We start from the raw sequence: 57,671 nt of genomic DNA, 5'->3' as shown, positions 1-57,671 counted from the left end.
TGCAGTCTCTCCAGAGAGCATGATTGCAGAGGAGCCATCCAAAATTGCATTCGCCACATCACTGGCTTCAGCCCGGGTAGGCTTGGGATTTTTCTCCATCGAGGCAAGCATCTGAGTCGCGGTAATAACTGGCTTACCATTACTCACTGTAATACGAATGATCTTTTTCTGCATACTCGGCACATCGGCCAAAGGCAACTCAACCCCCATATCCCCCCGAGCAACCATAATGCCGTCAGCAGACAACACAATCGATTCGAGATTATCAATGCCGGCGCGATTTTCAATCTTGGCAATGATCGGTATATCACTCCCCTTGTCTGACAAAATCTCTCGCATTCGCTCGATTTCAGATGCCTCTTGAATGAATGATGCCGCGATATAGTCCACATCATTCTCTGCAGCGAAAGAGAGCTCCTGGAGAATATCATCACGCTGCTCTGTCTCCACTGCGGTCATTGAGAGCTGGGTATTGGGCAGATTGACGCCTTTATTCTCTTTCAGAATCCCTCCAAGCACGACCTCGCATTGAATCTCTGTATCCATCACAGATACCACCTTCAACTCCATAGCACCGTCGTCCAGTAACACCACCTCCCCTGCAGCAACCTCTTGAGTCAGTCTCTGGTAGGTAATGGAAACACCCTGTTCATCACCCACTCGCTGATCTGTGTAGAGAGAAAAACTGGCCCCCGACTTTAATTCAACAAAACCCTGTTGAATCCCCCCGGTACGTATCTCAACACCCCGGGTATCTATCATGATGGCAACTGGAATGTTGAGATTTTCAGAAGCCTGCCTGATGCGAGAGATACGCATTTTATGCTCTTGATAGCTGCCATGTGAGAGGTTCAGCCTCGCGACACTCATACCTGCGCGGATCATCTGTTCCAAGATCTCCACGGAATCTGACGCTGGCCCGATGGTGGCAACAATCTTGGTTTTACGAATGGCAAGGGTGGACATGGCAATATCCTTGTTTTTTTGTCAATCCGACCATTGTGACTCACACCACTGATATTGACTAGCCGTTTAGAAACAGCCTGCAAACAGTCGAGCTAAACCGGTCAATGCAGAACTTGTATCCTCGCCGGGGCCCTGTCCCAGCATAAGGTGCAACAAGCTTACTGTTAAACCCCACAACCAAATAGATATTGAATGGAAAAAACTGAAGCAGCTCTAAAAGTGGTTCTAAAAAAAGCAGTTCAATAACCAGACACCCTCTATAACCAGAGCGCGCTACTACACCCAGCTTTCAATGGTTTTCTTGATGGCAGGCAGACTGCTTCCGACTCACTTTTGAATCTTTTATATGCCTTGTGTGCTTTCCTGGCAAAAACTCGATGGGTTCTCTTGGAGGGATGAATACCATCCCAGAAAAAATAGGTGTTTGGTTTTTTACAAGCAGCAGGTTCCTTATCAGGCATGACACAGGAATCGTGAACATTCAGAAAACCATACTCCTCAGGAGTGGTTATTATCTCCCTGGTAATTTCATAAAGGTCCATGGTTATGATTTCAAGACCAGGTGAACTCTGCCCCAATGTATCCAAAAGGCCATCTAGTTCGGAGTTGAATTGCGCTGAGAGAATAGATGCACCCATCGCAGTACCAGGTGAAACCAGATCCAGCCTTCGGATTGCCGGAGTCAATGAGAGATCAGGTACATTTGCAACCATCACTCTCTTTGCACCAGCGCTGTGGAGTGCAATAACAGCATCTGAAATTGCACTGAGTGCAGTAGCAACAATCTCTGCACTGATCAGTCCGCTGCTATCCAGAGAGAGTGCAGCCACCGCATCCCTCAGGTCATTCCCACCAAGCGCCACAACATAGAGCGATTGCTCAGAAGCCTGCCCTTGTGCATCTGAAAAAAATGCAGCAAGTTGAGTTGCCAAATTAATATTCTGCCCATAATCCCTGGCTCTGGCACCACCAACTGCATAGTTGGTCTTCTTCAACTTACCTCTATTCTGCCCATCAAATGCCGGCCCAGCACTCTCTTTTAAATCAAGTTTCGCAGCAAATCGCTCCACCCAAGTCTCACCATTACTGAAATGGTGTCCACCTCGCGCATAGGGGGCTCCGGGTATAAGAAACTCATCCAAACTACTGTAGGGCGGTTTAATACTGACACCGCTAAGAGAGAAGGCATTGCCCGGATCTGACAAACTGTCACCAAAAACCACGACCCGGTCGAATTCTTTATCGGCAAAAGCCAGGCCGGGACCCAGCAACAGGATAAAGAAAACCAGGCACAGCAGCGCTGCTGTAGTGTTCTGTCTAATCATCTGCAGACCCCAATTGATAACGGCTCTTCCCTGTCACTTCACCGAAGTGATAACTCTCCTAGCGACATTTCTTCATGAATAGAGGCTTCGATTACAATATTGATCGAGTGTTCCCTTGAATTGCTAAGCCGACAGAGCCGTAGTGGCGAATGACTACAGAGTATAAACAAAAATGGTTCTGAAAAATCGAACCAACAACACCATTTTTAACACTTGCTCAGCCACCTCCCCGTCTAAAACAGAGCTCAAATCGTTTCAGAAACAGTGCTTTTTCCTCAACCGAGGCAGCGTGAAAGATAAAGTCGACTTGAGTTCTTGGCATTGAAAGCGCACCTATACTGAAAGCGTTTTCACTCCCCAGACGTATCTCCACAGAGAAGGATTCTGAGTGTAGAAAAATCGCTCTTCCCTGCTCTTCTTCCTGCAGCATATAGTGGCGTTTCAGTGGGGCTAAACTGCGTGAAAATTCACGGCGGGTAATCGACATCAGGCGGGACTCCTGCAACTTTTGCACAGTCCCTCTTATCCGCCAGCTACTGGTGGCCAAAGCGCAATACTGTCCCCGTCATTCAGGGCTTTTGTTGTACGCTGTGAGGGTGGCACGAAGACACCATTGCATACCACCAGGTGGGCCTGCTCTCTAGGCACCTGATACTTGTCCATCAGATCGTAGACCGTTGCTCCCGCAGGCATCCTGACCAACACACTGTGATCCTTGGCGCCTGCCGGCAGGAAGCTCATCAAACTGGCGAACAACTTAAACTCCACTTCTATCAAGGTGATACCACACAACCGATATAGGCTTCCATCAACCTGGAGGGATCTATCATCAAACGTTGCTTCCATATTCCCAAGGGTACCCGGCTACGAATCAATCCACGTAATACACCGATATGCTGCGTATGACCCAGACTGCTGGCGCCAACCAGATATTCACCATCAAATTCAAGGCGTAGATAGCGGTAGCTGGATCGATCCAACACTACTGCCTGTTCACCGTTATCGACCCCCATCCATTGACCGAATGAGGAGGAGATCAAGCCCAAGGTATCGAGTACATTCATATTCAGGCTGCCATGGTGCTCAACAGCTGTTGTAGCGGTCATGTTAATCGCAGCGAGCCGCCCATGCTCCACTGAAGTGGGTTGAATTGCCTGTACCTCATCCAATCCACTGGAGAAATCCAGGCCTTGGGCCACATCCCCGGCAGCATAGATATCAGGATGGTTGGTTTGGAAGTGTGAATTGACCACGATACCCTGCTTCGTCTCTACACCAGACCCTTCCAGAAAATCTGTATTGGCGCGTACCCCCATCGCGGTAATCACTAATCCTGCTGCGATTTTTTCTCCATTTTCCAGATCCACGAGCAGCTGATCATCCTGTTTCTCTATTTCGGTTACCCCAGTGCCGGTAATCACCTCGACACCTTTATCTTCACACCAACTTCTCAACAGGTCGCTGGCAACTTCATCCATCATCCTGGCCACCATTCGCGGCGCCTTCTCAACCACAGTCAGACGCACCCGTCTCATCACCAGTGCTTCAAGGATAATACAACCAATAAACCCGGCTCCGACCAGTACCACTGACGTATCTGGCTTGGCGCCTTCGACAATGGCCCTGGCATCCGCCATGGTCCAACAGTTGTGTACCCCGGGCAGATCTATACCCGGTATCGGTGGCTTGAATGGTGTTGCTCCGGTGGCAATCAACATTCTGTCATAATCGAGGCTTGAACCATCGGCCAACGTTATACGTTTGTTGTTTGCATCAACCTGGGTAACAGGGCCTTCCACCAGATCAATCTTTCGTTCAGCGTAATGGCTATCGCTTTGGCGTAAATAGGTGCCATGTTCTTTGATTTTTTCAACCAGCAGATAGGGAATCGCCATGCGTGAATAGGGGGGTTCATGTTCACCCCCAATCAACGTTATGCGACCCAGGGGATCTTGTTCGCGCAATGTATCACAGGCTGTAACACCTGCCGGCCCCGCGCCGACTACCACATAGTGCATTATCACTACCTCCAAATGGCTCTGCCCATAGTGGGGCAGAACCTATCAGCAGAATGATCAGATACTTCCCAGACCAAGACGCTTTCGTGTTGCATCGGTTGGTACACCCTCAGCACTCCACCCCCGCAGCTCATAGTATTCAGGCAGCATCTGATCCAGATCGTTGACTCGGCCTTTTGCCGGCCCAACATTCGCTGCTTCCTTCAATAGCCGCTTGGGAAGCGTATCGTCTGCAGCCGTGAGACCAGCCTTGAGGTTGAATTCACGCTCCATATTCCAGACACGTTCACCCAACTCCAACATGCGTTCCGCTGTCCAATCGCCTTCACAGGCGCCATCCACTTGCGGAGCAATATCCTCAAGTGACCAGGCAAAGGTGGTAAACAGACAGAGTCCGCTTGAGTCAACTGCAGCTGTCGCGTCCTGAAAGGCCTTCACCAGACCTGCTTTGCCTTCTGTTGCCAGAGGATCAGTCTTCTCAGGGATACCCAACACCTCAGAAGCTACGGTGTAACCCCGAAGATGACATGCCCCGCGATTGGAGGTGGCATAGGCCAGCCCCATACCCTGGATACCACGGGGATCGTAGGCCGGGAACTCCTGACCCTTAACCGTCATGGAGAGATCCGGATGTCCATACTTCTCACACATACGCTTCGATCCCAAACCAAGATCCTTACCAAAGCCCTCTCCACTGACCAATGCCTCAACCGCCCAAACCAGACTCTCAGCAGAACCAAACTTAAGTTCATGGCCGCCGGTTTCGGCACTGGTTATTGCGCCTATCTTGAAAAGCTCCATTGCAGCAGCAAGGGTTGAGCCGAAGGAGATTGGATCAAAGCCATCTTCGTTACAGAGAAAATTGACGTATGTCAGGGCATCCAGATCATCGACACCAGTATCTGGCCCCAGCGCCCAGGCCGCCTCATACTCCAAGCCACCTGAATTACCCCAATATTGCGGCTTATTCTCCACCGAGAAGTGACCTTTATCGATGGTTGAGATCCGCCCGCAGGCTATGGTACATCCGAAACAGCCCGCATTGGTGGTGAGATTGGGCTTACCATCACTGGCTCGTTTCTCATGCATCGCTTCACCCGATACATTTTGTGCACCCTCGAATTGAACCTCACTCATATTCCGGGTTGGCAGAGCACCCATCTCATTGATTACATTCATCAGCACCTGGGTACCGTAAGTGGGAAGACCCTGCCCGGTAACCGCATTTTCAGCAAGAACCTGCTTGCCGGCGCCAACCGCCTGCATGAACTTTGCGGGATCTTTGATATTGCCCACACCAAGCGTACCGCGTACTGCAACCGCTTTAAGATTCTTGGACGCCATCACCGTACCAACCCCGGAACGGCCAGCAGCACGATGCATATCGTTCACCACCGCTGCGTAGAGACAACCCGCTTCAGCTGAGCGACCGACAGCTGCAATGCGCAGCATCGGGTCTTGGTGGTGTGTATGCAACCACTCATCAGTTTCCCAAACACTGGTTCCCCAAATCTCATCAGCAGGAAGCAGTTGCGCCTTGTCGTTAACCAGATAGAGATAGACCGGTTTCGGGGAACGACCTTCAAAGATAATCATATCCCATCCGGCATTGTGCAGTTCGGCGCCAATGAAACCACCTGAGTTGGAACAGGCGATACAGTTCGTAAGCGGACCCTTGGTAACCACCGAGTATCTGCCTCCGGTGGCGGCCATGGTTCCGGTTAGAGGGCCCGTCGTCATAATCATCTTGTTTTCCGGACTGAGCGGATCAACTTTCGGGTCGATCTCTTCTACCAGGTATTTGCTCGCCAATCCGCGCTGACCCAAATATTCCTGAGCCCATTCCATGTTGAGCGCTTCCACAACACAGCTGCCTTGCGTGAGGTTAACCCGTAATATTTTGCCTGACCATGCCATATAACTAACCCCCTCGGTTACGCTGTAGCTGAATTGCCAGCATCAGTTTTGCCTGCCCATTGACGCATTTTTTCAAATCCGGTCTGATCCGCATCCACATAGGTAATTGCGGCTGTAGGACACGCCTTGGCGCACGCCGGATCACCACCGCAAAGATCACATTTGATGACTTTACCCGTAGTGGCGCTGTAGTTGACCGTACCGAAAGGACAGGAAATGGTGCAGACTTTGCAACCGACACATAGCGAGTCACTTACGACTTTAGCGCCGGTGTTTATATCCAGGGTGATTGCATCGACCGGACAAGCCTGCATACACCAGGCCTCAGCACATTGAGTGCAGGTATAGGGTACAAAACGCCCTTCATGATGAAAGGTAAAGACGCGTATTCTCGATTTTGAGGGATTGAATATCCCCTCATTTTCGTAGGAACAGGCCATCTCACATTGAACACACCCTGTGCATTTATCCGCGTCAATTAGCAGGGATCTCTGCATGCTTTTATTCTCCTTCCCTCATGAGATACCTGACTGCAGCAGGCATAACATTTCAGGTTGAATCTTTATTGCAAGACAAACAGCCACCGATTATCTTGCCGATTGGTGTTAATTACAGCGGCCCACAAATCTCTTGCATGCACACTGTCTCGAATTGGTATTGAAATAAAAAAATGCTCACACACTGCTGATTGGGTAATGATGTTTTTCTCTACATTTTCAGGCAGGTGTAAAGCCAAGACTAGTAGGGAAAATTTTATTCTACAAATATTTTCAGAGCACTTGTTTTGCGCGTCACTTGTGAAGAAAAATAGTGACAAATAGTAACCATAAAGCCTATCTGAATGACAAAATGTCACGATTATGGAGGTTTTTTGAAGAAGCCATGAGGAGCAGACTGATGTGAGAAGAAGCTACTGGTTTTAGCTCTTCCACTACCGTTTGGCGATATCAAATAACGATAAAAACAGCATCGACCCCAACTGACTATCTGACATCAAGAGAGCAGTTATAAAGAAAGGCACCAGCAGATGAATATCGGCTCATCTTGCACGTAACAATGAGATAAAAGCCTCTGCTGCGTCATTATTCAGATTAGAACGAGTTCGAGCGATCCACAACGTCCGTTTAAGTCGCAATCCCTGGATCTTTATGTGGTAGAGAGATCCATCTCCAAGGCCATCATCTACAGCAAACCTGGGAAGAAAACTGACATATCGTCCATGCTGTAGCATCTCTACGATCGTATCAGTTGAACCGACCTCCATCTTCACAGCCAGTGAACCGACACCGATACCCATAAGTGCTTTATCCAGGGTTATTCGCATCGAAGAGCGAGCCTCTCTAAGCACATATTGCTGTTTTTCCAGTTCGGTTACAGGCAACAAACCACAATCCCATAGAGGATGCCCAGGGCCGCACACCAGGACCAATTCATCATCCAGCCATTTCTGAACCAGTATCTCCGGGTGATCCGGCGCTTGCTCAAGTAGTGCAAGATCAGACAACCCAGTAGCCAGACGTCGCTGAATACGCCTGGAATATCCCATTCGGCTCTGGATAGTGAATTGAGGATATTGCTCAGCAAAACTGATTAGCAGATCGGGCAGAATGTGTTCACCAATGGAAAAGTTAACTTCGAGACGAAGCCTGTTCCGCCCGAAAGAGAGGGAATCGAGATCATCTACCAATGAAGCCTGGTGATCGAGCACCAGACAAGCATAGGCATAGACCCTTTTTCCTGCGTCGGTAAGCTCGAGATGTCGACCCTCCCGTTGCATCAATGTCACCCCGTAACAAGTATCCAAACTACGCAACCGTTTAGTTACAGCGGGCTGTCCGACATTAAGCACCTGAGCCGCGGGTGAGACACCACCACGCTCAACCACCTCTTTGAGGGTTGCAAGACTGTTCATGTCAGGCAGGCTTCTATATTCCATATAGGAATATTAGTACATTTTTATTTATTTGAACATAAGGCCGAAATAAGGCAATATGCGCCGTCTTTCGCTGGCTGTAATTGCGAACAGGCCTGCCTCTAAATTTCAATGTAGTGCAGCTTCATTTCCAAGCAGGAATGATCAGACCCCTTGCAATACGACAGCAAGCGGTTTGTTTTATGCCTTTTCCAGCCCGACACATCAGAGCAACCTCATGGAGAATGACGAGTGAATGCAGTACCGAGTACACCACAGATAACGCCAGAAAGGAGCCGTTTATCTAACAAGCAGCTGATCGCCGGAGCACTATTTCTAGTGGTTGCGCTGTTCCTTGCGAACTTGGTACCAACTATCGAAATTGCCTGGGTCAGTGTGATCCTGATGTTGACCATCTACCTGTTTGCCTTCGAAGTGGTTGCCGTGGATGTGGCTGCCGCGAGTATCATGGTACTACTCGGTCTCTCAAGTCTGTTAGCGCCATTTATGGGTCTTGAACAGGGCTTGGTAGACAACCAGCATCTATTTGACGGCTTCTCATCCAACGCCGTGATCTCAATCATTGCGGTAATGATCATCGGTGCCGGTCTCGACAAAACCGGCATTATGGGTAGTGTTGCCGCCTTCATTCTGAAGGTTGGCGGTACGACAGAAGGCCGGATTATTCCCATTATTTCCGCAACCGTTGGATTCATATCTTCCTTCATGCAGAACGTCGGTGCTGCGGCGCTGTTTCTACCCGTGGTATCACGCATCTCCGCTCGTTCCGGTCTACCCATGTCACGCCTGCTGATGCCTATGGGCTTCACCGCAATACTCGGCGGCACCATGACCATGGTTGGTTCAAGCCCACTAATCCTGCTGAATGACCTGATTCTGACATCTAATAAAGCGCTTCCTGCCGAGCAGCAGATGGAGACATGGGGCCTCTTCTCCGTCACTCCGATCGGGGTTGCCCTGATCCTCACCGGCATCCTCTACTTCGTTATAGCCGGCCGCTTTGTCTTACCAAAGACCAAGAGTGAAAGCAGCACCAGCGGAACAGATCCAATGCAGTACTTTCAGGACGTCTACGGCCTTTCATACCATCTCTCCGAAATGGTGGTCACAGATGGCAGTGAACTGATCGGTAAAGAGCTGGATGATGTTGAGACCCGTTTTCGGGTACGCATCATTGCCACTAAAATCTCTGGAGAGGCCAACCGCATCGGCCCCGGAGCTTTGGCCCGAGATGTCGCCATTCAAGCTGGGATGGTGCTCGGCGTGGTCTCCGATCCCGACTCCCTGGAGAACTTCAGATCAACATTTAATCTAAAGACGCGTAAAACCCTACGCACCTTCTCCAACGACCTCTCTGCCAATCGTGCAGGTATTGCTGAAGTGGTTATTCCACCTGGTTCCTCATTGATAGGAAAAAGTGCTCGTGATGTGTGGATGCGTAAAACCTACGGGCTTGCCATGATCGGTCTGCACCGCAATGGCGAAACCATGCGCGAGGGCGAAGACATTCGTAACATGCCATTCATGGCGGGTGATACGCTGGTGGTTCACACCCCGTGGGATGTCCTGCCGAGAATTGAAAAAGATAAAAACTTCGTCGTCGTCACCACCGAATATCCCCATGAAGAGCTGCGTCCTCATAAGATTGGTTGGGCAATGTTCTTCTTTGCAGTCGCTCTATCGATGGTTCTGTTTTCAGATATTCGCCTATCCGTTGCTCTGTTGACAGGCGCCATGGGTATGGTGATCTCCGGTGTACTTAATATCGAAGAGGCTTATGAATCAGTCAGCTGGAAAACAGTATTCCTCTTGGCGTCACTGATTCCACTCGGTTTAGCGGTCGAAACCACAGGTACTGCAAAGTGGATCGCTGAACAGGTGCTGTTTGTGGTTGGTGATATGCCTATCTGGGTCATACAGCTTGCCGTCGCAGTGTTGGCGACTTTCTTCACACTGGTGATGTCTAACGTAGGCGCTACAGTGCTGCTGGTTCCATTAGCGGTTAATATCGCGATCGGTGCTGGAGCCAACCCAGCTGTGTTTGCTCTCACCGTTGCTATTGCAACCTCCAACTCCTTCCTTATCCCCACACACCAGGTTAATGCTCTGATCATGGGGCCAGCGGGCTACCGTGTCGCTGACTTCATGCGTGCCGGCGGCATCATGACTGTGCTTTTTCTAGTTGTAATGATGCTGGTAATGAACCTGATCTTTTAGTCTCGTATCGACTTCAGGAACCCCAGAACAAGTAAACTCCACGACGAGCCACTGATCCATATCAGTGGTTCGCCAGCTGTGCATTGATACGCTCAACCCTCCCGCCTGTGAGTTTCATCGACAAGCCAAACCCGCTCCTACTGCCTGAGATTGATTTCTGCTAAGACGACTATTAGGGCCTGTTAACACAATCTGCAGTAACTATTGGTCAATAGTCATATTCATGAATTTCAACAAAACCGAGGAAGTTTGTAGCGCAACAGGAATTTAAGTACTATTCACCCACCGGTTAGCATATTTATTTTTTCACTATTCAATTGGGATTGATGGGGATCAAATCAATAACCAACCATCAAAAGTGATAGACTCAAAACTGTCAAAGCCGTAAGTTCTAATACTCAACTAAATAGCACAAACCAACCAGTCAATGACAGAAACCCGGGTCATCAAACGTTATAACGCTTACTACAAGGGCTGGTGCCTGGCATTTGGCGAACACTCTGCCGAGTATGGCGATGAGCGTGATATAAGTTGGCTGTATGGTGAAGATCGTGTCGGTTTAATCTTGTCACCAAGACTGCTCAAAAAAGCCCAGCATGAGCTACTGGGGCACCATCAAATACTCCCCAATCTGCAACTCTCCAACCATTCTGTAGCTTTCAATGCTTTCGACTATTCACTGCAAGATGAAGTCGATATGAAGAATATATTGAAATTCAAAAAGTTTCTGCTGGAAGGTAAGGAGGTGCATATGTTCCTCTGCAGCCACCTGATCTACCCTTCAAAGACCCGAATACTTACCTTCTCAACTCAAAAACCCATGATCATCATGTACAAAGAGATGCAGCCACTTAAACTCACCATTAAGTAGCGTAACGCACCGGGTAGAATCTTCCAGGATAATCGTAATTACAAACTCCTTGAGCTATAGAAGCCATAGTCAGACAATAAAATAGTAATGGCTATTTGCCTAAGACCAATCAGGAGACCATGAAGTGAAACGCTCATTGCTACTCCGGTTCGGTACCGTCATCACCATACTGTTCATTTTGGCAGTATCCAGCATGATCAGTTCGATGATCATTGCCGAAACAGCTGAAGGATACGCCGCTGCCATCAACCAGGCGGGAACGCTTCGCATGCAATCCTATCGGATTGCCAGCAGCCTGGCAGACGACAAAACCACCGATCTCTATCATTCCAGCGACAAATCCAGACTTTTAGTGGATGAGTACAACCAACGTCTGAACAGCCCACGAATACAGGACGTACTGGCCAAAGGCACAGGTAGAGAGGTTAGAGAGAGCTACCTCAGGGTTGAATCCCTCTGGCGGGAGCTAATGCTGCCAAATCTGATCGACTACCTGAACCTTGCCACTATGCCACAAAATTCAGTCTCTGAATCTGCAGATATCAACACCAGCCGTCAAACCTATCTCACTGAGGTGGACAAGTTCGTAGATGACATCCACCTTTTCGTGGAAGCACTGGAAGTTGAAGCCGAACAGAAAAACCAGCAACTGAGGCTGATTCAGATCATCTTGCTGACACTGACCTTCCTGGTGGCGCTGGTAAGTCTCTACCTAACCAAGATTTACGTTTTAAATCCTCTACGCAACCTTCTCTCTTGTGCCAAGGCTGCCCGTCATGGAGATTTTTCTGTCAGAAGCAAGTTTCTCAGTGAAGATGAACTTGGACAACTCGGCCAGTCATTCAACTTGATGGCTGACAACCTATCTTTGATATACAGAGATCTGGAATCCCGTGTAGAGGAGAAAACCAGAGACCTGGAGCAGAGTAACCGCACTCTGGAGCTACTCTATTCCACAACCAAGCGTCTCAGCGATTCGTCACTGAATGAGCAGGTACTGATTGCAGTAATACATGATATCGAGGCGCTACTTGGTGTTAACAACGGCACCATCTGCCTGGGTCAGCCTGGGGACAGACAGGCCTACCGATATGCGTCAACCAGAAAGAACGACATCCTCTTTCGAGATCACGATCAAAACCAGTGCGCTACCTGTTTAGGTGAAGGTGAGACTCACAGCTTTCAATTTTTTGATTTTGAGAGCAACAAAAAAATCAACATATTTTCAACTCCTGTACGAGACAAAACACAGCACTACGGGGTACTGATGGTTGAACAGACTGACACTGAAGTACTGGAAGAGTGGCAAGCCCGTTTGCTTGAAACTGTAGCCAGCCATATCGCACTGGCTATCAATGTCGCTTATAAAGATATGCAGAATCGAAAATTATCGTTAATGGAAGAGCGTAGTGCTATTGCTCGAGAGTTGCATGACTCTATCGCACAGTCACTATCATACTTAAAAATACAGGTCGCTCGATTAGAGAAGGCAATTCATGATGAGCAGAGCAAAGATGATGTGCTATTGATCAGCTCAGTCTTAAGATCTGCACTCAATGGCGCCTATCGCCAACTGAGAGAGCTGCTCACCACATTCCGTCTCAGAGTCAGCGATTTAAACCTGGGCAATATCATTGAACAAACAGTAGATGAGTTTTCCAGCCGTTCCGGCATCCCGATCGAATTCTTAAATGACATGGGGAACTGCCAATTTACACCTAATACAGAGATTCACATCATCCAGATTATCCGTGAAGCGCTTTCAAATGTAGTTCGTCACGCGAATGCCACTCAGGCCAGAGTGAGTATGCAGTGCAACCAGCAAGGAGTGGTTATAGTCAACATTGAAGACGACGGCATCGGTATCAATGAAGATAGTGATATGATGCAGCACTACGGTCTACCTATAATGAAGGAACGTGCTGAACGTTTGGGAGGCCAGTTGCATATCAATGAATCGACCATCGGCGGAACTCAGATCAATCTCGTATTCAGCATCACAGATGTCTCGAAGCGGGAGTCTAATCGCTTTTTCAGTGAGCAATTGAATGATGCTTGATCAAGAAAAATATACCCTCATCTCAATCGACGACCATCCGCTATTCAGAAAAGGCGTCTCCGATTTGATCGATATGGACCCTACTCTTGAACTGATCGGTGAGGCTGCAAATGGGGAAGATGGTCTCCTGTTGGCCAAACAATTTAATCCTGATCTGATTCTGCTGGATATCAACATGAAGGGGGTAAGCGGCCTTGAAACTTTGAAAGCAATCAAGAGTCTCCAGCTCGATTCACGCATTCTCATGCTCACTGTTTCAGATAATGAAGAGGATGTTTTGACTGCATTGAGAAATGGTGCAGATGGTTACCTTCTGAAAGATATGGAACCTGAGGATATTCTCAAATCGATCAGTAAAGCAGTCGAAGGAACTGTCGTCATCAGTGAGCATTTAACGCAATTACTGGCAAAGGCTCTAAGAGAAGACAGTAGGCTGGATGATCAGCCCTCAATGCCAGACCTTACTACCCGGGAGAGAGAGATCCTGCAACATATCTCCCAGGGACAAAGCAACAAACAGATCGCCACCAAACTTGCCATATCCGAAGGCACAGTCAAAGTGCATGTAAAGCACTTATTGAAAAAGCTCCATCTACACTCCCGCACTGAAGCTGCTGTCTGGGTTTTAAACCAACCGAAACCCTAGTGCCTGTTAAGGGCACCTCTATTAATTGCTTGTGCACTTAACAAGCTTTGCTGAAACAGAGGCGATCAACAACTGAGTGAATCGTCTGGTCTCAAAGCCTGCTTACCCATAACGAATTAGCAACTACTCACATTGAGGTATCAGTCGTTACCAATAAATTGGTAAAGCATTGATTTATCTATATTTTTCTACTATTTTTTAGCCTCTCATTTGATCAGAATCAAAGCGCTTGGCATGGGCAAGTGAAACACTCTCGAGAAGAGTTAAGCGGCCACTATTAAGCCACTCTCATTAGCTTTAGCTCGAGGTTACAACAGTTGCTAAGAAATATTGACAGATCACAGTTTTTACGCGGTGACCTGCGCGGTCGCCAGCGTGAGATCCGCCCCCCCTGGTCACAACCTGAAGCATCATTTACCGATCTTTGTCAGCGTTGCAATGACTGCATGGATGTCTGCCCGAGTCTCATCATCAGCAAGGGATCTCGCGGCTTTCCAAAAATCGATTTTTCTCAAAACCACTGCACCTTTTGTGGTGATTGCGTAAAGGCATGCCAACACCACGCCCTGAGTTTCACTACCGATCCCAACATATCGCCCTGGAACCTGGAAGTAACCATCAATAACGGCTGTCTTTCACAAAATGGGGTGGTCTGCAGAAGCTGTGGAGAGATCTGTGAAGAGTCGGCAATCCGCTTCAAACTTGAGACCAAAGGGCGCGCCACACCGATACTCAACAGACAATCTTGCAGCGGATGCGGGGAGTGCATTTCAGTTTGTCCCAATCAATCTATTTCCATTCTGCCCGGAGCGCATCCACAAGCGGCCTGACAGAGCCACGTGAGGAAAGAATCATTCATGAATATATGTAGCCTGATAATCCATACAAAACCCTCCCAGGGAGCGCAGGTCTCGGAACGTCTCTATCGATTTCCTGGGGTTGAAGTCCACGGTGGTATGGAAGTAGACAAACTTATTGTCACTATAGAGGACGAGGGTGAAACGGTCTCTCCGGTATCTGACCAGATGAATGCACTACGCGACGTCGAAGGCGTCGTGAATACAGTTTTGATTTACCACTATGGCGGTGAAGAGTCGATGGAGGAAATGAACCGTGAAATTAACTAGAAGAGAATTTATCAAAAGTAACGCAGCAGCCGCAGCAGCCTCCGTGGCTGGTGTCACCATACCTGTAACCCAAGCTGTTGCTGCAGCTGATGCCGACGACGGTATTCGATGGGACAAGGCAGCCTGTCGCTATTGTGGTACCGGTTGTAGCGTTTTGATGGGAGTTAAAGATGGCAAGGTTGTTGCCAGCCAAGGTGATCCCGATGCGCCGGTCAACAAGGGCCTGAACTGCATTAAAGGTTACTTTTTACCTAAGATTCTCTACGGAGAGGATCGTCTGACCAAACCACTGCTGCGTAAAACCAACGGTAAATATGACAAGGACGGCAAGTTCGAAGCGGTATCCTGGGATGAGGCCTTCAAGACCATGGCCGAAAAATGGATTGCGGCTCGCAGGGCCAAAGGTGCAAAAGGCATCGGCATGTTTGGTTCTGGACAATGGACGGTGTGGGAGGGTTATGCAGCTTCAAAATTGTTGAAAGCGGGTTTCCGTTCAAACAGTCTCGAACCTAATGCCCGTCACTGTATGGCATCCGCTGTGGGTGCTTTCATGCGGGGTTTCGGCATCGATGAGCCGATGGGCTGCTATGACGATCTGGAGCATGCTGATGTATTTGTACTCTGGGGCGCCAACATGGCAGAGATGCATCCAATCCTCTGGTCACGTCTCACTGATACCCGTCTGACCAAGCCGGGTTGTGAAGTCCACGTACTATCAACCTACGAGCATCGTTGTTATGAATTGGCTGATAACGGTATGGTTTTTGAACCCCAAACAGATTTGGCCATCCTTAACTATATCGCCAACTACATCATCCAGAACAAGGCATATAACAAGGAGTTCATCGACAAGCATGTCAACTTCACCAAGACCCCAACCGATATCGGCTATGGTTTACGCGCCACAGATCCCCGCGAAAAAGCGGCCAAGAACCGCAACAAGGGTAAGCTTAGCAAAATCAGTTTTGAAGAGTATGCCAAATCGGTGGAACCCTACACATTGGAGCATACCTCCAAGTTATCCAAGGTGCCTGAAGATAAGCTTCTGAGACTAGCCAAGGCCTATGCCGATCCCAACAAGAAGGTCGCCTCCTATTGGACTATGGGTTTCAACCAACATACCCGCGGCGTCTGGGTCAATGGCCTCTGCTATAACGTTCATCTGCTGATGGGCAAGATCGCCGAACCGGGCAACAGTCCCTTCTCACTGACCGGCCAACCTTCTGCTTGCGGTACCGCACGCGAAGTTGGTACCTTCACTCACCGTCTGCCCGCCGACCTGGTGGTGAAAAAGGATGCACACTGTAAGTTTGCCGAGAAGACCTGGAAGCTGCCCGCCGGCACCATCCCGCGAGCTAACGGTAAGGCCGATGATGCTGATCAATCGGACATCAGCGGCAAGCCCATGGGCAAGACCCTGATCCATGCGGTCGCTATGCATCGTGCACTGAAAGACGGCAAGATGAATACCTTCTGGGTGATGTGTAACAACAATATGCAGGCTGCTGCCAACATGAATGACGAGAGTCTTCCCGGCTGGCGCAATGCAGATAACTTCATCACCGTCTCTGACCCCTATCCAACAGTTTCGGCCCAGGCTGCAGATTTAATCCTGCCGACTGCCATGTGGATCGAAAAAGAGGGGGCTTACGGTAACGCCGAGCGACGCACCCAGTTCTGGCGTGAGCAGGTATCGGCACCAGGAGAGGCTAAATCCGACCTATGGCAGCTGATGGAATTCGCCAAATACATAAAGGTCGAGGATGTCTGGCCAGCCGACCTGATTGCCAAAAAACCTGAGTATGCAGGCAAAACCCTTTACGAAGTGCTCTACACCAATGGCCAGGTCGATAAGTTCCCTGCAGAACAGGTCACCGATAGTCGCGGTAACAACTACAACAACCATGAATCCAGTGACTTTGGTTTCTATGTTCAGAAAGGTCTGTTCGAAGAGTACCGCCTGTTTAACTCAGCAGAAGGTATCCCAAAGAAAGGCCATGAAATGGCTGAGTTCGGAGCTTACCACAAGGCACGGGGTCTTCGCTGGCCGGTGATTAACGGCAAAGAGACCCTGTGGCGTTTCCGTGAAGGTTACGATCCCCATGTAGCCAAAGGTGAAGGCGTTAAGTTCTATGGTAAGCCGGACGGACGGGCCAATATCATCACCGCACCTTATGAGCCAGCAGCCGAGCCGCCAGATAAAGAGTTTGATCTGTGGCTCTGCACCGGTCGCGTTTTGGAGCATTGGCACTCTGGCTCTATGACACGTCGTGTTCCTGAGCTCTATCGTGCTGTACCCGATGCTGTGATCTATATGCACCCGAAGGATGCCAAGAAGCGCCGGCTTCGTAATGGCGCATTGGCCAAGATCAGTTCTCGTCGCGGCGAAATCGTTTGCAAGGTCGACACCAAGGGTCGCAATAAACCTCCGGAGGGACTGGTGTTTGTACCCTGGTTTGATGCCGGTCGTTTGATCAACAAGCTGACACTGGACCAAACAGATCCACTCTCGAAAGAGACGGACTACAAGAAGTGTGCAGTGAAGATTGCGCGTGCCTAGCTGTGCCACCGGGCCGGCCCACGAGTACGGGCCGGCCAGTTAACTGGAAATGAAGCAACAACCATTAAGCAGTTATGTCAGAGTCTGAGACAAAAAACGAAATCAACCGCAGACAGTTTCTGGGCAACATGCTCAAGACTGCTTGTAGTGTAGGACTGGTTGGACTGGGGCTGGGAGCCTACTCCCATCGCGCCTCATCCATGCCGGCGAACTACCTACGCCCTCCTGGCGCCCTGCCGGAAGAGGAGTTTCTCGGAGCCTGTATCCGCTGTGGCCTGTGCGTTCGCGACTGTCCATATGAGATCCTGTTTCTTGGTGAAGTTGGTGACGAAGTCGCCACGGGGACACCCTATTTCATCGCCCGTACAGGTCCCTGTGAAATGTGTGAAGAGATCCCCTGTGTCGTGGCCTGCCCGACCAATGCCCTGGATCATGAGCTGAAAGATATAGAAGAGTCTCGTATGGGCCTTGCCGTGGTAATCGATCAGGAGAGCTGTATTGCCTTCCATGGTCTACGTTGCGAAGTCTGCTTCAATGTCTGCCCGATCCGCGGCCGTGCCATCAGCCTGGATATGCAGCACAACACCCGTTCAGGCAAACACGCCCTGTTCATTCCTGTAGTGCACTCCAATGCCTGTACTGGTTGTGGGCTTTGTGAGCGGGCCTGCATCCTGGAAGAAGCGGCAATCAAGATCTTTCCCACACACCTGGCCAAAGGGGCATTAGGCGAGCACTACCGCCTGGGATGGCAGGAGAAAGCTGAGGCAGGCAAGGCTTTGGTCACCCCTGATACCGAGCATCGCTACAACCTACCCGAAGGGGTGCGTTATGACCTGCAAGGTGAGGGGTTGATCATCGATGGGAAGGCTGAGGAGACCCCATTCTCCTCCAACCCTCTGGATACACTCAATAGCGGCTTCATGGACAAATAGTATGGTCGATATGACAACATTGGGTGATGACGCTATTGCAGCCAAGGGCTGGCTGAAGTCACACAAATATCTGCTCCTGCGGCGATTCAGCCAATTCGGAATTCTTGCTCTGTTCCTCACCGGACCCTGGCTTGGCATTTGGATCGTCAAAGGGAATCTGGCTTCCAGCCTGACCTTGGATCTCCTGCCCCTGACCGACCCCTATGTGCTGTTACAAGCCATGCTCTCCGGCGTAGTGCCTGAGACTGCTGCCATTATCGGTGTTGCCATTGTACTGGCCTTCTATCTGCTGGTAGGTGGCCGGGTCTACTGCTCCTGGGTCTGTCCGGTCAACATGGTCACTGACCTGGCCGCTTGGCTGAGACGCAAGATGGGTATTCGAACAACCTCCCAGATCTCCCGCTCAACCCGCTACTGGATGCTGGGGATGACCCTGGTACTACCCCTGGTTGCAGCTGGCGGCATCATCTGGGAACTGGTCAATCCGGTCTCCATGATGTTCCGGGGCATCGTATTTGGTATGGGTGCTGCGTGGCTAATGATCGGTGGAATCTTTCTGTTCGATCTGCTGCTGGCAAAGGATGGCTGGTGTGGTCACATCTGTCCGGTAGGTGCTTTCTACAACTTGCTGGGGAGTAGAAGCCTGCTGAAGATAAACGCAGTTCAGCGACAGGCTTGTAACGATTGCATGGAGTGTTATGTGGTCTGCCCGGAACCCCAGGTAATCAAACCGGCACTTAAAGGAGAGAAGAAGGATCTGAGCCCGGTAATCCTCTCTTCTGATTGTACCAATTGCGGGCGTTGCATCGATATCTGTGCAAAAGATGTTTTCAGTTTTGGCGGTCGTCGAGTCAAAAAAATTCGCGCGAGTAAGCGAGTGAATCAAATCAATCGGGGTGTCCGGGTCTGACCGACACACTAAATAATTTCTGTTCATGAGAGTGATGATGGAGAAAGGTATGAAAAAGATCGCATTCCCAACCATTGCGGCAATAGCAATGATGTTCCTGTCGACAACACTATTCGCTGAGGTTCAATCGCTACGGGGCGATAAACTGGAAGCTATGGCTAAAAAGCCAGTCAATATGAAAATTATCAATGTCAAAGGCGGTATCGAGCGCAGCTACAAACTGCAGCCACCCATGGTGCCCCATGAAGTAGACAAGTATGTCATCAACCTAAAAAACAATGGTTGTATGAAGTGTCACAGTGAATCGACCTATGAAAAAGAGAAGGCACCGAAAGTAGGTGACAGCCACTACCAGAGTCGTGATGGCAAAGTCTTGAAGAGTGTTTCAAGTCGGCGTTATTTCTGTACTCAGTGCCATGCCTCCCAGGTTGGAGCCGACCCTCTGGTGCAGAACAACTTTCAAGGTAATAAATAGCTGGAGTGCAGACCCTTATCCTCAAGGTCGGGGTTAGCGGTGTCCTTAAGCAGTAATCGAAAATAATCTGGTGCAATAATGAGTGAAAGTAAGAAAAAAGGTGGTTTGTTCCTGGTCGCCATTGGCATCGTTGCCGGTATCGTGCTCTGGGGTGGATTTAATACCGCAATGGAGATGACCAATACCGAAGCCTTCTGTATTTCATGTCACGAGATGGAGGAAACGGTTTATCAGGAATTACAAGAGACCGTTCATTTTACCAACAGAACCGGTGTACGGGCCACCTGTCCCGATTGCCATGTACCCAAAGAGTGGGTGCATAAAATAGTGCGTAAAATTCAGGCATCCAATGAGCTTTATCATAAGATGCTGGGGACTATAGATACCCCAGAAAAATTTGAGGCCAAGCGTCTGGAGCTGGCACAGAATGTTTGGCGTTCCATGAAAAAAACCGATTCAAGGGAGTGCCGCAACTGCCACAAATTCATCTCCATGGACTTAGACAAACAGACACCTCGAAGCGCCGATCAACACGACCCACACTACTGGGATGCGGTTGATGGAAAGAAGCCTCAACAAACCTGTATCGATTGTCATAAGGGTATTGCCCATGCACTTCCTAAGGGCTTTGATCCAACAGAAACCTATGAATAAGTTTTCGCTATCTTTCCTGAAAACGCTCACCGGATCTTTTGTTACTGGTGTTCGTTTAATGAGTAAGATACCCTTTAGTGGTTCAAGCATCAGAGGGTTGTTGAAGGATAAAAAACTGCCAGAATGTCACAATCAAACTAGGATGAATCCCTACCTACCATCTACCGGAAAAGAGTCATGTTAAGCGATTCATATGGAAGACATATCGAATATCTGCGGTTATCTGTTACTGATCGCTGCGATTTCCGTTGTTTTTATTGCCTTCCCCGCAGCCACAGAGCATTCGAAACTCCGAACGATTGGCTAAACTGTGATGAGATTGAACGACTGGTTAAACAGTTCGCTCTGCTTGGTGTCAGACATGTTCGGCTAACGGGCGGCGAACCTCTGGTGCGCAAGGAGGTTGTAGAAATCGCACAACGCATCTCAAACATCTCCGGTATCTATGAGTTATCCCTGAGCACCAATGCCTCAAGACTCTCCCAGTTTGCAAAACCCTTGAAAGCGGCAGGTGTCTCTCGATTGAACATCAGTCTGGACACTTTAAATATAAATAAATTTCACGAAATTACAGGCAGTCATCTACAACCAGTGCTAGAGGGGATTGAACGCGCCAGGAGTTGTGGTTACTCGCCCATCAAGGTCAACATGGTAATCATGCGAGGCATCAATGATGATGACGTAGAAGCCATGATCGACTACTGTATCGAACAAGATTTAACTTTACGCTTTATTGAGACCATGCCTGTAGGTGACGCAGGCCGGACTGCATCTGAACAATACATGCCACTTTCTGAGATTGAAACGCGTCTGAAAAAGCGCTACGACTTACAATCAACCGCCCTCCACGGCAGTGGCCCAGCTCGCTACTATCGAGTCGATAACAGCTCATTGGTAGTCGGTTTTATTACGCCAAAATCACAACATTTTTGCGATACATGTAACCGTGTGCGTCTATCTGTGAATGGAGACCTGCATCTATGCCTGGGTCAGGAAGAGAAGCTGCCTCTGGGTTCAATGATGCGTAATGGCGCCTCAGATCAAGAGATTCAACAGGCAATCCGCCAGGCAATTTCAAGAAAACCTTTAAAGCACCATTTTGTTGAAGCTCCAAGCGCTATCATTCGCCCAATGTCTGCATTGGGTGGATAGCTTCTATCTGACAATAAAAGAGAGATCGCAGCCCCATAAACCGATATGAATTGGTCACGGGTAGCATACTAACCAGAAATCACCACGGACTTAAGGGCACCTCTATTAACTGCTTGTGCCCTTAAAGCACTCCATATTTACCAAACATAGCAGCCAGAGTGACCAACACCCCCAATACCAGGTTCACCAATATCAATTGTCGAATCAGAGAAATCGCCGCAACCGCCCTGGGCATATCATCACCCTTTAAAGCAGCTTCAAGTTGAGGATAAGGAATGGAGTAGATAAAGATAAAGATAGCTGCCATCACTGTGCCAATCACGGTCATGCTATTCAACCAGAAACTGGCGCCATCGTCATATTGGGTAAACAGCATCCAGTAGCCACTGGCAAGAATTATGATCACCACCCCCCAGACCCATGGAAAAAAACTGTCAAAAATCTTTAGCAACAGAGGCAGTCTGTGATGAGGCTCCAACTCTTTATTCAGAACTGGACGTAATACCACATGGGTAAAGAACATCCCCCCAACCCAGATAATGACACCCAGTAAGTGTAAACTCAGCGCAATTGACATCTAGCGATACTCCATCTACCTACACATAAGTCTGAACAAAAAAACTTTTCAGGCTGATATGGCATATCATAGCATTACGCAAGATATCAGCGGTCAACTGAGGAATATGGGTTAACCGAGGTGGATAATTAAAAAATTAAGGGCAACCCTATATCAAAACCGAACTGGCAGAAAATCCCAGTACTTTGAAAATTCGTCATTACAAGGTATACTTGCTGATTGCCCGTCAATCAGGCGAAAATTATCGGCCCTATTCTTTAGAAAAAATTGGGCTTTTTTCAGACCAGCGTCCTTTTTAGGATGCTTTTTTGTTTATGGGGTTGCGGATGGCCGACTCTCTAATGACAACCTATCTACGCTTGCCCGTCGCTTTTGAGCGCGGCGAAGGCGCTTGGCTGTGGGATAGCGAAGAAAACAAATACCTTGATGCGGTTACTGGCGTTGCAGTCTGCGGTCTTGGTCATGCCCACCCCGAAATAGCAAAGGCGCTGTGCGATCAGGCTAACACGCTTCTGCATACATCCAATCTCTACAGAATACCACTGCAGGAAAAACTTGGTGCTCGACTCTGTTCTCTCGCCAGCATGGAGCGAGCCTTCTTTGCGAATTCAGGAGCTGAGGCGAATGAGGCTGCAATTAAGATTGCTCGGCTATACGGCAACAAAAAAGAGATAAAAAATCCCGCAATTATCGTCATGGAACAGAGTTTTCATGGTCGAACCCTGGCAACCCTGTCTGCCACAGGCAGTCGCAAGGTTCAGGCTGGTTTTGAACCCCTGGTTCAGGGCTTTGTAAGGGTACCCTACGACGATATTGAAGCGATCACTGAAATAGCCAAGCACCACAACAATGTTGTTGCAGTGCTCGTTGAGCCTGTCCAGGGTGAAGGCGGTGTCAACATCCCAGCCCCTGACTACCTGAAACGTATTCGTGAAATTTGCGATCAACACCAGTGGCTGATGATGCTCGACGAAATCCAGACAGGCATTGGCCGCACTGGAAAACTATTTGCTCACCAACATGAGAATAGTTTGCCCGATGTGATGACTCTGGCCAAAGGATTGGGCAATGGCATGCCAATCGGCGCCTGCCTGGCAAGGGGAGCAGCAGCCGAAGTTTTAGCGCCTGGAAATCACGGTTCGACTTTCGGCGGTAATCCATTGGCCTGCCGTGTCGCAATGTCAGTACTTGATGTTATGGAATCACAGAATCTCTCTGAGAGGGCGGCTCAATTAGGCCAGCATCTCCAGAGAGGATTTGAATCTGAACTGGGCGACTTGTCCGGGGTCGTGACCATCCGCAGCAAGGGCCTGATAATCGGTATTGAACTGGATCGCCCTTGTGGCGAACTGGTCAGTAGCGCCCTCAACATGGGCCTGCTCATCAATGTAACCGCGGGCAATGTAATTCGTCTTCTACCACCACTGATTATCAGTGATGAAGAGTGTGAAGAGATTATCGAAAAAGTCAGCACCCTGGTTGCTGATTTTCTCAGATAACCAATCCTAAAGGCAGATGAGTATGACCAGGCACTTTCTTTCCCTTCTCGATTTCACCAGCGACGAACTTCGAGCCTTGATTCGTCGCGCCACCGAATTGAAGCGTATGCAGCATCGGGGAGAGATTCATACGCCTCTGAAAGGCAAAAACCTGGGCATGGTATTTGAGAAGTCATCTACACGCACACGAGTCTCTTTCGAAGTGGGTATGTCACAACTGGGCGGTCACGCCCTCTTTCTTTCACCCCGCGACACCCAACTTGGCCGCGGTGAACCGATTGAGGACAGCGCCAAGGTACTCTCCCGAATGCTCGATATCATCATGATCCGCACCTTCGAACAGGAGAAACTGGAGCGCTTTGCCGCTCACTCCCAAGTGCCTGTAATCAATGCTTTAACCGATCGTTATCACCCCTGCCAGCTACTGGCCGATATGCAGACCTATTCCGAACATCGTGGCGATATCGAAGGCAAGACCGTAACCTGGATTGGCGATGGCAACAATATGTGCCACTCCTATATCAATGCCGCCAGACAGTACAATTTCAATCTGAACATTGCTTGCCCGGAAGGCTATGACCCGGATCCTGAAATTCTGCAGGCTGCTGGTGAAAGGGCAAGAATCATTCGTGAGCCCCTGGAGGCAGCGACAGGCTCAGATCTAGTGGTAACTGACGTCTGGGCCAGCATGGGGCAGGAAGAGGAGCAGGCGCTACGGGAAAAGGCCTTCTCAAAATACCAGGTCAACGATGAGCTAATGGCTCAAGCTGCCAGTGATGCACTCTTTTTCCACTGCCTTCCGGCCCATCGTGGTGAAGAGGTAACCGCTTCCGTTATCGACACCCCGGAGTGCGTCGTTTGGGACGAGGCTGAAAATCGCCTCCACTCGCAAAAGGCCCTGATGGAGTTCCTGCTTCTCGGACGATAACGCTGGAGCTGCTATATTATCCTTCAAACGCTAGCGTCCACCATTTGGAATGAACGGTTTACAGATGCCTCGCTGGTGTGCATGATCCACATTTTCCCAACATTCTGTGGCCTAATTGGCAACAATGGAAAGTTTCAGTTGTACAATGGCCTCTTTTCGTCAAAGAGAACTCAGATACTGTCATGAAGAAATTCTCAGCTCTGCTCCTACTGCTACTCCTGTTGCCGATTTCAGCTCAGGCAAAGACGCTCTACGTTACAGATATTTTTAAGATCAATATGCGTGCCGGGGAGAGTATTTCACACCGTATTACGAAGACCCTTAAAAGCGGCACCGCTGTGGAAGTCATCTCCACCAACAAGGAATCCGGATATACAAAAATTCGTGCTGGCTCCCTTCAGGGGTTCGTTCTTACCCGACAGCTGATGAAAGAGCCCAGTGCCCGCACCCAGCTCTCTACACTGCGAACAGAGATTGACGAACTCAAAGCTGCACCAGGAGAACTGCGAAGCAAACTGGTGAACCTACAGAAAAAGCATCGTGAGCTGCTCTCTTCTCACAAGAGTCTGCAGACAATAAAGGATAAGCAGGAACAAGAGCTGCAAAGTATCCAGCGAACAGCATCGAATGCCATCCGTATCTCCAATGAACGTAATGAGTTGGTCAAACAGGTCGCCTCACTGACCCGTGAGGTTGAAGAACTGAAGCAGGACAATCGCGACCTGAGCAATGAAGCCACCCGCGAATGGTTTCTGATCGGTGCTGGGGTAATCATCGCAGGCATTCTTATCGGTCTGATTCTTCCCCACCTCAGATTTCAACGGCGGCGTAACTCCTGGGGCACCCTCTAAAGCCGTCATCCAGACAGATATCACCCGCCTCCAGCAGTCCATGCGCTCAGCATATGGACTGCTGGAAAATCAGATTTTGTTCAATTAGCGCTACCGCTGAAGATAGATTGAGATCAGACCCGGCGTACGTTGGCGCTCTACAAAAGAGCAGCACCTAATCACTATTCTCCTTATCAGAAACAAAACCGGGCGGCGGCTCTAATTCATACTGTTGTATCATACGCCTGAGACGAGGCCGGGATATTTCCAGGAGTTCGCAAGCCTGTCCCTTGTGCCACCCGACCAGCTCTAAAACTCGAAGCACATGAGCTTTTTCCATCGCTTGAAGACTGACCGGAGCAACAGCATCGTGATGCGCCTCTTCCATTCCGTTATCAGCCCCTGTGATCTCCAGCGGAAATAGATCAAGAGTGAGCGTATCTGCCGGACAGAGTGCGACAGCCTTCATCAGAGCATTCTCTAACTCCCGGACATTACCAGGCCAATGATAGTTCTGTAGTGCATCCAGGGCATCGGATCTAATTCTAACCACCTTACGGTTAAGCTCGATATTGATGCGTGCGAGCAAGGCCTGAACCAGACCCATAATATCCTCTTTTCTCTCCCGCAGTGGTGGAATGTGTATATTTACTACTTGCAGACGATAGAATAGATCCTCTCGAAACGCACCATGAGAAACCTGCTGAGCAAGATTGACATTGGTCGCAGCGATGATCCGTGAGTTAGTAATTTTACTCTCTTCAGCACCCAGTGGTGTGAACTCTTTGTGCTGTATCACCCTCAGTAGCTTGGCCTGCATAATCGGTGACAGCTCCCCCACTTCATCGAGAAAGATGGTGCCATTCATTGCAAGGGTGAATTTGCCGACTTGCTTTGAAACTGCACCGGTGAATGCCCCTTTCTCATGGCCGAACATATCTGATTCAAGTAGAGTTTCCACAATCGCCGCACAGTTCACCACCACAAATGGACCATCAGGATTCTGGCTGCTGCGGTGTATTGCCCTGGCCACCAACTCCTTACCAGTGCCTGACTCTCCAGTAATAAGGACAGTGGCTGGACTTTTGGCCACCATCCCGATGGTTTTGAAGATCTCCTTCATCGCCCGGGAGTGACCGACCATGGAGAGAGAAGAGAAGTTGTGGTTGTCTGTGTCAACCAGTTCCCCTTCACCACTTTTCAGCATCTTTTCGACTGCACCATCAAACTCATCGATATCTATCGGTTTATGGATGTAGTCATCAGCACCTTTTTGCATTGCCTCGATTGTGCTTTCCATATCATGAAAAGCTGTAATCATGATCACCCGAACCCCGGGCAGAGCCGACTTGAACTCAGGTAATCCTTCCAAACCCGATTTTCCTGGCATGCGTATATCAAGCACTACCAGATCAGGCTTGAATGTCGTTGATAGCTGCAGGCCCTCATTGACACTATGAGCCATAGCCACCTCATGCCCTTGTCCGGAGAGATGCAGTTGCAAGGTACGACAGCTCGCAATATCGTCATCAACGAGAAGAATTTTGGTCATGATTAAAAATGATCTACTCGGTTATTCACACAAGTGGTGATGGAAACCTGTCAATCGGCAATAATTAAACCTGCATCAAATGACATTATTGGCGCAACGGTCAAAAACTATCATGTTATTAACCCGGCGACTAAGTATGTTGTCTTCGGCCTGTCTTCTAAAAATCATATTGTTAGGGGTTTCAAGCCTGCCCTTGCTCGGTGTTACGGCTCTTGACAAGGGTACAACCATTGCCTACACCCCAAGGGCACTTCCTGCGGGGCGCGAGCCGCGCCTTGATCAAGGGCAGGCTTGAAACCCTGAAGACGACATACTTAGTCGCCGGGTTAATAGTAGCCTAATGGATTCAGCCCATGACTGTCCAATGAGCAGTCAAAAACGACGACGCTGACCAAGTGCCCCTTGATGTCCCGACAATTCAGTACGGCATTCCGCTCAGTCGGGCATCAACACAAGACCGTTTCAGTGCAACTGCTCTTCATCTCTGGGCGTCGTTGGAAGGGTTACAATGGCACAGCTACCTTTCACCTCACTAGGCACCAATTCAACTGCCCCTTGATGCTGTTCAATGATCTGTTTGACTATAGCCAGGCCCAGACCTGTTCCCTTGGTGCGCGTTGTATAAAAAGGTTCAAACAGTTTCTCTCTATCTTGAGCGGGTATGCCGATGCCGTTGTCACACACCGACACCTCTATCGCGCTACCCGTTTCGCCCATCACATGAAACACTTTGATACGGATATCGCTGGAACCATTGGCACTGCTCTCACTCGCCTGTAAGGCGTTAACAATCAGGTTGGAAAAGAGTTGGCGTAGCTTATTTGCATCTCCAGGCAGGGCGGGCAGACCTGATTGATAATCCACTTGTATCGTAGCTTGCGCCTCTTCAATACGTTTATGCAAACTGATCAATGTCGCATCCACCAACTTTTCAATGTTTATCCACTCAACATTAACTGCCTCAGGCCTGGCGAAGGTCAACATATCGGTGAGGATATTCTCCATGTAACGGATCTGATCAAGACCAATGGTGGACAACTCCTTCTCATCATTGGAGGATTGCTTACCAAGCAACTGCATACACATCTTGACCGAAGACAATGGGTTCCTTAAGTCATGGGCAATCATACTTGCCATCTGTCCGAGAACCGTCAATGCCTGAGTCCGAACCAACTCCTGATGCTGCAATTCGACTTCACGCTCGAGGCGCTTATGTTCAGTTATATCTTCTTTAACCGCAACAAAATTGGTGATTTCTCCCTTGGAGTTTTTTAATGATGAAATCGAAGCCGACTCCCAATAGAGCTCGCCGTTCTTTCTACGATTATGAAACTCTCCACGCCACTCTTTCCCGTTCAATACGGTTTGCCACAATTGCTGATACTGATCCCCATCGGTTTCACCTGATTTGAGTATATTGGTCTTTTTGCCGACAACTTCACCAGCAGAATAGCCGGTAACTTGTGAAAACTTGGGATTCACATACTCGATCTGTCCATAACGATCAGTCAACATCACGATACTTGGACTCTGCTCCACAGCATGGGAGAGCATGCGTACTTTCTCCTCTGCTTTACGCCGTTCTGTTACATCCTCTCCTATTGCTGTAACACCGATAATCCTTCCTCCTGAATCGGTTGACGGGGTTTGGTGCCAGGCGATGCGTCGATGGCCGCCATACTTCATAACCACATCCACTTCTATATCACGAAGTTCAGTCTGCTCACTCCGAAGACGCTTCAGGGTCTGAAGAAATCGCTGCCTGTGTTCAACTCTTACAAAACGTTCAATCCACTCATCATGCAATACATCCTGTCGTGACCATCCGGTCATTTTCAGAAAATAGTCATTGCAGAACACAAGCCGATACTCATTATCAAGGGTTATTGCAGCCAGCTGCATATCTTCCAGGGTTCGCCGAAAGCGACGCTCATATTCACTCTGCCGCTGAGCATACCGATGACGTAGATTGGCAGAGGCCAATAACCAGGAACCAAACAGAAGCACCACAGTAATTATAAAGTAGAGGGGAATATGCTGTTTGATAAAACCCCAAAAGCCCGGTGCAAAACGCTTAAGGGGAACCCTGGAGACAACCTTCCAGCGCAATTCATCCAACGGCATGCTGAGCTGTTGACTCTCGGAGCCATGCATAATTTGAGAGGCTACCGTTCTCGGGGTTACAGTTTCATAAGTAATCAACCCCTCATCGGTCACCACCTGACCTGATACAGAACTGCTGACATGCGCCCAGGTACTCGGATAGAGGTCCGAAAAATTTTTGTTGTGGGGTAACATAAAACCCCACTCATCACTAGCTCTTGGGCTATTCAGCCAGTATCCGTCCTTATTCAGCAAATGGATGTGGTCAGCGATGTTTGCGCCTGCTCTGGCGAAGTCGCTCAACAAGCGATCACCCAGATAATTGAGTACAAGGATCCCCTGAATCTGCTCATTATCGACAAAAATAGGCACGGCAAAACGCATCACCGGCTTCAATGGCTGCTCAATAGCTCCCTCTTCAATATTCAGATCTAGAGGAGAGATATAGATACCCCCTGGGCTAAGTGCCATGGCATCTAAAAAATAGTAACGTCCTGACTTATCCTGTAGTGACTCGTCTGCAACCAGTATTGGATTTCCATTTGAAAAATTGACCCGTACTTTCTCCAGGCCCTGATTGTCGATAAAGCGCACCTGATCATAGAGTCTTTTCTCACGAATAAAGGTGTAGAAGAGTTGCTCGACCTGCCTTTTCCGCAGACGACTGGAGCTATCAATGCTTTGACGTTCAATATAACTGGCAAGAAAGATAAGATCAGAGATTACATTGGAAAGATCGCGATTCAAGATACTGCGGGTAAGCCCCACATTTAATAACTCGTTAGACTTAAGCGTCACACGATCTGTTTCGGAAATGGTGTAGTAGTGTAGATAGGCTGCAATTGCAAGGGTTGCTGCAAAAGGCAGAAAGATGAGTAAAAATTGCTTCAACCACTCCAGGCCGGTCAATCCAATTCGCTGTTTCATCTTATTAACCCGGCGACTAACTATGTCGTGTTCAGTCGCAGTGAGATGGCCTCTCTTTAAAAATCATAATGTCAGAAGTATATGACTACCTGCTTGCAAGGGTTGCGGAAATTCTCCTCAGATCACTATTATTCGTTGTTATCTGCCAGCACGCATCAATCCGCCCAAGCCCATCTCCTCAAGTGCATTTGCCAACAAGTTTGTCACCTCCCCCGCATGTTCGCAACGCAGCGCTGTCTGCAGCAACTCCCTTGCCCTGGAACTGGAGAAAGATCTTAGCACCCATTTAACCCTTAACAGACTTCCGCCATTCATACTCAGACTGTCCACCCCCATCCCCAAAAGCAATACTGCCCCAGCCGGATTCCCTGCCAGCTCACCACATACACTCACCTCTTTGCCATATTTGCCGGCACCATCAATTATCTGTATCAGCGCTCGCAACACCGCAGGATGAAGATCATTGTAGATATCCGCCACATGGCTATTGTTTCGATCAACTGCGAGCAGATACTGGGTAAGGTCATTGGTACCGACTGAAAGAAAATCGATGCGCTGTGCAAATGTCTCTACCTGGTAGACCGCCGCCGGCACCTCGATCATCACCCCAACCTGAGGCATTTCCACCTCAAAACCCTCCTCAAGCAGCTCATCATGCGCTCGCTGTATCAGCAGCATGGCGTCATCGACCTCCTGCACGTTACTGATCATTGGCAACAGCAGCCGCAGGTTATTCAGGCCTATAGCGGCTCGTAAGATGGCACGGACCTGAGTAATAAAGATCTCCGGATGATCAAGAGAGATGCGGATTCCACGCCACCCCAGAAAGGGATTCGATTCCACCACTGGAAAGTAGGGTAGCGGTTTATCACCACCGATATCCAGGGTGCGTATGGTCACCGGTCGCGGATGAAAGCTCTTCAACACTTTGCGATAGTTGACCACCTGCACTCCCTCACCTGGAAAACTGTCGCGTACCATGAATGGCAACTCTGTCCGATAGAGTCCAACCCCCTCCGACTCTTCAGCACCATGACTGCTTAATTCGGAGAGTAATCCGGTATTGAGATGGAGTGGAATTCTTCTGCCATCTGTTGTTTCACAGGGCAGATCCTTGTCTGCCTGCAGTTCCTGGAAGAGCGCCTGGTCCTCAATGGCTAAGCGACGGTACTCTTCGATAACCGAAGGGGCCGGAGAGACATAGATCCGCCCCAGATATCCATCAAGGATCAGAAAACGTCCATCCATACGGCTCACCGGCAGGTTACTGAGCCCCATTACAGCGGGTACTTCCATCGCTCTGGCCAGAATTGCCAAATGGGAAAAGCTTGCCCCTCTGGCAGATACCACCCCAGCCAGTCGATCCCTGGGCACCTCAGCAAGTTGCATCGCGCTGACCTCCTCCCCGACCAAAATGGTATTTTCAGGATACTCCTCAAGCGTGTTTACCTTCTGCTGTAGATGCATCAGAATCCGCCGCCCCAAATCGAGCACATCCGAAGCCCGTTCACGGAGATAGATATCCTCCATGCTCTCGAATAACTTGGCATGCTCTTGAAACGTTTCACGTAATGCGCCCGGAGCCCAATTTCCCTGGTTGATAAGTTTTATCGTATTGCCAATCAGGGAATCGCTACCCAGCATCATCAACCAGGCATCGAAAAGTGCCCGATCCTCGGCAGGCAGACTCTCTTCAAAACGATCCTCAATCGCCATCAGATCCTGCACGACTGCAGCCACAGCAGTTCTGAAAGCCTCCTCCTCATTCTCAATATCTTTGGCCGGCTTGTCAGGCACCGCCTCCAGATCAGCAGGAGGATAGACCACCACAGCCGTCCCGAGTGAGACACCTGGGGCTCCTGGCCGTCCCTGAAGAAATCGTTTTGGGGGAGCTAGATCACTCTGGGTGACCAGGTTACTACTGGCCGCAGCATGGGTTATTGCGCCAGCCAGCTGCGCAGCCAGGGTAAATAGAAAAGTGACCTCATTGTCTTCAAAGCTGCGCTGTTCGATCTGCCGCACAACCAAAACCCCCAAGACCCGCCGGTTCTGGATAATCGGCACCCCGAGAAATCCCTTATATGAGGTTTCACCGGTCTCGTTGGTAAAAAGATAGCGTTTGTGACTTGGTGCATCGGCGAGATTGACGGGTTCGGCACGTTCGCATACCAGTCCGATCAATCCACGATGATAGGGAAGTCTTACCTTACCCACGGCATCAGGTAATAGTCCCTCGGTGGCCTTTAAGACATGATCACGGCGTTCAAAGTCAGTCAAATATACGGAACAGACATCGGCATCGATGGCTCTCTTCACCTGATAGACGATTATGCTCAATGCCTGCTCTAAATCAGAAGCGGCATTAACCTCTTTGACGATACGATGAAGGATATCAAGCATGATCCTATGTTACCGCTATGAAACGGCATCCTTACGCTATTTTGAAAATTCTCCGATCCTAGGCGCCCTCTGGAGAGCTTAATCTGCCTGGATAAGGACTATGGCTGGGTCAGCGACGATTCTGTCGTAAATAGTTGGTAAGGGAGCGTCCAGGTACGCCCTCTGGATAGAGTAAAGGAGCCAACTCCTCCAGCGCTTTGGTATAGACATTGCGTTTGAAGTAGATCACTTCCCGCACAGGATGCCAATATTTAACCCAACGCCAATCCTCGAATTCCGGGGATGCGGTATGATCGAGGCAGAAGGCATCCTCTCCGCAGTTTACCCGCAGCAGAAACCAGATCTGCTTCTGCCCAATACAGATCGGCTCACTGTGTCGGCGAATATAGCGCTCCGGTAAACGGTACCGCAGCCAACTGCGGGTAGCGCCGATTATCGAGACCTGATCAGCTTTTAGACCCACCTCCTCATTCAGTTCCCGGTACATGGCCTGCTCTGGAGTCTCATCCTGCTTGATCCCCCCCTGGGGGAACTGCCAGGCATCCTGTCCAGCGCGTCGCCCCCAGAACAAGAGACGATCTTCGTTGCACAAAATGATACCGACGTTCGGTCTAAAACCGTCTGAGTCAATCAATTCATCCGCCACAATATATCAAATTCAATTAGTGTGATTTTTCCATAATCCCTCTGGAGCAGCAAGGCGATAAACATAAGCCTTTGCTAATTATGGAGATTCCGACGTGACTTTTGCTCTATTGCCAGCACAGGATAACTCATCAATTTCTGCCCTCTATCCTGCCAAATCGCTATAAAACCGTTTTTACATTCGATAAACACTACCCCGGTTGCAGCGGTAATAATCTGTAAATAAACCGTTAACATCTTTTTTCTATAACCGGGTAAAATACCAGGATAAACACCACATAATTCTTTAGGGAACCTCAAGAAACAGGTCAGAATCGGACTGGTTAAGAATCAAAATAGGCAGATTCGGGTTATAGATCTGACTTACTAACCGGTTGTTGCAACGATCCGCTGCCCGGATAAGTTCCGTTTTGGCAGCCAGCAACGCCCTGACTCACCCTGAGATTCTGTAAATTGAGGCAGGACAGTATCTATGGCATTGGCAATCTTCGATCTGGACAATACTTTGCTGGCAGGTGACTCCGACTACCTTTGGGGCCGTTTTCTGGTAGAACAGGGCATCGTCGACGGAGAGATATATGAGCGTGAAAACCAGCGCTTTTATGATGATTACAAAGCAGGTGAACTGGATATTCATGAATTTTTGCGTTTTTCCCTGAACCCCCTGAGCAAACACTCTCCTGAAAAACTCAGGCAGTGGCGGGATCTGTTCATGCAGGAGAAAATCTCTCCGATCATTAATGAAAATGCCCAACAACTGGTAGACAAGCACCGCCAGGCTGGTGATTCTCTTTTGATCATCACAGCAACCAACTCTTTCGTCACCACCCCAATCGCCAAACGGTTTGGCATCGACCATCTGATTGCCACTGAACCGGAAACCCTTGACGGCCAGTACACTGGTGAGGTTGCTGGCGTACCGAGCTTTCGGGAGGGCAAGGTAAGTCGCCTGAATGAGTGGCTGGAGGAGTTTGGTCAGAATCTGGATGGCAGCTGGTTTTATAGCGACTCACATAATGACCTCCCTCTACTGGAGCAGGTTGAGAATCCAGTCGCAGTGGATCCGGATCAGACCCTCGCTGAAATTGCGAAACAGAGGAACTGGCCCATCATGCATTTACATAGTGGATGATCCATACTTAGAGAAGAACGAACAACCCATGGGTATGCAGGCTGACAGATACCTGATCAAGGGTTTGGATAGCGAGGTACGCCAGGCCGTAAAGACCATAGAACGGAGCATCTCCAAACATCTATTGTATCAGACTGCAGAAGGCCAGAAACCTACTGGGTTACAGGAGAAGTCATGTCCAGACCCGCTTTTTTTGCTGTTTTAATCGCTGTGATCATCGGTGTGATCTATGTCATGCAAGTCAGCGAAAATCCACCTCAAACCAGCATGAATCAGTCCCCTAAGGAGTATATCGAGCTGGTCGAAAAGAAGAAGGCAGCCAGAATTGCTGTTGAAAAGGCGCTCAAGGAGGGCAAAGAGCGTACTGACAAGGCCCTACAAGAGAATCAGTCTCTGCGCTGACACAAGGTTCTTTCATCCCCATTTTCCACCGCCTGAGCTATTGCGTTGACAAACTCCCCCAGCTCATCTGTGGAAACCACCTCCAGCAGGCGATTCATCAACTTCGGATCTATAGCTGCCTGTACGACCCGGCCATCCATCAATGTCACATTGATGCCGGCAGTATGTACATGGTCCTCTCCCTCTCGCTCAGCGACCAGACTCTCATTCTCCTGCAGCAGGAGATCGTAGCGAGCCTCAATCTTCGCATCCATATCGTCATCCAGCTCTTCAGACACATAGACCAGCCAGCCATCCTCATCAACAGCGGACTTTACCTCCAATCCCAGTTGCCTTAAATAGTCGATAAACTCCTGCCAGGGACGCTCATCAAAAAAAATGTACTCCAACATGAAACACCTGCTTGTTACGGACTCACAAAATGAGCCACTGAGAATGTTATTTTCTCTATCTTGAATAATCGGGTTCAGGAAATCTCATCAATCGGGAGCACTCAGAATGAAACAGAGCCAACTACTCACCACACTCTTCAAGATTCCAGGCCGACACCTTGCCCGCCAAATCTATAATAAGACAACCTTTATACCCAGCCGACGCAAAATTGTTCTGCAACAATCACCCTTGGCTGGCTTTCAATATCACCGTGCAGCTGCAATATGGCCATTTCTACAGGTCGGAGAGTCTCTGCATCTGAAACGTGAACCGAGCAACCCACATGACCGCTACGCCGTAGCAGTATGGTTTAAAAACGAACATCTGGGCTATGTACCCAAGCGGGAAAACCGAACTCTGGCACAACTACTCGACCAGGGTGAGCGACTGGAAGCCACGATCATACGCCTTTTGGATGATGACAACCCCTGGCGAAAAATCCGCTATCAGATAACCTGGGTTGGTGAACGCTCCTCTGAATGGGTTGTGTAAACCATGGATTAGAGAGTTTTTGCCTAATTAGGCTATTTTCCAGGCTTTCTGGATGCTTTGTTCGATTTTTTGCGGATTCCCTCAATACCAAGTGTCAGCTCCATCTCTTTGGAAGCATCGCCGAGATACTTGGTAATACCGAAATCTGCCAGGATCAACTTGGTCTCGCCATAGAATCCACGACGATACCCTCCCCAGGGGTCACTGCCTGAGCCGACATGGTCCACTTCAATCTCAATCGACCGGGTGACACCTCTTAAGGTCAAATCTCCCACGAGCAGAGCTGAGCCATCCTCCCGTTCAGTAAAAGAACGGCTGACGAAACGCGCTTCTGGAAAACGATTCACATCAAGAAAGTCCTCATCCCTTAGATGCTTATCCCGCTCAGCATGATTTGAATCGATACTCTCTGTCTCAATCACTACAGTGATGGATGAGTCTGAGGGATTTTTTGAATCGTACTCAAATTCACCGGAAAATCGATTGAATCGTCCAACTAACCAGCTATAACCCAGATGGCTGATTTTGAACTGAATGAAAGCATGGCCACCTTTGGTGTCGATCTCGTAAGAAGAGGCCAAACCATTTTGGGTAGAAAAAATCAAAACAGTGAAAACCAACAAAATCACATGAGTAATTCTTTTCATTCCATCCACTCTTTGGTCGCAATCCATGATTCCGCTCCTAATATCTTCTGTTTTATTGTTAAAGAACCGCGCCTTAACAAAGCCCAATTTTTGTTAATCACCGTTCACATAATAAAACATAGCTTATCACTAAGGTATCACACAAATTGACCAACAGAGTGCCCAGAAAACTTTAGCGCTCCTGACCCACTTGAGGGGTAAATTGTGACGCCCATCAAGTGTAATTTAGTGCCAATTCACACTGCAGAGAGGAAGCGTAAATAGTGTGAATTCCGTCCGCCTAAATTGTGACCTCGTGTATGCATAAAATCCCCCATCGACCGCCATAGTGAGCAACATCTTAGGGAGAAACTCATTTTTGAGGTCACAAGGTCATGAACGCAACACGTAAACTTATTCCACTGGTATTATTCCCCGCCCTTTTTTCAACCGATATCAACTTAGCTCAAGCTGCGGAACTATCTTTCGATAGAGCTGTATGGAGAGACAGCAAAGACCTGTTGGTATTCAAAGGTCAGGGGGTACCTGGCGCAATCGTTGACGCCTATCTCGCTGGAACAATTACACCATTCGCAAGAGCCACTGTCAGCAGCAGAGGCTCATGGCGCATGAAATTGACCAACCCTGAATTTATACCTTGTGCAGTACGTGTTGAGTCAGGTCCATCTGCAGCACAACGAAATGTCTATCGTGCCCCTGATAATTGCGCCACAGATGAGAATATTGGTGACAATAATCCTCCTGAGGAGCCAACACCAGAGAATACAGCACCTGTAATCAGTGGATCTCCCAACACTCAGGTTGCAGAGGGACAAAGCTACAGCTTCCGTCCAAGTGCCAACGATGCTGATAACGACGACCTGACCTTCTCAATTGTAAATCGTCCCGCATGGGCAAGCTTCAACAGCGCCACCGGCCTGCTTAGCGGCACCCCTGAGATGGATGATGCCGGCACCACCAGCAACATTCGCATCAGCGTATCCGATGGCACAGCCACTGCTTCACTGAGCGCATTCAGCATTACAGTGTCCAATACAAATCAGGCCCCCACCATCAGCGGCACACCTGCTCTTTCTGTAGCTGAAGGCAGCGCATACAGATTTGCACCCAGCGCCAATGATGCAGACGGCGACAACCTCACCTTCTCAATTGCTAACTGCCCATCCTGGGCCAGCCTTAACAGTTCAACTGGCGTCCTCAGCGGCACACCAGATGCAAATGATGCCGGCACTAGCAGCAACATTCGTATCAGCGTATCCGACGGTACAGCCACTGCTTCACTGAGTGCATTCAGCATTACAGTCTCCGATACCAACCGGGCGCCCACCATCAGTGGTACACCTGCCTCTTCAGTAGCAGAAGGCAGCAGCTACAGATTCACACCAAGTGCAAACGATGCAGACGGCGACAACCTCACCTTCTCAATCGCTAACCGCCCATCCTGGGCCAGCTTTAACAACACTACTGGCGCCCTCAGTGGCACACCAGACATGAATGACGCTGGCACCACCAGCAACATCCGCATCAGCGTATCTGACGGTACCGCTACCGCTTCACTGAGCGCATTCAGCATTACAGTGTCCAATACCAACCAGGCGCCCACCATCAGCGGTACACCATCAACCAGTCTGCAGGAAGGCAGTGCCTATAGCTTTACGCCTAATGCTAACGATCCAGATGGTGACGACTTGAGCTTCTCCGTCAGCAATCTACCTAGCTGGGCAAGCTTCAACGCCAACACCGGCGCACTCAGCGGCACACCTGATTCCAACGATTCAGGCGTCTACTCAAATATCGTTATCAGCGTATCTGACGGCAGCAGCCAAGCCAGTCTGGCACCTTTCGGTATCAACGTCGCCGATGTTGCAGAAGAAGGCGGCACCTTCCGCTTCGCAAGCAACAGTTATGATGTAGAAGAAGGCAGCGCAGTTACTCTGACTGTTACCCGCAGCAGCAGCTCTGGCACCGCAACTGTCAATTACGGCACCTACGGCGTCGAAGCAAGACACTCTCAGGACTACACAGGCTACGTCTGGACACCATTGAACTTCCTTGAAGGTGAATCTTCCAAGACTATCCGCATCAACACCATTACTGATTCAGTTGATGAGCCTGCTGAGACCTTTGAAGTCCATCTTGATGCACCAAGTAGTGGTTACACTCTGAATGCACCAAATGTCAGTGTTGTCACTATCCATGACATCGAAGCAGCAAACACTGCTCCAGTGATCACCGGCAATCCTGATCAGAGTGTATTGGTAGGCGACGGTTATGTCTTCACACCTAATGCATCCGATGCCGACAACGACACATTGACCTTCAGCATCTCTAACCTGCCAAGCTGGGCCAGCTTCAATACCAGCAACGGAACCCTGAGCGGCACACCTGCGGAAGCTGATGAAGGTAGCTACAACAACATCGTGATCAGCGTATCAGATGGCACCGACACTGCCTCACTGAGCCCAATGACACTGGTTGTCGAAGCAACTCAGACCACACCAACAGTCGGAACCGTTACTCTCAACTGGGTAGCACCTTCCACCAGGACTGACGGTAGCTCACTGAGCATGAGTGATATCTCTGGCTACAGACTCTACATGGGTACAACTGCAAACAACCTCGCACCAGTAGTTGATCTGGATGACAGCACAGCCAACAACCATGTTATGGATAATCTGGAAACCGGTACTTACTACTTCGCAATCACCGCTTACGACACAGTTGGAAATGAAAGTGACCTCTCCAACGTCGTAGCAAAAGACACTATGTAAGAAGACCAACGCAAAGGGACTTGCGCGAACAACCGATTGGTTGGCACCCTGCATCGGATTACGAGACACTCTCTTGTAGTCCGATGCTTCATTTCTGGGCATTGAAAAGTGCCATTTAAGTAACTTCAAACAGTAGAATACTTTTATCCAGGGCTCAGCGTGGCTATTGACACGGGAAGAGCTGCTCTCTGCGAGCCAGCGCATAAGGTTGAAGAGCTGAAAGTGAACTATTTGCTCACCGACATAATCCTCATGGTGGGGCATGGCCCCACCCTACATATGGATGTAGCATCCTGAGGCGAAGGGTGCGGTAAAGCTCTTGAGGTGCAGTTGGGTAGGGTGGGGCCCTGCCCCACCATAGAAGCAAAGCAGTATAAAACAGCTTCCTTCCTGCCCAAGACCCACATCAACCAACATCAATCAGTCAAACCCAACTAAATCATTGGAAGGTCGAGACGCAGTAGTGATTAAAAAATAACTTTCGAAAGTCCACCACTGTAAAAACTCAGCAATTCATAGTCGACAGAGGCTGACCGTAAATATCGCTCAAATAATTTCTAACAGCCCGCTTTGATAATGATGCATATCCAAAATTATGATCTAACAGCCAACACGATCTGATTCCTAAGTGACTTCAGCAGATTCAGTCGCTTCTTATCAATTGCCAGTCCATGAGGTTGAGAGTGATCGGCATAGATCAGACCAACCGCATGTTTGTTAACCACAATAGGAAAAATCAGAAAGGATCCAGCATTAGAAACCTTTTTATACCAATCGGGGATATCCCCCCGGATCTTCTTATCCGTTGCATCGGCAATATACACATCCACAGCATTTTTCATGGCGCCATGAAAGACATCAACACTATACTTTGTAGAGAAATGAAAAGCTTTGACAAAATCATCTGCAGATTCACCAAAACCAAGTCTCCCAACCATCTCCCCCTGTTTACGATTTAGCAGTGCCAGCACCACCCGCTTGAACCCAACAGCGCGATACATAGTCTCCAGTACCACATTAAAAATCTCAGAAACAGTGTGATCACCGACTAACATACCGGTCACTTCCTGTAGACCATCCATCAATAAGGCTTCCGTATCTTCATCACTGTGGACTGCTATTTCTGCTGTTTTGTCATCAACCGTTTGAGTGCCATCATCCAGAATCTGCGTCTGATCCAATCCATCCTTTGAAATGGATCTTGATTGGGCTTTCTGTTTTGAAGAGCCAGCGCTTGTCTGATCCTGACCATCCTTAAGTTTTTTGACAAAACTTCCTGACACATCAGAGGCAATCGCTTCAGCTAATTCTTGAAAATCATCCACCGACTGCTGCGTCAACTTCGCCACTTTTTTGCTGCCGAGTTTCAAACTCTTGGCATATTTCTTATTCAAACTTTCCAAAGCAGCCTTATTATCCACGCCATTCTCAACAATCAGCTGCATTGCATCTTCAGCAAACAGGGCAACCAAACGACGTTTCTCGGTTCGGTTAACCGGGGCATGATCACCTTGCCAGGATTTTAAACTGTCTGTAAGCGGTTTTGGAAAGTTCCACTGCTTGGCGATTTCAATACCGATTGTTTCAAAACTGACACCTAACACACTATGCTGAACTGTAATCGGCTCTCTGCCTTCGACTTTAATTAAACGCTCTATCTCTTGTGACTCTTCCGGAAGATAGAATGCCACCAGGACTTTACCAAGGTCGTTCAACAAACCTGTCAGGAAATACTCTTCTGCCTCATGCTGATCGATCTCTGAGGCCAGATTCTGAGCCAATGTTGCGCGAAACAGTGCTGACGAAACCAACTCTCGTAAATGCTCTGCCTGCTGCTTGTTTTCGATATGTTCAAAGAAAATCAACGACGCTGCAAGAGAGCGAATCGCTTGAGTACCAAGAACAACCACAGCTCTGGAAACAGTACCAATATGGCCTGAAAAACGGCCGTAATAGGCAGAATTGACCACCTTGAGAATTTTATTTGTTAAAGCAAAATCTTTAACAATGACACCCGCCATCTGATTAACACTTCGATCACTGACATCCGACATTGCATTGATACTGCGCACGGATTGAGAGAGTACAGGAAAATCACTTTTGCGTTTCATGCGCCGCAGTAAAAACTCCACGGTACCGCTACCCTCCACCTCCGAAACTGCAGCTTCACCCGCAGGTTTCATGATCTCATTATAGGCTTCGAGCATCTCCGTGGCATCGCTGTAGCGCAACGCTGGATCCTTCTCCAGAGATTTCAAAATAAAACCGTCGAGTTTCTCATCCACTTCACTATTGAACTGGGACGGGGGCTTGGGCTCCAGCTTGAGAATTGCATTGACCACAACCTGCTGATTATGGCCACTGAAGACCGGCATCCCGGTTAGCATCTCATCTAAAATCAGTCCCAAGGCAAAAACATCCGCCTGAGGCCCCACTTCACCCGCCTGAATATACTCAGGCGCCAGATAGCGCGGCGTACCAATCAACTGCTTATCTGGACCTTTTGCCTCTGACAGCAGTCGTGCGATACCAAAATCCATGATCTTTGGATTTTGATCCTGGCTGATAATGATATTAGATGGCTTCAGATCTCTGTGAACAATGCCGGACTGATGAGCCTGACTCATCCCCTTCAGCAGACCCTCGAAGATCTGTAGTGCCAGGGAGAGTTCGAGAGGTTCACCCTGAATAGTGTCAGAAAGCAATTTACCCTGAGCATATTCGAACACCAGATATGGAGTGCCATTATGCTCACCCGCCTCGTAGATAGAGACAATGTTTGGATGCTGCAGCTTACTCATAGTGCGCGCCTCGTCTCTAAACGAGGCATCCTTCAGCGCTTTATCAAGAAGCTTAATTGCGACCTGACGTTCCAATTGGCCGTCCTGACACAGATACACGGTACCCTGATTGCCAGAACCCAGCTCTTTACCGACTTGAAAACGCCCAATCTTTTTCAGCCTCATGCACCCATCCCAAATGAACCCCTGGCTATGTTAACGGCACTTAGGCTGATTTCTTACCTGATTTTAATGCTGTTATTCCAAACAATCTGACATATAAGGGGCTTTTCAGCCAGTAGTACCAATATCTCGGAACGAGAGGTATCACTTCCCTGATCGAGACCTGAGACAGATCGCACTCCTTTACCTGGAGATACCAAGCATAGCCCACCTGATCTGTCTATCCTGCGAATGCGACTCACACCTGGAAATTGTAATGGATCGGCAAAGGCTCTCTTACTGGATACCCTTTTAGCTGGCCAAGGTTTAAAGCACTTAATCTCCTAAAAGATAAAAAGAATAGAAAATATTGTACATTATGTACAAATATACTATATTTTTAATCATAATAGTTATACAAGGCCTGCTCATATCGAGGCTGAAGCACCATACAGGCTTGAGTTTTTCAATTTAAATTAACAACTTATGAGGATAGGTAGATGAGACTAACCAGCAAGAGCCGATACGCAGTTACCGCCATGCTCAGTTTGGCTTTAAACCACAAAAATGGTCCCATGACACTCTCAGAAATCTCTGAAAATCAAGGGATTTCCCTCTCTTACTTGGAACAGCTGTTCGCCGCCCTGAGATCAAAAGGACTCGTGAAGGGCGTCAGAGGCCCCGGAGGTGGTTACTCCCTGGCGAAAAATGCCACGGATATCTCAGTGGCTGAAATTATCTGTGCAACAGATGAATGGGTTGACTATACCTATTCAACTCAGAGGAATAGTGTACAAATAGAAACTCAACTCAGCAGCCGTAGCCTATGGAGTAACCTGAGCCGACAACTTTTTGATTATGTCAGCGATATCACCCTCTCTGATTTGATTAACCGTCGCTCGATTCATGAATCCCACCAAAAGGAAGACAAAATTGCAGCCTGATGATTATTGGTCGAGTTCTTCAAAATCAGAAACCTGTTATTAGAATGGGCGGTCAACTGATTTTTAGGTTCAAGGAACTCGACCAATCGCCCAACGGGTTGTAGATCCGAGATACTGAATCAACCCGCTTTCTGCCCACCTGGATTGACCGCTTCCAGACCTCGGAAGATATCAAATCAATAGCTATTGCTTGCTGATTTAGGGCCTGTTAACACTAATCGAATAGGCCCTAGTGTGGTGCGTCATACTAGCAATTACAGTCATCTGCAGCCCCAGGGATTACCCAAGGTAGGCATTTTTACGCCGCATGGAATTCAGCCCGCAGGGTGGCATCATGCTTGAAGCAGCCACCGAGGGCTTTGGTACTGGTATTCGAACTACTGTCCATAACTCCCCTGGCCTTGACACAATAGTGGGTGGCTTCGATAGAGACAGCCACATCCTCGGTGTCCAGCAGTGTTTGCAGGGCGACCAGTATCTGTCGCGTCAGCCGCTCCTGTACCTGCGGTCGCTGAGCGAAAAAACGCACGATCCGATTAATCTTTGACAGGCCGATCAGACTACCCGAGGGAACATAGGCCACCTTGGCTTTGCCGTCGATGGTGATGAAATGGTGTTCGCAAGTGCTAGTCAGATCTATATCCTGCACTGTAATCATCTCATCCGAGCCCATCTTGTTCTCGATCAGGGTGATCTTGGGGAAATGGCGGTAGTCGAGACCGGAAAAGATCTCCTGGATATACATCTTGGCTATTCTGTGGGGCGTTTCGGCGAGGCTGTCGTCCGACAGATCGAGGCCTAGCACCTGCATCATGTCACTCATCAGCTCCCTGATTCGGTCGTACTTCTGATCCTGGCTCAAACCATTCTCGAACATCGGGGTTTCCAGACCCTGTTCTATCAGAGCATTGCGAACCAAGTCAGCTTCGTCGCTGATATGGGGGCGGCTAGTTAAGCGTACTGGATTGTTGGGCATGTCAGAGATCTCTCAGTTGACAATTATTTTGAGTCAATGTCTTGAAAAATGCTGCAAGTATTGATCCACAAACACATGCTAGGGTGATAAATCAGACGTCCTAACAGCTTGATCGCATTGGTTTGAAGGTAAAAATTTACAACAGCGGTCATCCAACCAATGCGAATCAGTAAGAAAAATATACCGATAGATTGATGATAGGCAGTCAGTAAGATAAAGAAAACATATAATTCCTAAAGGAAATCACTACCTTGGATAATGATACGATACCCCCTGGATCTTACTATCAAGCCGATACAACCTGTCCCCTGTATGTTGCCATCAGGAGACATACAGCCTCCAAGAGATAATCCTGTTTCATTTGTACAGGTCATGAAGAGCAGCAAAAAAGCTGCAACAGACCATCTCCAATCTATTGGAGCAATCATCAACCTGTCGCGGTGGTGATTGTCTATCCCGGGTTTGCGGCTAACTCAAGATCACATCTGCTTCAGGCGTACCGAGCCATGGCTTAACAGGTACTACTCCACCTCTACGTGGTGCCAGGAAGCTCTAGCTTGCTTGGCAGGGGGCTGTACAGCAGTAGATGCGATTACATCACCATCAATATGGCCATGAAAAAGGTCAGGCACTAAAATCATGTACTTTATTTTTTATAGAATAATAACAAGATATATAGCTATCACTGTCCCACTTACTTTAACTATTACGGTTGTATCTGATTCATTGCTGTTGGTTTCTATTGCTGATGGAGAATTGAGGCATGAAAAAGCATCGTAAAGCAGAGGGTCACGGCTTGAAAAAACTTACAATTCATCAGTATTTTAAATAGGTAGGGAGAGAAACTCCCCTCTCCCCTTGCGGGAGAGGGGCCGGGGGAGAGGGGGTGAATAAACACCCTATTTTCCACAACAATCAGCAAGATAAATATGAACGATCGATGCTGTTTCTCTCTTTCAACCACATAAAACGCTTCGCGTGCACCCTCTCCCCAACCCCTCTCCCGTAAAGGGAGAGGGGCTTTTAGAGTTGTTCTGAGAAGATTGAAAGTTATTGGACATTAGCAGTGATAGCTTATATAGGGTTTAAGGTTTAAATGACCTGTGCCTCTGTGTATAGGTAGTTATGTCATGAATATAACTTCGTTTAATTTTCTAAATTAATATTTATATATCTCGATTTGTCTTGTTTTGGCTACAGGTTGTTCAGGGGTAACGCATGAGCACTCTAGACATTGAAGCTAACCATGCCAGCGCATCATCTTCCATTAGTGGTGATGATCGTGAAGTGATATTTTTGGACATGACCGATTAACTAAGGAAACCTCGATTGTGAGTGTCAGTTCAGACGGCACACATGCAAGATGATCTATTTGGTACTGGGTTTAAACTTCGCGGATCAGTTTGCTTGCGAAGTAAAAGAGGATTAAACGCTGCGCCCCGTACTAACTGAGGTTACATATATCATGACACATGGGACTGATGGAGATGTTGACCTTGCACCTTGCCGTTTTTAAATAGATACGAAAATAACTCAACCCAGGAATCTATATCAGACCTTGAACCTGTCGCTCTAAGGCACTGGTATCCAAGCTTGGCAGATAGGAGAGATCTTCTTGAATTTGAATGCCAATCAAAGAGACTCTAGTAGGTAGAAGATCTAATTTATCAGCCAACCCCAGCGCCTCAGCCACACCAAAACCATGGCATGAGGTTAGACCACTACAATCTTCCAACTCATCCAGGCCTATCAACTTCACCTCACCAACTCTGCCAGAGGAGACCAGGGCATCGATCAACACCACATGATCAACACCCCTGAAATAGTCCAACAATCCACTGCCTGGCCGATCCAGCTTAATCAGCTCACACGCTGTCAATTGACAGGTCTGAAGATGATCGATCGCCAGCCAGCCCAACTGATCTGCCCCAAAAGGAGAGCCTATACCGATAACCCTGGTCATCTCCGATTGACTTTCAACTTGAGGAAATGGGTTGCACAAGAGATACATGGGTCGTAATTACGAATGACCTGCTCGGCCCTAAGGCGTATCACCTCATCACTATTATCAAGACCCAGCTGTTGTAACGATAAGGCAATATCCTCTTCAATGCGCCCCTGATTCTGGCTGGTCGGTGGCACGATACGCGCGTAGCGAACGATTCCCTCCTGATCCACATCGTAGCGATGCCAGAGGATACCTCTTGGCGCTTCAGTACAGCCAAATGCATTCCCTTCAATAGATCCGACTTCATGATAAGGTTGGGCAGGAATCTGATACTGTTGCAGCAGTCGTATCGCCTCAAAGATTGCAAAATAGAGCTCTATCGCCCTGGCGACAATGCTATGGAACATATTATGGCTGGGAAAGCTGATGCCGCAGCCATCCATTAACAGACGAACAGGCTTGGGCAGCTGATGGAAATTCAGATTCAATCGTGCCAGTGGGCCTGTCAGATAGGGGCGGCCTTCCAATTCACAATGCAGTGCAGTTGAGTGGGGTGATTGAATCTCTGTAAAATGGCTATCGAAATAACAGATATCGATATCCAATCCCTGACCGGATATCAGTCGTCCCTTACCCATGGCGTACTCTTCCTGATCACTCAACGCCACACTGATAAAAGACTGATTATCATCAGCAAAGGTCAAACCTGCTGTCCATTCGATTAACGCCTCTGCATGAGGTAAAGCAGATTGCAGACGTTGCAACATGGTCTCTACTGCAGAGAGATCGGGAGCCCGATAGAATCCACCCACCCTGACACCAACCGGGTGAACCGAGCGACCACCAAACATGGCGATCAGGTCGTTGCCCAGGGTTTGCAACTCGAGCCCACGCCGCACGGCATCCGGATAATCAGCGGCCATGGCGATGGCTGATTCAAAACCGAGAAAATCGGGCGCAGCCAACAAATGGACATGCAGGGCGTGGCTCTGTATCCACTCTCCGCAATACATCACTCGACGCATCTCTGTCACCCAGGGATCAGGGGTGAAGTCTGCCAACCTCTCGAATGCCTGAACCGCGCTCATCTGATAGGCGACAGGACATATCCCGCAGATCCTGGCCACCATATCGATGACTTGATTACGCTCATACCCCTCAACAAACTTTTCGAACAGTCTGGGTGGCTCGAAAATACGTAAATTGATGCGCTCGATCTCTCCGCCTACCACATCGAGTTCAAGTGCGCCTTCACCCTCGACACGGGTCAATACCGGTACATTGATATGTATATCGCGATGCTCAGCCATCGGTATCACCTTTCACTCCTTCGCTGGCAGCTTTAAATAGTGGTGCACTATTGGCTATAAAACGAAAGCGCCTAAGCACCCCCTCTGCATCCAGACCCAGTTGTTCAAATCTGTTTGTGATGGAACGGTCATTGACCAGCTCCGCCGGTCCATAACAACCATAACAACCCCGCCCTGTCGCGGGGCAAAGCGCGCCACAGCCTGCTAATGTGACAGCTCCCATGCAAGCCTCTCCCTTGCTGACCATGGTGCAGATCAATCCCTTACGTTTACACTCCATACACACCGAATGCTGTTCAGGTCTAGGGGTTATTCCAGACAACAGATCACGCAACGCCCCAAGCACTTGAGTTGAATTAACAGGACAACCCTGAATCTGAAAATCAACTTTTATATGCTGTGAAATTGGATCTGATGTAGTCAGGGTGTCGATATGCTCTGGATGGGAATATACAGACCCCATCCAGCCATCCCGATCTGCGAAGTTGGCCAGTGCCTGTAAGCCACCACTGGTTGCACAAGCGCCGATGGTTACCAGTAATTTACTGTTCTCTCTGACTTGTTGAATCCGCTTGATATCCTCTGGCGTCGATACACTGCCCTCAACCAGAGAGATATCCACTGGCTCATCAGGTGCATTTGGGCCTGCTTCGGCAAAATGGACAATCTCCACCAGTTCCGGCAACTGCAGCAGGGGTTCACCCAGATTCAACAGAGCCAGCTGACAGCCATCACAGGAGCTGAATTTATGCACCGCTAGTTTCGGTTTTTGAGTGGCCATATGGATATCCTGGTCTAATTAACTGTTGTGAGCATGCAAACAATTGAACTCACATTGCGCACTCTCAGAAGCCCTTGGTTCCTAAAAAGTCTGCCAATTCGGAATAACAGAAAACCGGGCCGTCACGACAGACAAATTTTGATCCGATTTGACAGTGTCCGCACTGACCAATACCACACTGCATATTTCTCTCCATACTGAACCAGATATGTTGATCCGGGATCTCCATGGAACGCAGATTGGCTATCGCTGCCAACATCATCAATTCAGGGCCACAGAGCATTGCGATGGTACGTCCCTGACGCAGATTGAGCTGTTCGATCAACTCAGTGACCATGCCTTGCTGGCCATGCCATTCACGGCTTGCAACATCGGCCGCAAGTAACACTTTGACATCCGGTTCACTCGCCCAGGCATCATACTGCTCCCGCCATATCAGGTCGCTTGAGTGTTTGACCCCTTGTAGAATATTCAGATGGCCAAATTGATCACGTCGCTTTATCAGATATCGGATTACAGAAACCAGGGGCGCGCACCCTAAGCCACCTGTTACCAGCAGAACATCTCGACCCTCAGCTTCCGCTATGGGCCAACCTCTGCCAAACGGACCTCGAATACCCACCCGATCCCCAGGTTGCAGTTTAGACATCGCCTCAGAGACCCGACCGACCACCCTGATTGTGTGGTCAAAATAGTGGCTATCCTCAGGATCATTGACGATTGAAATAGGAATCTCTCCCGCTCCATAGAGCGTCACCATATTGAACTGGCCAGGCAGGAACTCGAATACCTCCTGGGCACTCGCATCCTCAAACTGCATCCTTAAGGTGAAAATTGTTGGAGACTCCTGGATGCGCTGGTCGATAATCGCACTACGCGGAATGTGGGTTTCACTCATCTAGACTCCCCTCCCACAAAATCGTGTCAGTTTCTTTAATCAGATCAATACCGACAGGACACCAGGTGATGCAGCGACCGCAACCGGTACATCCGATGCGCCCCTGCTGTTGCTGCCAACCGGCCAATTTATGGGTCAACCACTGCCGATATCTGGAGAGGATATCCCCTCGTACTTTAAAATGACCCATGCTGCTGTGATTGGCACTGAAGCAGGAGTCCCACTGGCGCACATTCTGAGCCGATTTCCCATCCAGTGACACTTCATGATGTACGTCATAACAGAAACAGGTGGGACAGACTGCAGTACAGTTGCCACAACCCAGACATCTTTCAGCGACATCACTCCAATGGGTGTGTTGCAGCCGTTGATAGAGACGCATCAGATCCTCAGGCTTTGCCAGATGCCTTGTTTGCTCACCTGCAGCCTGATCGGTTTGAGCTGTCATTCTTTGTAGCTGATGCGCCGCTGCTGAGTCTAATGAAAGTTTCTCCAATAGAGCCTTGCCCTTCTCATTGCCATGCCATAGCAGAAACCCCTCATCCAGTTCAGACAACCCAATATCATAGCCCTGCTTCACAGCAGGCCCATCCCCTGTGGAGTGACAAAAGCAGCTCTCTGCAGAGTGGGCACAGTCGATCCCGATCAACAACAATTGCTCTCTGCGTTGACGATAGTGTGGATCAGGCGCATCAGCATGAAGAAAATGTCTATCCTGGATGGCCAGCGCAGAGAGGTCACAGGCCCTGACACCAAACACTGCAGTCGGCCTCACATCGGGCTGGCTGGTTTGAAAAGCTAAAGGATCCTGCTGTTCAATCCACAATACCTCTCTTGGGGCAAAACAGAGGGGCTTGAGCCCCTGAGGCCCATGATTCCAATCAAACAACCGCTGACTTTCAGTCTGTTGCAGGCGATAGTGACCCGGCTTCTGGAGATTGGTCAAACCTGTAACAAGCTGATCTGCATTCTCGATCTGCTTGAACTGTATAGCCCCCTCCTCAACTGCAGGGCCAAGGATCTGATAACCGGATTGCTGGAGCACATCCAATAGCGCTTGCAGTCTGGCACGGGGCAGAAATCCGGGATGTCGATTAACGCTAACGCTCTGTTGCACTTTCACGGCCTCACCGTTGCGGTACAGGAATAACAGCGCACTCATACGTTGTTATTTCCGTTGCCTGTAACCTTTCATATATAAAAAATCAATAAGCAAAAAAATTGCACTATTCAATACAAAGAAATTGAAACAGCCCCTCTACCATGAATTACATCCAACCACTCTGCTACTGTTTGCACTGCTCAATAATCTCTCAACTCATGTATCACTTTGATCAACGAATTCCGTTGTACTTATCCATAAGAGAGATAAGGCTATGCATCAAAATAGAGCAAACAATTCGATAATGGTGAAATATGGATTAGGAGCCTATGAAAAACCCTAAAAAAACGTCATGTCACTCTTTAAAAACTAGCATAAAACTGAAGAGACAATGGGTAAAAATGATATTTTATTTTACTAAGGTCATTGATTCATCGGATCAAGATTATACTGGCATTAATCAATGCAGCTGGCAGCCAGTAGTGAGAACATCTTAATAATCAGACAACATCACAGGAACCAAGGATATGCCCGATAAGATGGTTACCATTGACGGCAATGAGGCCGCCGCACACATCGCCCATATGACCAACGAGGTTATTGCCATCTACCCCATTACCCCCGCCTCACCAATGGGGGAATGGTCAGACGAATGGACAGCAAAAGGGATAAAAAACATCTGGGGAACAGTACCCGACGTCATCGAAATGCAGAGTGAAGCGGGCGCTGCAGGTGCGATTCACGGTGCACTTCAGGCAGGTTCCCTTTCAACCTCCTTTACAGCTTCCCAGGGATTGTTGTTGATGATCCCAAACATGTTCAAGATTGCCGGTGAATTGACCCCCACCGTGTTGCATGTTTCAGCTCGCTCATTGGCAGCACAGGCGCTATCAATTTTTGGCGATCACAGTGATGTCATGGCCTGCCGCACAACCGGTTATGCCATGCTCTGCTCTGCCAGCGTTCAGGAAGTCGCAGACTTCGCACTCATTGCCCAATCCGCAACACTGGAGACACGCATACCGTTTCTACATTTTTTCGATGGATTCAGAACCTCTCACGAAGTCAATAAGATCTCATTGCCAGAGTCAGAGACAGTCCAGGCAATGATCGACAATGAACTGGTGAATGCCCATCGTGCACGTGCCCTTTCCCCGGATCATCCAGTGATTCGCGGCACTTCGCAAAATCCAGATGTCTACTTTCAGGGACGTGAGACTGTAAATCCCTTCTACAGTGAGGTTCCTCAAAAATTAGAGGCTGTGATGACCCGTTTTGGCCAACTCACTGGACGCCACTACGCCCTGTTTGAATACCATGGCGCAGATCAACCTGAACGGGTAATCATATTAATGGGTTCAGGCATAGGCGCCGCCCAGGAAACTGTCGATCACCTGAACCAACAGGGGGAGAGGATCGGCATGATCAAAGCCCGCCTCTATCGCCCCTTTGCCGCAGAACAACTCTTGGCGGCAATACCCGAAAGCGTTAAAAAGATAGCCGTACTCGACCGAACCAAAGAGCCGGGAGCCGACGGAGAACCACTCTACAAAGATGTTCTGGGTGCCTTTGCCCAAGCTTACAGCGATGGACGCCGAAACACCCTGCCACGTATTGTCGGTGGTCGCTATGGACTCTCATCTAAAGAGTTCACCCCGGCAATGGTCAAAGGGATCTTCGATGAATTGAATAAGCAACAACCAAAAAATGGTTTCACTGTAGGTATCATTGACGATGTCAGTCAAACCAGCCTTGAATGGGAGCCGACATTTCGTGCAATGGCGAGCAAGGGTGTTACTGCCTGTATTTTTTATGGCCTGGGCGCCGACGGCACCGTCTCAGCAAACAAAAACTCAATTAAGATCATTGGTGAACAGACAGACAACTATGCCCAGGGCTATTTTCAATATGACTCCAAGAAGTCGGGCGCAATCACCGTCTCTCATTTGCGTTTTGGACCACAGCCGATCAATGCCACCTATCTAATCAATGATGATGAGGCCAGCTTTGTAGCCTGCCATCAGCCCCTCTTTCTCGACCGTTACGACATGCTCGATAAAGCAGCCCCTGGCGCAGTTTTTCTACTCAACACCACCGCCAGCCCCGGGCAGGCTTGTCAAAGTCTCCCAGCACATATGCAACGACAGATCATCGACAAGGGTTTGAGCTTCTATGTCATCGACGCATATAAAATCGCGGCAGAAACCGGCATGGGGCGCCGCATCAATACCATTATGCAGACCTGCTTCTTCGCCATCTCCGGCCTGCTCGATCAAGGCAAGGCAATCGAACTCATCAAAGATGCAGTAAAAAAGAGCTATGGAAAAAAAGGTGCAAGACTGCTGCAACGCAACTACGACGCCATCGATGCAGCGCTGTCAAACCTGCACCAGGTAGACATCTCCGGCAAAGCCGATTCAGAGGAGTCACGCAGACCGACCGTAGCCATTGACGCACCAACCTTCGTACAGCAAGTCACGGCACCCATCATAGCAGGCAAGGGCGATACCATTCCGGTCAGCCTGATGCCGGCAGATGGTACCTGGCCCCTTGGTACCACCGCTTATGAGAAGCGCAACATCGCACTGCAACTGCCAAAATGGGAGATGGATCTCTGTACCCACTGTGGTAAATGTCCATTGGTCTGTCCCCATGCTGCGATCCGCTCCAAGCTCTTTCCACAAACCCTGACTGAAGATGCACCAGAGAGCTTCCTGCACACCCAGGTCAAAGGCGGAAAAGATTTCGAACCTGGCACCCAGATCAGCTACCAGGTTGCCCCTGACGACTGCACCGGCTGTGGTCTTTGTGTCGAGATCTGCCCAATCAGGGATAAGAAGAATCCGCAACGAAAAGCACTCAACATGGTGGATGACCCAACCTACCATGAGCAGGAGCGCATCAACTGGGACTTCTTCCTAAGCCTGCCGGAGTATGACCGCACCCATCTTAAAGAGACCACCCTCAAAGGGGCGATGATCATGCAACCCCTGTTCGAGTTTTCCGGTGCTTGTGTCGGCTGCGGTGAAACGCCTTACATTAAGCTGGCAACACAACTGTTCGGTGATCGTATGTTAATTGCCAACGCCACCGGCTGCTCCTCCATCTACGGCGGCAATCTACCCACCACCCCCTATACCACCAACCCGGAAGGCCGGGGACCAGCCTGGTCCAACTCACTGTTCGAAGACAATGCAGAATTCGGCCTCGGCATGCGTATCGCTATCGACAAACAGAACGAACATGCCAGAGAGCTGCTGCTCACTCTGCGTAATCAGATTGGCGAAGCGCTGACGGATGCCCTGTTAAATGCAGATCAGCATAGCGAAGCAGCTATCTTTGAACAGCGTCAACGCATCGAGACATTGAAACAGCAGTGCCATCAGATCCACACACCTGAAGCAGAGACTCTAATCTCCCTATCAGACACCCTGGCACGCAAGAGTGTCTGGCTGGTTGGTGGCGACGGCTGGGCCTATGACATCGGTTATGGCGGTGTCGATCACGTCTTGGCCTCAGGTCGTAACGTCAACATCCTGCTACTCGATACCGAGACCTACTCAAACACAGGTGGACAAACCTCCAAAGCCACCCCATTAGGCGCAGTGGCTAAATTCTCCGCAGGGGGCAAAGCAACGTCCAAAAAAGATATAGCGCTGATGGCCATGTCCTATAGCAATGTCTATGTAGCCCAGGTCGCCTTCGGCGCAAAGGATGTTCAAACTCTACGCACCTTTCTCGAAGCAGAATCTTATGACGGCCCCTCACTGATCATCTGCTACTCACCTTGTATCGCCCAGGGCATTGATCTTTCGAACAACATCCGTCAACAGGAGTTAGCCGTCGATTCAGGACACTGGCCACTATTTCGCTACGACCCCCGTCGCAGCGACAAAGGTGAAAATCCATTGAAGATGGACTCCAAGCAACCCTCCATCTCCTACAGAGACTTCGCCAATAGTGAAGCTCGATTCAGTGTATTGCAGAGAACCCAGCCTGAGGCCTCCGAGAAATTTATGCGCCAGGCCCAGTCACAGATCAAGACACGTTATCAACTCTATGAGCAACTCGCCCACTTGGCGATGGAACAAAAGGAGGAGTGATATAAATAGTGGAATATAAAATGACTATAAGGAGTGGAGTGACTACCATAAAGATATAAAGGTAATATAATTTAGAGCTTCAGTTCTGGTTAGTACTCGACAAAAAGTTTGACGGTGACGATGAAAAAAAGAATCACACAAATAGAGAATGAGCATGCCAACCTTTGGTACTACCCTGAGACCGGTATCATCCACCATCAGTTCTTGAAACCTATCTCAAGTCAAGAGTTTCAGTCTGTACTCATGACAGGATTAGAGCTGATGAAAAAACATGGGGCTCAGAAATGGCTCTCGGATGATCGATTGAATTCGGTTCTCCCCCCCGAAGATTACGACTGGTCAGTAGTCTACTGGGAGCCACTCGCGATTGCTGCGGGATGGAGATATTGGGCTGTATTGCCACCAATCAAAACACGGGGGAAAATCAATATGAATCGTATAACAGATGGCGTTGACTCCCGCAGGCGAGTCCAGGTCGAAATATTTACTGACTTCGATCCAGCATGGCAGTGGTTGGTAGAACAAGGTAATTCAGAAGTTCGAAACAAATAAAGCCCCTCTCCCCACCTTAAAAAGTCGTAGGGTGGGGCCATGCCCCACCAAAAGCTTGCCGAAAATGCCAAAAACCACATACAACCTTCACAGTTTCATGAATATCTCAGCTAGGTAGCCTGGATGGAGCGCAGCGGAATCCGGGATGATTGGTGCACTGTTCCCCCCGGATTCCATTGCACTTCATCCAGGCTACGGGTTGCCACATTCAACGAAGAAAGTGACTCGCCGGGGTGAGCAAAACTGAATCGAGATGTCTTCCGAAATAAATTGATCAAGGGTTCGGCCCTGCCGCACCATTATCTTAAAGAAACTCCCCTCTCCCCTTGCGGGTGAGGGGGCGAATAAACACCCTATATTCCCCAACAATTAGCAAGAAAAATATGAACGATCAATGCGGTTTTATCTTTTAACCACATGAAGCGCTTCGCGTACACCCTCTCCCCAACCCCTCTCCCGTAAAGGGAGAGGGGCTTTCAGAATTGCTCTGAGAAGAATGAAAGTTAATGGGACAACAGTAGCTATGATTATCTATTGCCCATCGGAACCCAGCGTTCAACCTCTTCCACTCTTTTCAGCCAAGCTCTGACCGATGAATATGGTTCGAGTGAGAAGCGACCTTCCCCTGCCAAAGCAACATATGGATAACAAGCAATGTCAGCAATCGTGAGATGGCTTGCAGCAAGCCATGAATTTGTTTCAAGACGACATTCCATCGCCTCCAATCCAGGGAGTGCGTCCCGATGACATTGATCCAGGTCGTAGCCGCGATCGAAGAGTATCTGAGCCCGAGCACGAGCCAGTCCATAGAGCAACTCGTTCTCTGAAACTGCGAGCCACTGCATAACACGGGCCTCCCCTAAAGCACCATCCGGCAGCCAGGATTGATCTCCATATTGACGAGCCAGATAGAGCAGAATTGCCATTGAATCCCAGATCACAATTTCATCATCTATCAACACCGGCACCTGACCTCTGGGATTGAGGCCTTTAAAGGTTGTCGTCATCGTCTCACCGGCAAGAATATCGATGGGCACCCGTTCATATTCTAAACCCAGCATGGCAAGCAGCAGCCTCACCTTATAGCAGTTGCCTGAACGATCCAGGTCATAGAGTTTCAGTACGCTCATATTAACGCTCCCCGTAAATTTGCACGATTTGCCTGTGTCAGACCGGCATATCCCCAATTCTCAGCCGGAAGCTCATTAATCACAATGTAGCTGGCTTCTTCCAATTCTCCGAAAATCTTCAGCAGTATCTGATTTAGCAGCTTGATCAAAGCGGCCTTCTCCTCTCCACTGTTAGTACCTTGTGTGATTTTTACATCCAGATAAGCGGTTGTCCTTTGGGTTGGTTTAGCATCGATCGTCCAGAGAATCGCTTCGCTTCCAATGACACGCAGAGCGGTCACCTCGCGGCGTTTTCCAACCTCTGAAGCCATTGCATCAGTAATATCTCGTGCTAGTTGAGCAGCCTGCTCAGCGCTCGGCGCGGGATCCAGGGTCACTTCTACATAGGGCATTGTTAATCTCCTTGATCTTCTGAGATTAGAGCCTAAGCTGTTATCATTCATTTGATAAACGAATTATTTAAATAATACTTATTTAAATTATGAATATATTTTCCCGTGATCTGGAACTTGAGCTGTTACGTACCTTTGTCACTGTAATAGATAGTGGTGGTTTCACTCGAGCCGCTGAACGCCTGCACCGCACTCAGTCTACGGTCAGCCAGCAACTCAAACGGCTGGAAGAGCGTCTACAGACACCACTCCTGAAACGTAATACACGTCATATTGCACTTACGGAACGGGGCGAATTGTTGTTGGGTTACGCCCGGCGCTTACTTCTGCTTAATGATCAAGCCCTGGCAGCACTTTCGGAGACTCGTTTGCAGGGTAAAGTGCGCCTGGGATCGGCTCAAGAGATAGCCGACGGAGGATTAGCTGATCTGCTGGCCCATTTCTCCCGTCTTCATCCTGGTGTCGCACTTGAAATCAAAGTGGATGCCAACGCCAAATTGAGGGATGAAGTAGCCAGTGGTGATCTTGATCTTGCGGTTCTTTTTCAAGAACCGGGTGAGCCAGAGAATGGTGTTGAGTGTGAAGTCATTGATCGACTCAGCCGGGTCTGGGTTGCTTCACCGGAACTCGAGATTGCCAGTGATAAACCGCTTCCACTGATCCTCGCCAATGGACCCTGCATCTTCAGAAATGCAGTGCTCAATGCTTTGGATGGGATCGCCCGTCCATGGCGTATCGCACTCTCAACACCGAGCCTTTCGGGAATGCGTGCCGCTTTGCGTGCTGGCCTTGGTGTCGGTGTGCGTACCGAACGTTGGTTGGAAGCGGATATTCATATAATAAAAGGTGAGCTACCCCCTCTGCCGGATGTGGAACTGGTACTTCTCTCGGCAGCTGATACCGGGGAGCAGGTTGTAGAGCGTTTACGTCGTGCTCTACACGCGGCACTCATCCCCTGATCGATTGAAACAGCATGTTGGCAGCGTAAATCAACTGTTGTTCGTCACTATTTTTTTGCCCCCATGCTCTCTATATCATATTGCCTTTACAGCACTTCGTATCGCTGATTTGTATAGCGTTACTTCTCTTTTTGAGCGTACTTGGTGGGGCATGGCCCCACCCTACCCACTGACTATTTGTGGGGGATGGCCCCACCCTACCCACTGACTATTTTGTGGGGGATGGCCCCACCCTATCCGCTGACTATTTTGTGGGGGATGGCCCCACCCTATCCGCTGACTATTTTGTGGGGGATGGCCCCACCCTATCCGCTGACTATGTTGTAGGGTGGTGCCATGCCCCACCGTGAAGTGCTGAAACGTGCAAGCCCTTGCTTTTTCATGTGCCAAAATCTATTTTCGAGTTCACCCAGCCTGCATTTACAACACCCTCTTGCGAGAAAGAAGAGAGGGAGTTCAACAACACCATCATCCAGACCATTACTCAGCACAACAAGAATTGATCGGATCGTACCGCATAGGATTCAGTTCATAA

At 49.0% G+C, this 57,671-nt stretch carries 48 protein-coding genes (1 of these 48 running past the window's edge); 24 read left to right on the top strand and 24 right to left on the bottom strand.

Annotation, left to right across the window (positions count from 1 at the left end):
* From pyk to AC4IE7_RS02695, 8 genes are all read right to left on the bottom strand, one after another.
* Window positions 1-966 carry the 5' portion of a pyruvate kinase gene (pyk, locus tag AC4IE7_RS02730; RefSeq protein ID WP_490775267.1) on the bottom strand. It extends 474 nt beyond the left edge of the window, so the window shows 966 of its 1,440 coding nt (coding positions 1-966); the start codon lies at window positions 964-966; the stop codon falls past the left edge of the window.
* 257 nt (window positions 967-1,223) lie between these two features.
* A complete protein-coding gene (locus AC4IE7_RS02725; RefSeq protein ID WP_490775266.1) occupies window positions 1,224-2,291 on the bottom strand; it encodes an SGNH/GDSL hydrolase family protein in 1,068 nt (355 codons plus the stop codon).
* Between the two features lie 217 nt (window positions 2,292-2,508).
* Window positions 2,509-2,805, bottom strand: coding sequence for a hypothetical protein (locus AC4IE7_RS02720; RefSeq protein WP_490775265.1), 297 nt, complete (start codon window positions 2,803-2,805; stop codon window positions 2,509-2,511).
* A gap of 8 nt (window positions 2,806-2,813) precedes the next feature.
* Entirely contained in the window at window positions 2,814-3,137 is a 324-nt protein-coding gene (gene thiS / locus AC4IE7_RS02715; RefSeq protein ID WP_490775264.1) for a sulfur carrier protein ThiS, read from the bottom strand.
* Window positions 3,065-4,309 carry an NAD(P)/FAD-dependent oxidoreductase gene (locus AC4IE7_RS02710; protein WP_490775263.1) on the bottom strand — a complete coding sequence of 415 codons (1,245 nt, stop codon included), beginning with the start codon at window positions 4,307-4,309 and terminating at the stop codon, window positions 3,065-3,067. The genes thiS and AC4IE7_RS02710 overlap by 73 nt, the downstream gene beginning before the upstream one ends.
* Before the next feature lie 57 nt (window positions 4,310-4,366).
* On the bottom strand, window positions 4,367-6,226 hold the full coding sequence (locus AC4IE7_RS02705; RefSeq protein ID WP_490775262.1) for an aldehyde ferredoxin oxidoreductase family protein: 1,860 nt from the start codon (window positions 6,224-6,226) through the stop codon (window positions 4,367-4,369).
* A gap of 17 nt (window positions 6,227-6,243) precedes the next feature.
* Window positions 6,244-6,723 carry a 4Fe-4S dicluster domain-containing protein gene (locus tag AC4IE7_RS02700; RefSeq protein ID WP_490775261.1) on the bottom strand — a complete coding sequence of 160 codons (480 nt, stop codon included), beginning with the start codon at window positions 6,721-6,723 and terminating at the stop codon, window positions 6,244-6,246.
* Window positions 6,724-7,265: 542 nt separating this feature from the next.
* Window positions 7,266-8,162: a LysR substrate-binding domain-containing protein gene (locus AC4IE7_RS02695; RefSeq protein ID WP_490775260.1), complete on the bottom strand. Its 897-nt coding sequence runs from the start codon at window positions 8,160-8,162 to the stop codon at window positions 7,266-7,268.
* Window positions 8,163-8,543: 381 nt separating this feature from the next.
* Here AC4IE7_RS02695 and AC4IE7_RS02690 point away from each other — a divergent pair, with 381 nt between their 5' ends.
* From AC4IE7_RS02690 to moaA, 12 genes are all read left to right on the top strand, one after another.
* On the top strand, window positions 8,544-10,376 hold the full coding sequence (locus AC4IE7_RS02690) for an SLC13 family permease (protein ID WP_490775309.1): 1,833 nt from the start codon (window positions 8,544-8,546) through the stop codon (window positions 10,374-10,376).
* A gap of 427 nt (window positions 10,377-10,803) precedes the next feature.
* Window positions 10,804-11,247, top strand: coding sequence for a hypothetical protein (locus AC4IE7_RS02685; RefSeq protein WP_490775259.1), 444 nt, complete (start codon window positions 10,804-10,806; stop codon window positions 11,245-11,247).
* A 124-nt stretch (window positions 11,248-11,371) separates the two neighbouring features.
* The gene (locus AC4IE7_RS02680) at window positions 11,372-13,306 is read left to right on the top strand and encodes a type IV pili methyl-accepting chemotaxis transducer N-terminal domain-containing protein (RefSeq protein WP_490775258.1); all 1,935 of its coding nucleotides are present in this window, start codon (window positions 11,372-11,374) and stop codon (window positions 13,304-13,306) included.
* The gene (gene narL, locus AC4IE7_RS02675; RefSeq protein WP_490775257.1) at window positions 13,296-13,952 is read left to right on the top strand and encodes a two-component system response regulator NarL; all 657 of its coding nucleotides are present in this window, start codon (window positions 13,296-13,298) and stop codon (window positions 13,950-13,952) included. The genes AC4IE7_RS02680 and narL overlap by 11 nt, the downstream gene beginning before the upstream one ends.
* A gap of 317 nt (window positions 13,953-14,269) precedes the next feature.
* On the top strand, window positions 14,270-14,782 hold the full coding sequence (gene napF / locus AC4IE7_RS02670) for a ferredoxin-type protein NapF (protein WP_490775256.1): 513 nt from the start codon (window positions 14,270-14,272) through the stop codon (window positions 14,780-14,782).
* 27 nt (window positions 14,783-14,809) lie between these two features.
* A complete protein-coding gene (locus AC4IE7_RS02665; RefSeq protein ID WP_490775255.1) occupies window positions 14,810-15,079 on the top strand; it encodes a chaperone NapD in 270 nt (89 codons plus the stop codon).
* Complete coding sequence (napA, locus tag AC4IE7_RS02660) at window positions 15,066-17,639, top strand: nitrate reductase catalytic subunit NapA (protein ID WP_490775254.1); 2,574 nt, start codon at window positions 15,066-15,068, stop codon at window positions 17,637-17,639. The genes AC4IE7_RS02665 and napA overlap by 14 nt, the downstream gene beginning before the upstream one ends.
* Window positions 17,640-17,713: 74 nt before the next feature.
* Window positions 17,714-18,571, top strand: coding sequence for a ferredoxin-type protein NapG (gene napG / locus AC4IE7_RS02655; RefSeq protein ID WP_490775253.1), 858 nt, complete (start codon window positions 17,714-17,716; stop codon window positions 18,569-18,571).
* Between the two features lies 1 nt (window position 18,572).
* Complete coding sequence (gene napH, locus AC4IE7_RS02650; RefSeq protein WP_490775252.1) at window positions 18,573-19,481, top strand: quinol dehydrogenase ferredoxin subunit NapH; 909 nt, start codon at window positions 18,573-18,575, stop codon at window positions 19,479-19,481.
* Between the two features lie 49 nt (window positions 19,482-19,530).
* Window positions 19,531-19,956 (top strand): nitrate reductase cytochrome c-type subunit, encoded by a 426-nt coding sequence (locus AC4IE7_RS02645; protein ID WP_490775251.1) that lies wholly within the window; start codon window positions 19,531-19,533, stop codon window positions 19,954-19,956.
* Between the two features lie 78 nt (window positions 19,957-20,034).
* Window positions 20,035-20,610 carry a NapC/NirT family cytochrome c gene (locus AC4IE7_RS02640; protein ID WP_490775250.1) on the top strand — a complete coding sequence of 192 codons (576 nt, stop codon included), beginning with the start codon at window positions 20,035-20,037 and terminating at the stop codon, window positions 20,608-20,610.
* 177 nt (window positions 20,611-20,787) lie between these two features.
* A complete protein-coding gene (gene moaA / locus AC4IE7_RS02635) occupies window positions 20,788-21,762 on the top strand; it encodes a GTP 3',8-cyclase MoaA (RefSeq protein ID WP_490775249.1) in 975 nt (324 codons plus the stop codon).
* A gap of 121 nt (window positions 21,763-21,883) precedes the next feature.
* Here the strand turns inward: moaA and AC4IE7_RS02630 are convergent, their stop codons facing one another.
* Complete coding sequence (locus AC4IE7_RS02630; RefSeq protein WP_490775248.1) at window positions 21,884-22,339, bottom strand: DUF4149 domain-containing protein; 456 nt, start codon at window positions 22,337-22,339, stop codon at window positions 21,884-21,886.
* 326 nt (window positions 22,340-22,665) lie between these two features.
* Between AC4IE7_RS02630 and AC4IE7_RS02625 the strand changes: the two genes are divergently transcribed.
* The 3 genes from AC4IE7_RS02625 to AC4IE7_RS02615 all read left to right on the top strand — a co-directional run bounded on the left by AC4IE7_RS02625 (window position 22,666) and on the right by AC4IE7_RS02615 (window position 25,617).
* The gene (locus AC4IE7_RS02625; protein WP_490775247.1) at window positions 22,666-23,838 is read left to right on the top strand and encodes an aspartate aminotransferase family protein; all 1,173 of its coding nucleotides are present in this window, start codon (window positions 22,666-22,668) and stop codon (window positions 23,836-23,838) included.
* A gap of 22 nt (window positions 23,839-23,860) precedes the next feature.
* Window positions 23,861-24,766, top strand: a complete 906-nt coding sequence (gene argF, locus AC4IE7_RS02620) for an ornithine carbamoyltransferase (protein ID WP_490775246.1) — start codon at window positions 23,861-23,863, stop codon at window positions 24,764-24,766.
* A gap of 182 nt (window positions 24,767-24,948) precedes the next feature.
* The gene (locus AC4IE7_RS02615) at window positions 24,949-25,617 is read left to right on the top strand and encodes a TIGR04211 family SH3 domain-containing protein (protein WP_490775245.1); all 669 of its coding nucleotides are present in this window, start codon (window positions 24,949-24,951) and stop codon (window positions 25,615-25,617) included.
* Between the two features lie 154 nt (window positions 25,618-25,771).
* Here the strand turns inward: AC4IE7_RS02615 and AC4IE7_RS02610 are convergent, their stop codons facing one another.
* The 4 genes from AC4IE7_RS02610 to AC4IE7_RS02595 all read right to left on the bottom strand — a co-directional run bounded on the left by AC4IE7_RS02610 (window position 25,772) and on the right by AC4IE7_RS02595 (window position 33,212).
* Window positions 25,772-27,148, bottom strand: a complete 1,377-nt coding sequence (locus AC4IE7_RS02610; protein WP_490775244.1) for a sigma-54-dependent transcriptional regulator — start codon at window positions 27,146-27,148, stop codon at window positions 25,772-25,774.
* A gap of 462 nt (window positions 27,149-27,610) precedes the next feature.
* Window positions 27,611-30,178 carry a PAS domain S-box protein gene (locus AC4IE7_RS02605; RefSeq protein ID WP_490775243.1) on the bottom strand — a complete coding sequence of 856 codons (2,568 nt, stop codon included), beginning with the start codon at window positions 30,176-30,178 and terminating at the stop codon, window positions 27,611-27,613.
* Between the two features lie 138 nt (window positions 30,179-30,316).
* Window positions 30,317-32,578: a phosphoenolpyruvate--protein phosphotransferase gene (gene ptsP, locus AC4IE7_RS02600; protein WP_490775242.1), complete on the bottom strand. Its 2,262-nt coding sequence runs from the start codon at window positions 32,576-32,578 to the stop codon at window positions 30,317-30,319.
* Window positions 32,579-32,687: 109 nt separating this feature from the next.
* On the bottom strand, window positions 32,688-33,212 hold the full coding sequence (locus tag AC4IE7_RS02595; protein ID WP_490775241.1) for an RNA pyrophosphohydrolase: 525 nt from the start codon (window positions 33,210-33,212) through the stop codon (window positions 32,688-32,690).
* 483 nt (window positions 33,213-33,695) lie between these two features.
* Here AC4IE7_RS02595 and AC4IE7_RS02590 point away from each other — a divergent pair, with 483 nt between their 5' ends.
* From AC4IE7_RS02590 to AC4IE7_RS02580, 3 genes are read left to right on the top strand one after another with little or no spacing between them, the layout of a single operon-like run.
* Entirely contained in the window at window positions 33,696-34,355 is a 660-nt protein-coding gene (locus AC4IE7_RS02590) for a histidinol-phosphatase (protein WP_490775240.1), read from the top strand.
* Entirely contained in the window at window positions 34,348-34,560 is a 213-nt protein-coding gene (locus tag AC4IE7_RS02585; protein ID WP_490775239.1) for a hypothetical protein, read from the top strand. The genes AC4IE7_RS02590 and AC4IE7_RS02585 overlap by 8 nt, the downstream gene beginning before the upstream one ends.
* Window positions 34,530-34,757, top strand: coding sequence for an aldehyde dehydrogenase (locus tag AC4IE7_RS02580; RefSeq protein WP_490775238.1), 228 nt, complete (start codon window positions 34,530-34,532; stop codon window positions 34,755-34,757). Before AC4IE7_RS02585 ends, AC4IE7_RS02580 begins: the two co-directional genes overlap by 31 nt.
* On the opposite strand, the gene AC4IE7_RS02575 is transcribed toward AC4IE7_RS02580, so the two are convergent.
* Window positions 34,742-35,149 (bottom strand): hypothetical protein, encoded by a 408-nt coding sequence (locus AC4IE7_RS02575; protein WP_490775237.1) that lies wholly within the window; start codon window positions 35,147-35,149, stop codon window positions 34,742-34,744. The genes AC4IE7_RS02580 and AC4IE7_RS02575 overlap by 16 nt on opposite strands.
* A 106-nt stretch (window positions 35,150-35,255) precedes the next feature.
* Here AC4IE7_RS02575 and AC4IE7_RS02570 point away from each other — a divergent pair, with 106 nt between their 5' ends.
* Window positions 35,256-35,681, top strand: a complete 426-nt coding sequence (locus AC4IE7_RS02570) for an HIRAN domain-containing protein (RefSeq protein WP_490775236.1) — start codon at window positions 35,256-35,258, stop codon at window positions 35,679-35,681.
* A 32-nt stretch (window positions 35,682-35,713) separates the two neighbouring features.
* Here the strand turns inward: AC4IE7_RS02570 and AC4IE7_RS02565 are convergent, their stop codons facing one another.
* A complete protein-coding gene (locus AC4IE7_RS02565) occupies window positions 35,714-36,355 on the bottom strand; it encodes a YceI family protein (RefSeq protein ID WP_490775235.1) in 642 nt (213 codons plus the stop codon).
* A gap of 347 nt (window positions 36,356-36,702) precedes the next feature.
* Between AC4IE7_RS02565 and AC4IE7_RS02560 the strand changes: the two genes are divergently transcribed.
* The gene (locus AC4IE7_RS02560) at window positions 36,703-39,099 is read left to right on the top strand and encodes a putative Ig domain-containing protein (protein ID WP_490775234.1); all 2,397 of its coding nucleotides are present in this window, start codon (window positions 36,703-36,705) and stop codon (window positions 39,097-39,099) included.
* Window positions 39,100-39,692: 593 nt separating this feature from the next.
* Here the strand turns inward: AC4IE7_RS02560 and AC4IE7_RS02555 are convergent.
* Window positions 39,693-42,065, bottom strand: coding sequence for a protein kinase domain-containing protein (locus AC4IE7_RS02555; RefSeq protein WP_490775233.1), 2,373 nt, complete (start codon window positions 42,063-42,065; stop codon window positions 39,693-39,695).
* A 476-nt stretch (window positions 42,066-42,541) separates the two neighbouring features.
* Here AC4IE7_RS02555 and AC4IE7_RS02550 point away from each other — a divergent pair, with 476 nt between their 5' ends.
* Window positions 42,542-42,985 carry an Rrf2 family transcriptional regulator gene (locus tag AC4IE7_RS02550; RefSeq protein WP_490775232.1) on the top strand — a complete coding sequence of 148 codons (444 nt, stop codon included), beginning with the start codon at window positions 42,542-42,544 and terminating at the stop codon, window positions 42,983-42,985.
* Between the two features lie 298 nt (window positions 42,986-43,283).
* On the opposite strand, the gene folE is transcribed toward AC4IE7_RS02550, so the two are convergent.
* From folE to AC4IE7_RS02520, 6 genes are all read right to left on the bottom strand, one after another.
* Window positions 43,284-43,961: a GTP cyclohydrolase I FolE gene (folE, locus tag AC4IE7_RS02545; RefSeq protein WP_490775231.1), complete on the bottom strand. Its 678-nt coding sequence runs from the start codon at window positions 43,959-43,961 to the stop codon at window positions 43,284-43,286.
* A 1,546-nt stretch (window positions 43,962-45,507) separates the two neighbouring features.
* A complete protein-coding gene (locus AC4IE7_RS02540) occupies window positions 45,508-45,924 on the bottom strand; it encodes a hydrogenase maturation protease (protein WP_490775230.1) in 417 nt (138 codons plus the stop codon).
* On the bottom strand, window positions 45,921-47,219 hold the full coding sequence (locus AC4IE7_RS02535) for a Ni/Fe hydrogenase subunit alpha (protein WP_490775229.1): 1,299 nt from the start codon (window positions 47,217-47,219) through the stop codon (window positions 45,921-45,923). Before AC4IE7_RS02535 ends, AC4IE7_RS02540 begins: the two co-directional genes overlap by 4 nt.
* Window positions 47,212-48,000 (bottom strand): NADH-quinone oxidoreductase subunit B family protein, encoded by a 789-nt coding sequence (locus AC4IE7_RS02530; RefSeq protein WP_490775228.1) that lies wholly within the window; start codon window positions 47,998-48,000, stop codon window positions 47,212-47,214. The genes AC4IE7_RS02535 and AC4IE7_RS02530 overlap by 8 nt, the downstream gene beginning before the upstream one ends.
* Before the next feature lie 64 nt (window positions 48,001-48,064).
* Window positions 48,065-48,898, bottom strand: coding sequence for an FAD/NAD(P)-binding protein (locus tag AC4IE7_RS02525; RefSeq protein ID WP_490775227.1), 834 nt, complete (start codon window positions 48,896-48,898; stop codon window positions 48,065-48,067).
* Window positions 48,891-50,060: a 4Fe-4S dicluster domain-containing protein gene (locus tag AC4IE7_RS02520; protein WP_490775226.1), complete on the bottom strand. Its 1,170-nt coding sequence runs from the start codon at window positions 50,058-50,060 to the stop codon at window positions 48,891-48,893. Before AC4IE7_RS02520 ends, AC4IE7_RS02525 begins: the two co-directional genes overlap by 8 nt.
* Before the next feature lie 467 nt (window positions 50,061-50,527).
* Here AC4IE7_RS02520 and nifJ point away from each other — a divergent pair, with 467 nt between their 5' ends.
* Both nifJ and AC4IE7_RS02510 read left to right on the top strand, forming a co-directional pair.
* The gene (gene nifJ / locus AC4IE7_RS02515; RefSeq protein ID WP_490775225.1) at window positions 50,528-54,103 is read left to right on the top strand and encodes a pyruvate:ferredoxin (flavodoxin) oxidoreductase; all 3,576 of its coding nucleotides are present in this window, start codon (window positions 50,528-50,530) and stop codon (window positions 54,101-54,103) included.
* A 120-nt stretch (window positions 54,104-54,223) separates the two neighbouring features.
* Window positions 54,224-54,655, top strand: a complete 432-nt coding sequence (locus tag AC4IE7_RS02510; RefSeq protein WP_490775224.1) for a hypothetical protein — start codon at window positions 54,224-54,226, stop codon at window positions 54,653-54,655.
* Window positions 54,656-55,182: 527 nt separating this feature from the next.
* Here the strand turns inward: AC4IE7_RS02510 and AC4IE7_RS02505 are convergent.
* Window positions 55,183-55,785 carry a glutathione S-transferase family protein gene (locus AC4IE7_RS02505; RefSeq protein ID WP_490775223.1) on the bottom strand — a complete coding sequence of 201 codons (603 nt, stop codon included), beginning with the start codon at window positions 55,783-55,785 and terminating at the stop codon, window positions 55,183-55,185.
* Window positions 55,782-56,177: a tautomerase family protein gene (locus AC4IE7_RS02500; RefSeq protein ID WP_490775222.1), complete on the bottom strand. Its 396-nt coding sequence runs from the start codon at window positions 56,175-56,177 to the stop codon at window positions 55,782-55,784. Before AC4IE7_RS02500 ends, AC4IE7_RS02505 begins: the two co-directional genes overlap by 4 nt.
* 89 nt (window positions 56,178-56,266) lie before the next feature.
* Here AC4IE7_RS02500 and AC4IE7_RS02495 point away from each other — a divergent pair, with 89 nt between their 5' ends.
* The gene (locus AC4IE7_RS02495; RefSeq protein WP_490775221.1) at window positions 56,267-57,136 is read left to right on the top strand and encodes a LysR substrate-binding domain-containing protein; all 870 of its coding nucleotides are present in this window, start codon (window positions 56,267-56,269) and stop codon (window positions 57,134-57,136) included.
* The last annotated feature ends 535 nt before the right edge of the window (window positions 57,137-57,671 follow it).

The organism is Candidatus Thiodiazotropha sp. AKAK3 (assembly GCF_058244645.1).
Note: the sequence above shows the minus strand (reverse complement) of the source record. Positions and strands in the feature narration are given on the sequence as shown.

Excerpts from the sequence above, each read along its gene's own strand:
- AC4IE7_RS02530 (WP_490775228.1), bottom strand. The coding sequence starts at position 48,000 with ATGGCCACTCAAAAACCGAAACTAGCGGTGCATAAATTCAGCTCCTGT.
- AC4IE7_RS02560 (WP_490775234.1), top strand. The coding sequence starts at position 36,703 with ATGAACGCAACACGTAAACTTATTCCACTGGTATTATTCCCCGCCCTT.
- AC4IE7_RS02690 (WP_490775309.1), top strand. The coding sequence starts at position 8,544 with ATGTTGACCATCTACCTGTTTGCCTTCGAAGTGGTTGCCGTGGATGTG.
- AC4IE7_RS02695 (WP_490775260.1), bottom strand. The coding sequence starts at position 8,162 with ATGGAATATAGAAGCCTGCCTGACATGAACAGTCTTGCAACCCTCAAA.
- AC4IE7_RS02710 (WP_490775263.1), bottom strand. The coding sequence starts at position 4,309 with ATGCACTATGTGGTAGTCGGCGCGGGGCCGGCAGGTGTTACAGCCTGT.
- AC4IE7_RS02540 (WP_490775230.1), bottom strand. The coding sequence starts at position 45,924 with ATGACCAGGGTTATCGGTATAGGCTCTCCTTTTGGGGCAGATCAGTTG.
- AC4IE7_RS02725 (WP_490775266.1), bottom strand. The coding sequence starts at position 2,291 with ATGATTAGACAGAACACTACAGCAGCGCTGCTGTGCCTGGTTTTCTTT.
- folE (WP_490775231.1), bottom strand. The coding sequence starts at position 43,961 with ATGCCCAACAATCCAGTACGCTTAACTAGCCGCCCCCATATCAGCGAC.
- AC4IE7_RS02520 (WP_490775226.1), bottom strand. The coding sequence starts at position 50,060 with ATGAGTGCGCTGTTATTCCTGTACCGCAACGGTGAGGCCGTGAAAGTG.
- AC4IE7_RS02605 (WP_490775243.1), bottom strand. The coding sequence starts at position 30,178 with ATGAAACAGCGAATTGGATTGACCGGCCTGGAGTGGTTGAAGCAATTT.
- moaA (WP_490775249.1), top strand. The coding sequence starts at position 20,788 with ATGTTAAGCGATTCATATGGAAGACATATCGAATATCTGCGGTTATCT.
- AC4IE7_RS02575 (WP_490775237.1), bottom strand. The coding sequence starts at position 35,149 with ATGTTGGAGTACATTTTTTTTGATGAGCGTCCCTGGCAGGAGTTTATC.
- AC4IE7_RS02630 (WP_490775248.1), bottom strand. The coding sequence starts at position 22,339 with ATGTCAATTGCGCTGAGTTTACACTTACTGGGTGTCATTATCTGGGTT.
- AC4IE7_RS02645 (WP_490775251.1), top strand. The coding sequence starts at position 19,531 with ATGAAAAAGATCGCATTCCCAACCATTGCGGCAATAGCAATGATGTTC.
- AC4IE7_RS02555 (WP_490775233.1), bottom strand. The coding sequence starts at position 42,065 with ATGAGGCTGAAAAAGATTGGGCGTTTTCAAGTCGGTAAAGAGCTGGGT.
- AC4IE7_RS02610 (WP_490775244.1), bottom strand. The coding sequence starts at position 27,148 with ATGACCAAAATTCTTCTCGTTGATGACGATATTGCGAGCTGTCGTACC.
- AC4IE7_RS02550 (WP_490775232.1), top strand. The coding sequence starts at position 42,542 with ATGAGACTAACCAGCAAGAGCCGATACGCAGTTACCGCCATGCTCAGT.
- narL (WP_490775257.1), top strand. The coding sequence starts at position 13,296 with ATGATGCTTGATCAAGAAAAATATACCCTCATCTCAATCGACGACCAT.
- AC4IE7_RS02705 (WP_490775262.1), bottom strand. The coding sequence starts at position 6,226 with ATGGCATGGTCAGGCAAAATATTACGGGTTAACCTCACGCAAGGCAGC.
- AC4IE7_RS02665 (WP_490775255.1), top strand. The coding sequence starts at position 14,810 with ATGAATATATGTAGCCTGATAATCCATACAAAACCCTCCCAGGGAGCG.
- AC4IE7_RS02590 (WP_490775240.1), top strand. The coding sequence starts at position 33,696 with ATGGCATTGGCAATCTTCGATCTGGACAATACTTTGCTGGCAGGTGAC.
- AC4IE7_RS02525 (WP_490775227.1), bottom strand. The coding sequence starts at position 48,898 with ATGAGTGAAACCCACATTCCGCGTAGTGCGATTATCGACCAGCGCATC.
- AC4IE7_RS02505 (WP_490775223.1), bottom strand. The coding sequence starts at position 55,785 with ATGAGCGTACTGAAACTCTATGACCTGGATCGTTCAGGCAACTGCTAT.
- argF (WP_490775246.1), top strand. The coding sequence starts at position 23,861 with ATGACCAGGCACTTTCTTTCCCTTCTCGATTTCACCAGCGACGAACTT.
- AC4IE7_RS02565 (WP_490775235.1), bottom strand. The coding sequence starts at position 36,355 with ATGGATTGCGACCAAAGAGTGGATGGAATGAAAAGAATTACTCATGTG.
- AC4IE7_RS02580 (WP_490775238.1), top strand. The coding sequence starts at position 34,530 with ATGTCCAGACCCGCTTTTTTTGCTGTTTTAATCGCTGTGATCATCGGT.
- AC4IE7_RS02685 (WP_490775259.1), top strand. The coding sequence starts at position 10,804 with ATGACAGAAACCCGGGTCATCAAACGTTATAACGCTTACTACAAGGGC.
- AC4IE7_RS02510 (WP_490775224.1), top strand. The coding sequence starts at position 54,224 with ATGAAAAAAAGAATCACACAAATAGAGAATGAGCATGCCAACCTTTGG.
- AC4IE7_RS02495 (WP_490775221.1), top strand. The coding sequence starts at position 56,267 with ATGAATATATTTTCCCGTGATCTGGAACTTGAGCTGTTACGTACCTTT.
- napH (WP_490775252.1), top strand. The coding sequence starts at position 18,573 with ATGGTCGATATGACAACATTGGGTGATGACGCTATTGCAGCCAAGGGC.
- AC4IE7_RS02500 (WP_490775222.1), bottom strand. The coding sequence starts at position 56,177 with ATGCCCTATGTAGAAGTGACCCTGGATCCCGCGCCGAGCGCTGAGCAG.
- AC4IE7_RS02615 (WP_490775245.1), top strand. The coding sequence starts at position 24,949 with ATGAAGAAATTCTCAGCTCTGCTCCTACTGCTACTCCTGTTGCCGATT.
- AC4IE7_RS02570 (WP_490775236.1), top strand. The coding sequence starts at position 35,256 with ATGAAACAGAGCCAACTACTCACCACACTCTTCAAGATTCCAGGCCGA.
- AC4IE7_RS02535 (WP_490775229.1), bottom strand. The coding sequence starts at position 47,219 with ATGGCTGAGCATCGCGATATACATATCAATGTACCGGTATTGACCCGT.
- thiS (WP_490775264.1), bottom strand. The coding sequence starts at position 3,137 with ATGGAAGCAACGTTTGATGATAGATCCCTCCAGGTTGATGGAAGCCTA.
- AC4IE7_RS02700 (WP_490775261.1), bottom strand. The coding sequence starts at position 6,723 with ATGCAGAGATCCCTGCTAATTGACGCGGATAAATGCACAGGGTGTGTT.
- nifJ (WP_490775225.1), top strand. The coding sequence starts at position 50,528 with ATGCCCGATAAGATGGTTACCATTGACGGCAATGAGGCCGCCGCACAC.
- AC4IE7_RS02625 (WP_490775247.1), top strand. The coding sequence starts at position 22,666 with ATGGCCGACTCTCTAATGACAACCTATCTACGCTTGCCCGTCGCTTTT.
- ptsP (WP_490775242.1), bottom strand. The coding sequence starts at position 32,578 with ATGCTTGATATCCTTCATCGTATCGTCAAAGAGGTTAATGCCGCTTCT.
- napG (WP_490775253.1), top strand. The coding sequence starts at position 17,714 with ATGTCAGAGTCTGAGACAAAAAACGAAATCAACCGCAGACAGTTTCTG.
- AC4IE7_RS02640 (WP_490775250.1), top strand. The coding sequence starts at position 20,035 with ATGAGTGAAAGTAAGAAAAAAGGTGGTTTGTTCCTGGTCGCCATTGGC.